Origin of the sequence: Caulobacter segnis (genome assembly GCF_023935105.1) — a bacterium.
Taxonomy (GTDB): domain Bacteria; phylum Pseudomonadota; class Alphaproteobacteria; order Caulobacterales; family Caulobacteraceae; genus Caulobacter; species Caulobacter segnis_B.
The window spans coordinates 2,748,658-2,806,328 of sequence record NZ_CP096040.1; the positions used below are offsets into that span (position 1 = coordinate 2,748,658).

Here is a 57,671-nt window from a genome sequence, read left to right on the forward strand (position 1 = left end):
GAGCCGGCCTCGAACTTGAAGGTCGCCTGTGTCTGGCTGGACAGGGCTTCCTTCAGCGCCGAGACAGAGCGGTACAGGGCGTAGCCGTGATTGCCGTCCAGCACCTCGATCAGGGCGGCGATCTTCTCGGGCTCCAGGGCGATGCGCTCCAGGGCGCGGATGTCGCGCATGTCCTTGGAGGCCCGCAGCAGGGCCAGCTGATCCCACCGCGCGAAGGCGGCGTAGTAGCGCTGCGGGATCGGCAGATTGTTCGAGAACGACCGGTACTCCGAACCCTTGCCCAGCTCGGGCGAGACCAACTGGTCGATGATGCGGTAGTCGAAGGCGTCGCCGGCCACGCCGACGCCCGATCGGGAAAGCGGCGTCGAGCGCAGCGTCCCGTCGGGATCGCGCTGGAAGCGGACCAGCGAGAAGTCGCTGGTGCCGCCGCCGAAGTCGGCGACCAGCACGGTGGCGTCCTGCTTCAGCTGGCGGGCGAAGAAGAAGGCCGCGCCGACGGGCTCGTAGGCGTAGCGGATGTCCTCGAACCCCAGGCGCTTGAAGGCCTCTTCATAGCGGGACAGGGCCAGGGCCTCGTTGGGCGAGGAGCCGGCGAAGGTCACGGGGCGGCCGACGATGATGCGTGGCGGCAGGGCGGCCAGCTGCTCGCCGGCGTGGTCCTTCAGGCGCAGCAGGAACGCGGCCAGGAGGTCCTCGAACTGGTAGCGCTTGTTGAGGATCCGCGTCTCGGTGAAGGCCTGCGACGCGGCGAAGGTCTTGAACGACTGGATGAACCGCGTCTCCAGCGGATCCTCCAGATAGGACTCGATCGCCCACGGGCCGGCCTCGACCACGCGCTCGTTCGCCGCCCCGGCCGCGCCCTGGACGCTGTGAAAGCTGAGCGCCGAGCGGAAGGCGAACAGGTCGCGATTGTCGATCGAGAAGCGGACCAGGTGCGCGTGGTCGTCGCCGTGGGTCAGCGAGACGACGGTGTTGGTGGTGCCGAAGTCGACGCCAATGGTCGGCGCGAGAGGAGCAGCCGTCATGGGATGGCTCGATATGGTCGAAGCGGGGAGGGGCGTGCGTCGTAGCGCCTTCCGCCGCCGCGTCAAGGCCGAGCGGTTGACACCGGGGCGGCCCTCGGCTCGAAGAAGCGCGAACAAACAGCGGGCGAGCCTTGGAAAACTTCGACGTTCTGGTGATCGGCGCGGGCGCGGCCGGCATGATGTGCGCCATCGAGGCGGGCAAGCGCGGCCGCTCGGTGCTCGTTATCGACCACGCCAAGGCCCCGGGCGAGAAGATCCGCATCAGCGGCGGTGGGCGCTGCAACTTCACCAACACCGGCGCGTCGATCCACAATTTCCTGTCGGCCAACCCGAAGTTCGCGTTGTCGGCTCTGCGCCGTTACCGGCCCAAGGACTTCATCGCCCTCGTGGAGCGTCATGGCGTCGCCTATCACGAGAAGACCCTCGGCCAGCTCTTCTGCGACGGCTCGGCCAAGCAGATCATCACCATGCTGCTGACCGAGATGACGGCCGCGGGCGTCCAGCTGCGGCTGGAGACCAGCGTCGAGGGCGTGGCCAAGACCGCCGAGGGCTTCGAGGTGACGCTGTCGTCGGGCCAGGTTCGCTGCGCCTCGCTGGTCGTGGCCAGCGGCGGCAAGTCGATCCCGAAGATGGGCGCGACGGGCCTGGGCTACGACATCGCCCGGCAGTTCGGGCTGAACATCATCGAGACCCGCCCGGCCCTCGTGCCGCTGACCTTCGAGGCCGGCATGCTGGCGCGGCTGGTTCCGCTGTCGGGCGTGGCCTTGGACGCCGTCGTCGCCCACGGCAAGACGAAGTTCCGCGAAGGCATGCTGTTCACCCACCGGGGCCTGTCGGGACCGTCGATCCTGCAGATCTCGTCCTATTGGCGCGAGGGCAACGAGATCCGGGTCGACATGGCGCCCGGCGTCGACGCCCTGGCTGCTCTGAAGGCGGCCCGCACGGCCACCCCGCGCCAGGCGGTCTCGACCGTTCTGTCGACCCTGCTGCCCAAGCGCGTCGCCCAAGTGATCGCGGAGGAGGAAGCGGCCGATAAGGGCAATATCGCCGACTGCTCGGACAAGGTGCTGGGCCGGCTGGCCGGGGCGGTCAACGCCTGGACCTTCAAGCCGGTCGGCTCGGAAGGCTATCGCACGGCGGAAGTCACGCTGGGCGGGGTCGACACCGACGGCCTCGACTCCCGGACGCTCGAGGCCAAGGCCGTTGCCGGGCTCTATTTCATCGGCGAGGTGGTCGACGTCACCGGCTGGCTGGGCGGCTATAACTTCCAGTGGGCCTGGGCGTCGGGGTGGTCGGCGGGGCAGAGCGTGTGATCACTTGCCCCCTCCGCGCTTCGCGCTCCTCCCCCGGAGGGGCAAGAAGGATGCGCACCTTCCGCCCGCTTTGGGGGCGGACGACCTGCGAGGCAGGTCAGGTGGGGGCAAGTGACCGGATAACTACTTCTTCTTGAACGGCTTACCAGCCGGCTTGCCGCCTGCCTTGGCGTCGAAGCTCTTCTTGAAGGGCTTGGGGCCTTTGAACGGCTTGCCCGGACCCGCGTCGTCGCGCTTGCCGGCATAGGGCTTGGAATACGGCTTGGGGCCGGCGGCGTTGTCGCTGCTGAAGCTCTTCTTGAACGGCTTCTTGGGCGCGTCGCCGTCCGCGCGCGGGGCGCGCGGCTTGTACTCGCGGGGCGCGTCGGCGCCGGCCTCGTGGCGCGGCTTGAAGGCGCGCTTGGGGGCGCCCTCCGAGTCCTGCGGTGAGTACGGACGCGGCGCGTCGTTGTCGCGCTTGAAGTCGCGAGGCGCGTCGTTGTCGCGCGGGGCGCGGCGCGGCTTGTAGTCGCCCTTCGGCTCTTCGCCACGGCCGTAGGGCTTGGCGTTACTGAAGCCGTCGTCGCCGTAGCTGGACGGGCGCGGCGTGTGATCGCGCGAGCCCGGAGCGTTGGCGCGGGGCGAACGGTCTTCACGCGGCGGACGCGGCTTGTACTCGCGCGGACCGTCGTGCTCACCACGCGGCGGACGCGGGGTGAATTCGCGGCGCGGACCGGCTTCGCGGGCGGCCGGGGCCGTGGTCGGGGTGATCGAGACGTCCTCGCGCACCGTCGTCTGGACCGCCGCGCCGAACTTCACGGCCGCCTCGGCCGAGATCTCGAACTTGGTGTCGTAGTCGAAGATCCGGATCGCGCCGATGTCCTTCTTGGTGATGTGGCCCAGGCGGCAGATCATCGGGATCAGCCACTTGGGATCGGCGTTGCCGCGACGGCCGACGCTGATCCGGAACCACTCCGAGCCTTCCATGCTGACGCGCGGCTCGCGCTCCGGACGCTCGCCCGGTTCGCCGGTGCGCAGGCGCGGACCCGGATCGGCGCCATGGCGCGGGTCGTCATAGATGTCTTCCGGCGACGGCAGCTTGGCGCGGCGGGTGCGGATCAGGGCGGCGGCGATCTCGACCGGCGTGCGCTTGGCCAGCATGGCTTCGGCCAGGGCGATGTCTTCCTCGGTCGAGGCTTCGCTGAAGATCGGATCCTCCAGCAGGCGCTCCTGGTCCTTCTCGCGGATCGAGTCGGCGCTGGGGGCGCCGCCCCAGTCGGCCTCGACGCCGGCCGCGAACAGCAGCTGCTCGGCCTTGCGGCGACGGGTATAGGGGACGACGAGGGCGCTGACGCCCTTCTTGCCGGCCCGGCCGGTGCGGCCCGAACGGTGCAGCAGCGTGGCCTTGTTGATCGGCAGCTCGGCGTGGATGACGAGGCCCAGGTCGGGCAGGTCAAGACCTCGAGCCGCAACGTCGGTGGCGACGCAGACGCGGGCATGGCCGTCGCGCAGGGCCTGCAGGGCGTCGGCGCGTTCGCGCTGGGAAAGCTCGCCCGACAGGCCGACGACGGCGAAGCCGCGCTCGCGCAGCTTGGCGTGCAGCGAGCGGACGCTTTCGCGGGTGTTGGCGAACACCAGGGTGCCGGGGGCCTCGAAGAAGCGCAGCAGATTGACGACGGCGTGCTCGACCTCGTTGGGGGCCACGCGCACGGCGCGATATTCGATGTCGCGGTGCGGCTCATTGCGGCCGATGGTGTCGATGCGGACGGCGTCGTTCTGGTAGCGCTTGGCCAGCTCGACGATGTCGCGGGCCAGGGTCGCCGAGAACAGCAGAGTGCGACGCTCGGGCGAGGCGGCGTCCAGGATGAACTCCAGGTCCTCGCGGAAGCCCATGTCCAGCATCTCGTCGGCCTCGTCGAGGACGGCGACTTGCAGCTTGGACAGGTCCAGGTGGCCGCGCTCGATGTGGTCGCGCAGGCGGCCCGGGGTGCCGACGACGATGTGGGCGCCGTAGTTCAGGGCGCGCTGCTCGCGACGGGCGTCCATGCCGCCGACGCAGTTCACCACCACGGCCTTGGCCTCGGCATAGAGCCAGGTCAGTTCGCGATTGACCTGCATGGCCAGTTCGCGAGTCGGGGCGATGACCAGACACAGCGGCTCGGCGGCGCGGTCGAAGACCTCGGCCTCGCCCAGCAGGGTCGGGGCGGCGGCCAGACCGAAAGCGACGGTCTTGCCCGAGCCGGTCTGGGCGCTGACCAGCAGGTCGCGCTCTGCGGCGTCGGCGGCCAGCACGGCGGCCTGGACGGGGGTGGGCTCGGCGTAACCCTGAGCGGCGAGAGCCCGCTCGAGAGCGGGGTGGGAGGCGGGGAAGGGCATATGGGTCCAGTTCATCTGCGGCCGCGCACACAAAAAACGCGCGGCTCGCGCCAATGACCAAATCGGGCCCCCTTGGAGTTCAGGACTCCCCTCGGACCGCTTCTTGGTCGAATTCCAACGAAAATAGCCCCCTCCGCGACGGAAGGGGGCTCACGAGTGGCCTTATGCGCCTGTTGCGCTGCAAAAAGCAAGGGGAGTCAATCTCCCCCTGGCGGGGGAGGTGGCGCGAAGCGCCGGAGGGGGAAGTGCTGGAGAGCCGGCCTCTTCCCCCTCCGTCGCCGCTACGCGTCGACACCTCCCTCGCTGGGGGGAGGATTTCACGGGGATTGAGCGGGCTCTATCCTCGGAATTCGCGAGATCGAACGTAGCGAAATCAACCGCTTGTCGATTTTATTCAGCTCTGAATGATCCGCGTTCAAAACCACCGCCATACTGATCGCTGTCCCCGTCGCAAGGGGAGGGCGCTTGGATCCGGCCCAAAGCGGCGGCGGGGACAGGCTGAGCGGGGCCGCGTGGTCTCGAAGCGGTCCGGACCGGGGTCTGTTCGTTGGATAGATCCGGGATCCCGGGAAGGACCGCAGAGAGGCGAGCGCGGAGCGACAGGGCGGTGATCGATCCAAAGCCGCCTATCGTGGATCGTCGGGACCGATACGGAAAAGCCGTTCGGTTCGGTCCGCGCCCGTCCGGGGGCTATGGGGTCCCGAGCTCAAAACGCTCACGCCCCCCCATCCTCACGGGCAAGAACAGCCTGGCGGAGCGGACGTCCGAGCCGAAACGCAAACAAACACTCACGGTCTCCGGGTTCGCCCGGCCTCTCCGTCGCCTCCCCACACCTTCAGCGGCTGGCCGCGTGAAGCGGCGGCGGCGTGTCAGGCCTGGGTCGCCAGCGCCTGGTCGATGGCCTCGACGATGCGTTCCGGGGTCTCGGCCCCCACGACGGCCACCTTGCCAGCGAAGATGGCGAACGGCACGCCGGTCACGCCGCCCTGGACAGCCATGGCGTGCTCGCGAGCCACGGCCTCCTTGTCGGCGCCTTCGGAGAGCAGTTGCAGCACCACCAGACGCTCCATGCCGGCGGCCTCGGCGATGTCGGCCAGCACCATCGGGTCGCCGATGTCCAATCCTTGCTCGAAATAGGCCTTGAACAGGGCTTCCACGACTTGATCCTGGACGCCGGCCGTCAGGGCCCAGCGGATCAGGCGATGGGCGGCGTTGGTGTTGGGCGCGACCTCGATGATTTCGAAGTCGAACTGGATGCCTTCCTCGGCGCCGCCCTCGACCAGGGCCGCGTGGACGGCCTTCAGGCGCTCGGGGTCCTTGAACTTGCTGGCCATGTACTGCTTGCGGTCGACGCCTTCCTCGGGAAGCGTCGGATCCAGCTGGTAGGGGCGCCAGACCAGCTTGGCCTCGACGTCGGGGCGCAGGGCCACGGCCGACTTCAGGCGTCGCCAGCCCAGATAGCACCAGGGGCAGACCACGTCGGCGACGACGTCGATGATGAGGGGCTGTGCCACGGGCGCACTCCTAGGAATTCTTATCCGCTACAGGACAGGTTCCATATAGGACCTGCCCCTACGGCGCCCAAGGCCGATGCGTCAGACCGCGTCGCGCTTCAGGGCGCTGGCGGCCGCGCGTTCCAGGGCCTTCACCGCGCCTTCGCCGGGCTGGACCTCGGCCACGCCGATGTCGAACTCGCAGACGAACGGCGGACGGTCGTCGCCGGCGTCGAAGGCGGTGCAACTGATCACCGCGGCGATCCGCTCGGCGGCGGCGCGGGCCGCGTTCTGGTTGGTCGCTGGCAGGGCCAGGGCGAAGACCTCGGTGGCCAGGCGGGCCGGAGTGTCCTCGACACGGACCAGGCGACCGACCATCGAGCCGATCTGCGGAATGGCGCGGTCCAGCCAGCCGTTCTGGCGGGCCCAGGCGGTGTCGGCCTTCTCGGCGATGCGCAGGACGCAGATCGACAGCGGCCGGGCCCGCTCGACGGCGGCCTTGGAAAGCCGCGCCAGGTGGGCGGCGAACAGGTCGCGGGTGAAGAGGCCGGTGGCGGCGTCCATCAGGCCCGAGCTGCGGGCCTTCTCCAGCGCGGCGCGAATGGATTCCCCGCGCCGGAAGCTGCGGGCCAGCTCCATGACGCGCATGGCCGTCTCGACCTCGGGCGTCTGGGGCGAGGCGACGTCCGAGATGCCGCGATGGAACGCTTCGGACATGGTCACATAGCTCTCGGCCTTCAGGTAGAGCAGGGCCGGGATGTGGAAGAGGCGGGTGTTGCGGCGCATGCCGGCCGCGATCGACAGAGCCTCCTGCTGGCTGTCGCCAGCCCACAGGACCACGGCGTCGAAAGCCCGCTCGTGCAGATAGTCGAAGGCGGTATAGGCGGTGAAGGCGCCGACCACCTCGGCGCCGCTGCTCTGCAGGGCGTTCGACAGGGCCAGGAACTGCGGGGCCGGCTCGCCGACCGCCAGGATGCGGACCGGGGCTTCCGAGGTCTCGGGCAGGTCCAGGCGGCGGCCGCGATCGCCGAAGGTCTCGAGGCGCAGCTCGAACTCCTCCTCGGCGACGGCCGTGCGCACCAGGCTTTCCAGGCGCAGGGCGGCCTGGGACGGATGCAGCGGCGGCGACAGGGTCAGGTCGAAGGCCTGGTTGCGCTGATCGCCATCCGGATCGCCGATGGCGATGACCGGCAGGCGGCGCGGCGCGACGGCGGCCTTCAGGCGACGGGCCAGGCCCTGCGTCTCGGGACCGGCGCTGGCCAGGTCGACGATGACGGCCTCGATCGGCAGGTCGCCCAGGGCGGCCAGGGCCGCGTAGGGGCCCCGGGCGGTGATCGTGCGCCAGCCCAGCCGGTCCAGCCCTTCGGCCAGCGGTCCGGCGCGAACATCGTCGCGCGCCACGATCAGGATCCGGGCGTCAACCGCCAAACCAACCTCCGCCCGAACTCTGGCCAAACCGACGGCGACCGGCGAGATTCGAAGCGGCAACATAGCAGAGGCTCCGCGCGGTCAAAGGCGCCGAACGTCGCGGCCGGCGGGGAAACCCGGATCGTCGGGCCAGATCGCGCAAGGGCTTGCCTGACCGAACGTCATGACCGTTCTAGTGGCGGTCGACCGGCTGCGTTCGAACGGCCGACAGGGAGATACGAGCATGGGCCAGGGACCGCTTTCGGGACTGAAGATCGTCGAGTTCGCCGGCATCGGTCCGGGACCATTCTGCGGCATGCTGCTGTCGGACCTGGGCGCCGACGTCGTGCGGATCGACCGCAAGGGTCAGGGGCGCGGCTCGCCAGCCGACGTGACGGCGCGTGGCCGGCGCTCGGTGGCGCTGGATCTGAAGCATCCCGAGGCGATCGAGACCTGCCTCAAGCTGCTGGACGGCGCCGACGGCCTGATCGAGGGCTTCCGGCCCGGCGTGATGGAGCGGCTGGGGCTGGGGCCGGATGTGGCGCTGGCCCGCAATCCCAAGCTGGTCTACGGCCGCATGACCGGCTGGGGCCAGACGGGGCCCTACGCCAAGGCCGCCGGCCACGACATGAACTACATCGCCATCACCGGGGCGCTGGCCGCCATCGGCACGAGCGACAAGCCGGTGCCGCCGCTGAACCTGGTCGGCGACTTCGGGGGCGGGGCGCTCTACCTCGCCTTCGGCCTGCTGGCCGGGGTGATCCACGCGCGATCGACCGGGCAGGGGCAGGTCATCGACTGCGCCATGAGCGACGGCGCGGCCTCGCTGATGGCGATGTTCTACGGCTTCAAGGCCGGGGGGATGTGGAACGAAGGCCGGCGGAGCAACCTGCTCGACGGCGGGGCGCATTTCTACGACACCTACAAATGCGCCGACGACAAGTGGATCTCGATCGGGTCGATCGAGCCGCAGTTCTACCTGCTACTGCTGGAAAAGACCGGGATCACCGATCCGCAGTTCCAGCACCAGATGAGCCGCGAGGAGTGGCCGGAACTTCGCGAGAAGCTGGCCGCCGTGATCAGGACCAAGAGCCGCGACGAGTGGTGCGCGATCATGGACGCCACCGACGTCTGCTTCGCCCCGGTCCTGACCATGGACGAGGCGCCCGGCCACGCCCACAACGCCGCTCGCGAGACTTTCGTCGAGGTGGCCGGGGTCATGCAGCCGGCGCCCGCGCCGCGCTTTTCGGCCACGCCCGGCGCCATCCAGGGACCGCCGCCCAAGATCGGCGCCGACAACGACCAGGCCCTGGCCGACTGGGGTTTCTCGGCCGACGCCATCGCCGGCCTGAAACAATCCGGCGCCCTCTGAGACCTGACGAAGGCGTTCAGGTCCGGTTCAGGCGGGCGGCCTCATCTTGCGGGTGTCGACCGGTCGTCGCGCCATCCGTCCCTCGATGTGGCGATCGGTTCACAGGTACGTCCTGCGGAGACGCGTCGCTTTTACCGAGCGGCGCGTCTTTGACGATTCCGGCCCCGTTCGATTTCCGGCCGCTTTTGACTTCGGGGGGCGGCGTCGCCATGGTCCGCCGGATGCAAGATCCGCTGCACCACATCCGCTGGCGCGACCTCGACCTCGATCCGATCCACTGGATCCGTGAAATCCTGCGCGTACTGGGCCTGGCCCTGTCGCGGCTGTGGGGCCGCGACGTCATGCTCTACGTCGGCGGCGTCTCGTTTTTCGCCCTGCTGGCCGTGTTCCCGGGCCTGGCGATTCTGATCGGCCTCTACAGCTTCTTCCTGACGCCCGAGAGCGCCGCGCGCCAAGCCAACAAGCTGGCCGAACTGATTCCCTCCGGCGCCCGGTCGATGTTCCAGGACGAGTTCTCCCGCCTGGCTCACGCGCCGGGCCAGACCATCTCGCTGCAGAGCGGCGTCGTACTGATCGTCGGCGCCTACGCCGCCCATCGCGGCTTCAAGGCGCTGCTGGCGGGGCTGTCGTTCATCCATGACGAGGAGGACCAGCGCGGCTTCTTCGGTTTCAACCTGATGGCCCTCTTGGTGCTGATCGCCGCCTTCGGACTGCTGTTCGTGATGTCGGGGATCTTTCTGGTGCTGCGGCTGTTGGGCTCGGCCCTGGACCTGCGGCCGCTGGCCGGGGTGCCGTGGATCCAGTCGGAATGGACCTGGGCCAGCTTCGGCATCGTGTTCGGCATGACCCTGGTCTACCGTTACGCCATGTCGCGCGAGCCGGTCGGCTGGCGGGCCTCGATCGCCGGCGGCGCGGCTGCGGCGGCGCTGTGCGTCTTTATGTCCTGGGCCAGCGCCTTTTACGTCGAGAAGGTCGTCCACCTGGGCGCGACCTACGGCTCGATCTCGGCCGTGATCATCTTCCTGATCTGGCTGTCGTGGAGCGTGAACGCGATCTTCTTCGGCGGCGCCCTGGCCACCGAGGTCGAGATCGCTCTGGACGAGCGCCCTCGAGCCCTGCTGGAGGGACCCAAGGCGATTCCGCTCAAAGCCCCTTCAGAATACGAAAACGGATGACCCCGCCGTCCTGGTCGGCGATCTCCAGCACCGTGGCGCCGATCTGGCCGGCGAAGTGGGGCACGTCGATCCGGGCCATTGGGTCGGTCGCCAGCAGGACCAGTTCGGCCCCGGCCGGCGCGGCCTCGTGGGCCTTGCGCAGCTTCAGGGTCGGGACCGGGCAGTGATGGCCCCGAGCGTCGACGAGGATCGGCTCAGACATCGAACACCGCCTCGGCCTCGGCGGCGGGCAGGATGCGATGCTGGCCCGGCTCCAGGTCGGCCGGCAGAGTCAGCCCGCCGATCCGCTCGCGATGCAGCGCGACCACATGATTGCCAACGGCGGCGAACATGCGGCGCACCTGATGATAGCGGCCCTCGGTGATCGTCAGGCGAGCGGTCTTGGCGTCGACGACATCCAGCACCGCCGGCAGCAACGGCTTTTCCTCGCCGTCCAGCATCAGCGTTCCGGCGGCGAAGACCTCATCCTCCGCACCGGCCAGCGGCCGATCGAGGGTCGCCAGATAGGTCTTGGGCACATGCCGCTTGGGCGAGATCACCCGATGCAGGAAGTCGCCGTCGTCGGTGATCAGGATCAGGCCGCTGGTCTCCTTGTCGAGGCGTCCCACCGTCGACAGGCCTGGATCGCGCAGCCGCCAGCGGCGGGGCAGGAGATCATAGATCTTCTCGCCGTCCTCCTTGTGCGAACAGGTCACGCCCAGCGGCTTGTGCATGATCAGCACCAGCGGGGCGGGCGGATCGACCGGAGCGCCGCGAATGGTCATGCGCTCAGGCAGGGTCGCGTCGACGGCGATGCGGAGCCCGGCGTCCTTCAGGACCTTGCCGTCCAGCACGACCTTGCCACCCGCCACCAGGGCCTGGACGTCCTTGCGGCTGCCGTAGCCCAGATTGGCCAGCAGCCGGTCCAGCCGCGCCATCAGGGCCTTGCTCACTTCTTGGCCTCGAACACCTTGTAGCCGCCGCCCTCGGCGACCAGGCGGACCTTGGCGAAGCTCTCGGCCAGGATCGCCTCGTAGGGCAGGTGGCGATTGGCCACGATCCACAGGGCGCCGCCCTTGCGCAGGGCGCCGGCGGCGGCGCGGATGAAGGCCTGGCCCAGCGTCTTGTCCTCGCCACCGCCTTCGTGAAACGGCGGATTGCTGACGATGAAATCCAGGTCCTTCAGCGCGACCTGGCGGACGTCTCCCCAGACGAAGGCGGCGCGGGGATCGGTGACATTGCGCTTGGAAACCTCGACGGCCCGCCGGTCCAGCTCGACCAGGGTCAGCTTGGCGACGGTCTTCGACGCCAGGACGTTCAGGGCCAAGAGGCCGATGCCGGAACCGAAGTCGGCTCCCACCCCGGAGAACTCGGGCAGCGTCTGCAGCAGAGCGTTTGTGCCGGCGTCGAGGCGGTCCCAGCTGAACACGCCAGGTTGGGTCCACAGACCGTTCTCGTCGATCCGGCGCGGGGCCCCGGCGGCGATGGTCTCGGCGAGAGCCTTCATCTGGGTCGGGCGGACCACGACGCAGATCCGGTTGTGCCGGCGAGCGCTCTCGCCGACCTCGCCGCCCAGGGCCTCCAGCTCCTTCTTCAAGCGCAGGCCGCCGCGATCCTTCGGGGCGAAGGCGGTCAGGCGGCCGCCCGGCGCCAGGATCCGCAAGGCCTGGGCCAGGACATATCGCCGCTCCACCGCGCCAGCCGGGGCGCGAACGGTCACGGCGTTAAGAGATTCGTCCGGAACGGAAGCGATGTCGGTCGAACCAGGAACCATCGGCGACAGCTGCACGGCGTCCGCCGCGGACGGCGCCAGATCGTGATCGGCCTGGCCATAAAGCGCGGTAGAGATCGCCGACATGCTTGTCCTGAAAGGGTTTTTCGACTCGGAGGGGGCAGGGTGTCCGTCGATCTCCGTCAAAGCGTGTCTTTAGGTGTCAATGCGCTCCTTGCATAGCGATTGAAATCGGCCGGCCAGAATTTCCGCTTCCGTCAGGCAGTCCGACGCGGTGGTTGACCACAGGGGGCGGGCTCACGCTAACGCGTGATGGGAAGGGGCCGCTAGCTCAGTCCAGGCCCGATAGATGTTCTTCTGTGAGACAGATCAGCAGGGGATAGTGACGCTTGGCGAGGCTCAACTGTCGACGGACGATTGTCTCTTCGCCAAAGATCATTCGGTGGATGATGGCAAGTCGGTTGTTTCGCCAGGGCGAGGGGGTATCGGCGTGGAAGATTGCGGTGTAGCCGCAGCGGTCACGCAGATAGTCGACCGCTTCGCTAGTGCCGTTAAGGATATCCGGCGCCAGCTGTTCCAGCAGAATGATGGGACGGTGCTGCTGGATCGTGGCTTCAAGGCCCCGCAGCACGCGTAGTTCAAATCCTTCGACGTCGACCTTGATCAATCGTATTGGATGAGCAGGCGCTATATCCCGCAGCAAATCGTCGCCAGGCATCGTTGCCACGTTAATGACTTGGCCAGAGCCCCGATCATCGGCTTGCTCCGCAAAATAGGATGATCCTACTTCGCCCGGCTTTTGGATGAAGGCCAGGGTTTCAGTCTTGTCTGAGAGGCCCTTGCAGATGGGTCGAACGCGCCCACGACCATAGAGCTTTGCGTTCACTTCAAGGAGCGCGAAGGGGAGTTCACTGGCCTCAATTGCGTGCACCTCTGCAAAATGCTCCGCAAAGTATATGGCGTGGTTTCCTATATTGGCTCCCACGTCCAACGCGGCGCCTTGGGCAAATGAGCTCGCAAAGGGTCCTAAGAAAGTAAAAGAAGCGTCAAGTATGGTTCGCTCAAATCTGCCGGAGACCATGACTTCGGCGGACACTGTGTCGAAGGCGAAGACTGCGAGGTTCGGGAATTGCTCGGCATTCTCTTGACGCCTTGTTCCCAAGAACCGGCGGCCGAGGAAAAGTTCATCAAGATAGCGTCGGCGAGCTAGGCCGGGCGAGGCGATCAAGGACTGTGTCGCTGGCATTGCAAGACGCTAGCATAGGCTACGCAGTTCGCAATACGGCGTTCGATGAACGTCGATTCCTCCCCAAGCCGGCTTTAGAGGTGGGTTGCGAGTCTGACCGGCACGGTCAAACGCCTCCGGCATGGCCTTGGAGATGAATTCGGAGCGGTTAACGAAGATTGTCGCGCGTGATGAAGAGGCAGGTGCCCCGGAAGCTGCGCGTCTGACGCGATTCTGCCGTTCCGGATCTGCGTGGGCGGGTTTGTTTTGCGGACGCCGAAAGGCGAAAAGGTCTGTAGTTCAAGTAGGTCTAGAGATTGTTAATCTTGGATAATCGTGTGTTTTAATTGGGTAATTCCGGATTCTGGCGGACAGGGTGGGATTCGAACCCACGGTAGGCTTCCACCTACGGCGGTTTTCAAGACCGCTGCCTTAAACCACTCGGCCACCTGTCCGGAGCAGGCGGCTATATCAGCGCTCTAGGTCCTTAACCAGACTTCAAAACAATCGCGTGACTCTGTCGACTCGCAAGGGGTGGGCCCCTCTGGACGATGAACGGATGAACCAGCGCATCGATCGGGTTTGGCGGAACCTGTGCGGCCTTGGCCTGATGGCCTTGGCGGCCCTGAGCTTGGCCGCCTGCGCCACGCCCCAGTACAGCACCGGCGCGGCCGGCTACAAGGTTTCGGCTCGCGGCGACACCACGCGCGGGTCGGCCCCGCGCCCAGGCTCGACGGTCGGCCGCGACGGCAAGCCGCTGCGTGGCACCGAGAAGCCCTATCAGATCAACGGGACCTGGTACTATCCGAAGGCGGATCCGAACTACAGCGAGGTCGGGATCGGCTCGTGGTACGGCGAGCAGTTCCACAACCGCCGCACCGCCAATGGCGAAACCTTCGACATGGATATCCCGTCGGCGGCCCATAAGACCCTGCCGCTGCCCAGCCTGGTCGAGGTCACCAACCTCGACAACGGCCAGAAGATGATCGTGCGGGTCAACGACCGCGGCCCGTTCGTCGGCGACCGCGTCATCGACCTATCCAAGGCCGCCGCCGAGCAGCTTGGCTATCGCCGGCAGGGCGTGGCCCGGGTGCGGGTCAAGTACATTGGCCCGGCCCCGACCAGCGCCTTCACCGCGCCGCGCCAGTACGCCCAAGTCCAATCGTCCGCGCCGCCGCCGGTCCGCAACGCCCCGCGCAGCTTCGACGACATCAAGGAGCCGACGCAGCGCGTTCAGGTTCTGCCGCAGCGTTCCGCCCCAGATCCCATCTGGAGCCCGCCGCCCGCGCCGGTCCAGCAGGCCAGCGCCCCGCCGGTCACTCCGCCCGAGCGCGTCCCGGTTCCGGCCGGCGCCTATCGCGTGCAGGCCGGCTCGTTCTCCAGCCGCGAGAACGCCGAGAAGGCCATGCGCCAGCTGTCCGGCGCCGGGCGCACCGCGATCGACACCATCGAGCGCGCCAGCGGCACGCTCTATCGCGTCACGGTCCTTGCGGGCCAGGACGAGGGCGAGGCCTGGAGCCTGCGCGATCGCGTCGAGTCGCTGGGCTATCAGGGGGCAACCGTCCTTCGGCCCTAGACACGATCCGGAAACCGGTCGAATGGAGACCGGTGACCCAGGGTTTCTTCATCAGTTTCGAAGGCGGGGAGGGGGCTGGAAAGTCCACCCAGATCCGCCGCTTGGCCGAGCGCCTGCAAGCGGCCGGCCATGACGTCGTCGTGACTCGCGAGCCGGGCGGCAGTCCTGGCGCCGAGGCCATCCGCGAGCTGTTGGTCAACGGCGCGGCCGACCGCTGGTCGCCGGTGACCGAGACGCTCCTGATGTACGCCGCCCGTCGCGATCACGTGGAGCGGGTGATCCGTCCGGCGCTGGCGCTGGGCAAGGTCGTGCTTTGCGACCGCTTCGCCGATTCCACTCGGGCCTATCAGGGCGCGGGCGGCGATGCGCCGGCCAGCCTGATCGCTTCGCTGGAGGAGCATGTGCTGGGCGGGACGGTTCCGGTCCTGACCCTGATCCTGGACCTGCCGGCCGAGGTCGGCCTGCAGCGGGCCGAGGCGCGGGGCGGGGCGGCGCGGTTCGAGTCCAAGGGCCTGCCGTTCCACGAACGTCTGCGCGCCGGCTATCTGGAGATCGCCCGCAAGGAGCCCGAGCGCTGCGTCGTGATCGACGCCGACGCCGAGTTAGATGCGGTCACCGCCGCGATCGCTGACGCGGTCAGCCAGCGGCTGGCGTTCTGATGTCCGCGCCGGCCCATCCCCGCGACGTCTATCGCCTGGACGGCCAGTCGGCCGCCGAGGCAGCGTTCATCGACGCCCTGGAGCGCGGCCGGCTGCACCATGCCTGGCTGCTGACCGGTCCCGAAGGCGTGGGCAAGGCGACCCTGGCCTACCGCATGGCCCGTCGCCTGCTGGGGGCGCGGCCCGAGCCGTCGCAGGGCCTGCTGGGCGCGGCGCCATCCGACGTGGTCAGCCGCCAGGTCGCGGCCCGCTCGCACCCGGACCTGATGGTGCTGGAGCGCCTCACGGATGATGGCAAGGCCCGCAAGTCGATCCCCGTCGACGAGGCGCGCCAACTGCCGGAGTTCTTCTCCACGACGCCGGCCGTGTCGCCCTACCGGGTGGCGATCATCGATGCGGCCGACGACCTCAACGTCAACGCCGCCAACGCCGTGCTCAAGACCCTGGAGGAGCCGCCGCCGCGCGGGGTGATCCTCTTGATCAGCCACGCGCCGGGTAAGCTGCTACCGACCATTCGCTCGCGCTGTCGCCGCCTGGCCGTGCCCGCGCCGGGGATCGAGGCGGCGGCGGAGATGGTCGAGCGCATGGCCGACGTGCCGCATCGCGACGCCGAGCGCCTGGCCCGCATGGCCCACGGCGCGCCCGGCAAGGCATTGCAGCTGGCCGCCGCCAAGGCCATCGAGGTGGACGACGCGGCCAACGAGATCCTGCGCGGCCTGCCCAAGATCGACGAGGGCGCGTTGCTGGCCATGGCCGACACCTTCCGGGGCGCGGACGGCATGGCCCGGTTCGAGCTGTTGATGAACCGCCTGGCCGACCAGGTCCGCATCTTCGCGGTCCAGGTCGCCGCCGACGGCAAGAACTCGTCGGGGCTGGATCGCTGGGCGGCGGCGTGGGAACGGCTCTCCAACGTGCCCGGCGAGGTCGAGGCGGTGAACCTGGATCGCGCCGACGCCTTCTGGAGCGTCATCTCGGACTTGCGCGCGGCGGCCAAGACGGCGATTTGAGCGGCATGCTCATCGACAGCCACGTGAATCTGCACGCGCCCCAGTTCGCCGACGACAAGGACGCCGTCATCGCCCGCGCCCGAGAGGCCGGCGTCGCCCTGATGGTCTCCATCTGCGACAAGGTCTCGTCCTTCGAGGCCGTGCACGCCATCGCCATGGCCGAGCCGGACATCTGGTGCACGGTCGGCACGCACCCGCACGAGGCCAAGGAGGATCCGGCCCTGACCGCCGCGCGCCTGGTCGAGCTGGCCAGTCGTCCGCGTGTCATCGGAATCGGCGAATGCGGGCTGGACTTCCACTACGATCTTTCGCCGCGCGAGGTTCAGGCCCAGGTGTTCCGCCAGCATTGCATCGCCGCCCGGCAAAGCGGTCTGCCGCTGGTGGTCCACACTCGCGAGGCCGACGAGGTCATGGGCCAGATCCTCGAGGAGGAGCATGCGGCCGGGCCGCTCAAGATCCTGATGCATTGCTACACCAGCGGTCCGGAACTGGCGGCGCGCGCCATGGCGCTGGGCGCCTGGTTCTCGGTGTCGGGCATCGCCACCTTCAAGGCGGCGGAGGAGGTGAGGGCGATGATCCGCGACATGCCGGCCGACAAGATCATCGTCGAGACCGACTGTCCGTACCTGGCGCCCGTGCCGATGCGCGGCCGCCGCAACGAGCCGGCCTATCTGCCGCACATCTACGACAAGCTGGCCGAGGTTCGGGGGTGGAGCCGGGCCGACACGGAGGCGCGCACCGAGGACGCCTTCTTCACGCTGTTCGACCGGATCCCGCGTCCATGACCGGACCGTTGGAGTTCACCATCCTGGGCTCCGGCTCGTCCGGCGGCGTTCCACGCGCCGACGGCAACTGGGGCGACTGCGATCCGGCCGAGCCCAAGAACCATCGCTCGCGCTGCTCGCTGCTGGTTCGACGTCAAGGGACGGGCGGGCCGCATCACGAAACCACCGTCGTCGTCGACACCTCTCCCGACCTTCGCCTGCAGACCGCCGCCGCCGGCGTGAAGCGGGTCGACGCGGCGTTGTTCACACATGATCACGCCGACCAAGCCCACGGCATCGACGACCTGCGGCCGTTCTTCCTGAACCAGCGTCAGCGCATCCCGACCTATATGGACCAGGCCACCCACGACGGCCTGCTGACCCGGTTCGAGTACGTCTTCAAGACGCGCGGCGGCTATCCGGCCATCCTGGAGCCCCGCCTTATACCGCCGTTGGGCGAGGATTTCCGGGTCGAGGGGCCGAGCGGCGACATCCCCGTCCACACCTTCGACGTCGATCACGGTGAGATCCGCGCCGTCGGCTATCGCTTCGGCGGCGTGGCCTACACGCCCGACGTCCGGGCCATTCCCGACGCCAGCTGGGCCGACCTCGAAGACCTGGACGTCTGGATCGTCGACGCCCTGCGCTGGACGCCGCATCCGACCCACGCCCACGTCGAGCTGGCCCTGGAGTGGATCGCCAAGGCCAAGCCCCGCCGCGCCATCCTGACCAACCTGCATATCGACCTGGACTACCACGCCCTGAGCGCCCGACTGCCGAAGGGCGTCGAGGCGGCCTATGACGGCCTGCGTTTCACGCTCTGAGACTCCGGCAACGGAAAGTCGCTGGCGAAACGTCGTTGTAGGGGTGAACCTCCGGGAGGGACGAGAAAGTCCGGCCAGGGCGCGCGTTCGCCCAAGTTTGTCGAAACTTGGCCACACGTAACAGAGTTGAAATATGCCCGCCCAACAACACCGTCATAGGGACGCGGTAGAGTCACTTTCCCGTGCGTCACTGACCAGACCTCCCATGGCTGAAACCGTCACCGTCTCTCGTGAAATGTTCCAGCGCCTGCGGGCGCGGTTGCCGGCCGTGACTCGCGAGCATCTGTTCGACTGCTACGCGATCAGCGAAACTACCTGGACCAAGCTGCGCGACGGCCGCCCTGTGAAGCGTTCCACCCTGGATCGGATCCTGGCCAAGCTGGCGGTGCTCGACGCGCGGGTCGCCGCCTAACCCGTCTTTATGCCGCCCTTATGCGGCGGCCCGGCTTCGATATGGAGCCCTTACGCGCCGAAATGGTCTTTGGCCTCCGACACCAAAGGAGGCCGTTATGGCTGATCTTCTCTACGGGGCGCTGGCGCTTGGCCTGTTCACCCTGTTCGGCGCTTTCGTCGCCGCGCTGAGGCGCGTCTAGACCATGCTCGTGACTCTTCTCTGGGCAGCCGGGGCCGTCGTGGTCGCCGGCTACATGGTCGCGGCCATGCTGCGTCCCGACAAGTTCTGACGGACCTTATCCAATGACCTGGCAAGGATGGGCGGAGATCGCCCTGACCCTGAGCCTGGCGGTCGCCATCGGCTGGCCGCTGGGCGTTTTCATGTCGCGCGTCTGGAATGGCGAGCGAACCTTTCTCGATCCGGTCATGCGACCGGTCGAGCGCCTGTTCTACGCCGCCTGCGGCGTCGACCCGAACAAGAGCCAGAGCTGGCACGGCTACGCCCTGGCGCTGCTGGCCTTCAACGTGGTCGGCTTCTTCTTCGTCTACGCGGTGCTGCGCCTGCAGGGCGTGTTGCCGCTGAACCCGCAAGGCTTCCCGGGCCTGTCGGGCCACCTGTCGTTCAACACCGCGATCAGCTTCGTCACCAACACCAACTGGCAGAGCTATGCCGGCGAGAGCACCATGTCGACGCTCAGCCAGATGCTGGTGCTGACGGTGCAAAACTTCGTCTCGGCCGCCACCGGCGCGACCGTGGCCGCGGCCCTGGCCCGCGCATTCGTCGCCAATCGCGGCGAGGGCGTCGGCAACTTCTGGGCCGACCTGATCCGCACGACGCTGTACGTGCTGCTGCCGCTGTCCTTCGTGGTGGCGATCCTGCTGGTCGCCTTGGGCCTGCCCCAGACCCTGTCGGCGGGCGTCACCGCCCACACGCTTGAAGGCGCCGAGCAGAAGATCTCGCTCTACGCCGTCGCCTCGCAGGAGGCGATCAAGATGCTGGGCATCAACGGCGGCGGCGTCTTCAACGCCAACTCGGCCCATCCTTTCGAGAACCCGACGCCGCTGACCAACCTGATCACGGCGATCTCGATCAACACCCTGGGCTGGGCCGCGTTCTTCGCCTTCGGCCGCATGGTGCTGGCCAAAAGGGACGTCCGCGCCCTGGTCATCGCGGCCTTCGTGCTGCTGTTCGCCGGCGCGGCAGGCGTCTATGCCACCGAAACTCAACCCGCTCCGGCTCAGGTCGCCGCCAAGGTCGACGCGTCGGTCAACATGGAGGGCAAGGAGGTCCGCTTCGGCGCGCCTGCCACGGCCGCCTGGGTCGCCGCCACGACCGGCGCCTCGAACGGCTCGGTCAACGGCATGCACTCCAGCCTGATGCCCCTGGGCGGCGGCATCGCCATGTTCCTGATGCAGCTGGGCGAGATCCTGCCCGGCGGCATCGGCTCGGGCGTCGCGATCATGGTGGTCATGGCCCTGCTGTCGGTATTCGTCGCCGGCCTGATGGTCGGCCGGACGCCGGAATATCTCGGGAAGAAGATCGAAGCCCGCGAGATCCAGTTCTCGATCCTGGCCGTGGTCATCATTCCGCTGTCGATGCTGGGCTTCTCGGCCTTCGCCGCCGTCCTGCCCGAAGCGCTGAAGGGGCTGATGCACAGCGGGCCTCACGGCCTGTCGGAGATCCTCTACGCCTATGTCTCCGGTACGGCCAACAACGGCTCGGCCTTCGCCGGCCTGACCGCCAATGCGCCCTGGTGGGACGTTACTCTTGGTGTCGCCATGGCCCTGGGCCGGTTCCTGCCGATCATGGCCGTGCTGGCCATCGCCGGCGCCCTGGTCGCCAAGCCCAAGCTCGCCCCGACTGCCGGCACCCTGCCGACCGACGGTGGCCTGTTCATCGGCCTCCTGATCGGGGTGATCCTGATCCTGGGCGGCCTGCAATTCTTCCCCGCGATGGCGCTGGGACCGATCGTCGAGCACTTCCAGGCGCTCGGCGCGGTCGCGGCCCTCCGCTGAGTGGTGATCCCATGACTTCTCTAGACATCCACGCTGGCGAGGGCCGACGCGCCCTGGCCGGCGGCCTCTCCGGGGCCGTCCTGGCCCGGGCGGCCAAGGACAGCTTCCTCAAGCTGGACCCGCGCAAGCTGACCGGCAATCCGGTGATCTTCGCCACCTGGATCGTGGCCCTGCTGTCGACCGTTTCGGCCGTCGCGGCAGTCGCCGGGCACCAGGCGGCGGGCTTCGCCATCCAGGTCGCCCTGTGGCTCTGGGCCACCGTTCTGTTCGCCAACCTGGCCGAAAGCGTCGCCGAAGGGCGGGGCAAGGCGGCGGCCGACAGCCTGCGCGCTACTCGCGTGACCACCAAGGCCAAGCTGATCATCGACCCGACCACGGGCACCTGGATTCCGACCCCGGCCCACAAGCTGGGCATGGGCGAGGTGATCCTGGTCGAGGCCGGCGACGTGATCCCGACCGATGGCGAGATCATCGAGGGCATGGCCAGCGTCAACGAGGCGGCGATCACCGGCGAGAGCGCGCCGGTGATCCGCGAAAGCGGTGGCGACCGTTCGGCCGTCACCGGCGGCACCACGGTCGTCTCCGACTGGATCAAGGTCCGGGTCACGGCCGAGGCCGGTTCGACCTTCCTCGACCGCATGATCGCCATGGTCGAGGGCGCCGACCGCCGCAAGACGCCGAACGAGATCGCCCTGGCCGTGCTGCTGGCCGGGCTCACCTTGATCTTCCTGATCGCGGTCGTGACCCTGCTGGGTCTGGGCAAGTTCTCGGGCGTGGCCCTGGATCCCCTGGTGCTGGGCGCGCTGTTCATCACGCTCATTCCGACGACGATCGGCGGCCTTCTGTCCGCCGTCGGCATCGCCGGCATGGATCGCCTGCTTAAGGTCAACGTCCTGGCTACCTCGGGCCGCGCCGTGGAAGCGGCCGGCGACGTCGACACCCTGCTGCTGGACAAGACCGGCACCATCACCTTCGGCAACCGCATGGCCACCGAGGTGATCCCGGCCCCCGGCGTGCGTCCGGAGGCGGCGATGCGCGCGGCGCTGATGGCCTCGCTGGCCGACGAGACCCCGGAAGGCCGGTCGATCATCGAACTGGCGCGCAACCAGGGCCTGACCGTCGAGATCCCGGCCGGCGCCACGGCCATTCCGTTCACCGCCCAGACCCGCCAGTCCGGTCTGGACATTCCCCAAGAGAACGGGGATGTCCGCAGCTGGCGCAAGGGCGCGGTCGACGCGGTCTACCGTTCCCTGGCTCTGGATCCCAAGACCGTGGCCGCCGAACTGACAGCCGCCGTCGACCGCATCGCCCGTTCGGGCGGCACGCCGCTGGCGGTCAGCGAGGGCGGCGCCCTGGTCGGCGTCATCCACCTGAAGGACGTCGTCAAGCCGGGCGTCAAGGAGCGCTTCGCGGACCTGCGCCGGATGGGCCTGCGCACGGTAATGATCACCGGCGACAACCCGGTGACCGCCGCCGCCATCGCCTCGGAGGCCGGCGTCGACGACTTCCTCGCCGAGGCCACCCCTGAGGACAAGCTGCGGCTGATCCGGGAAGAGCAGGGCAAGGGTCGCCTGGTGGCCATGTGTGGCGACGGCGCCAACGACGCGCCCGCCCTGGCCCAGGCCGATGTCGGCGTCGCCATGCAGACCGGCGCCCAGGCCGCCCGCGAGGCCGGCAACATGGTCGACCTCGACAGCGACCCGACCAAGGTCATCGAGATCGTCGAGGTCGGCAAGCAGATGCTCATCACCCGCGGCGCCCTGACGACCTTCTCGATCGCCAACGACGTGGCCAAGTACTTCGCCATCATCCCGGCGATGTTCGTGGCCTCGCTGCCGGCCTTGGGCGCGCTGAACGTCATGCGCCTGCACAGCCCGCAAAGCGCCATCCTGTCGGCGGTGATCTTCAACGCCCTGGTGATCGTCGCCCTGATCCCGCTGGCCCTGAAGGGCGTGAAATACCGCGCCATCGGCGCCGGCAAGCTGCTCTCCCGCAACCTGACCCTCTACGGGATCGGCGGCCTGATCGCGCCCTTCGTGGGCATCAAGCTCATCGACCTCGTGGTCTCGGCCCTGGGCCTGGCCTAAACAGAGCCATCGGAGACTCATCCGTCATGCTTTCGCATCTTCGCCCCGCCCTGGTTTCCATGGGCCTGTTCACCGCGCTGCTGGGCGTGGCCTATCCGCTGGCCGTCACCGGCGTCGCCCAGGCGGCGTTCCCCGTGCAGGCCAACGGCAGCCTGGTCCGCGACGCCGGCGGCAAGGTCGTCGGCTCCGCCCTGATCGGCCAGACCTTCGCCAAGTCGGAATATTTCCACGGCCGCCCGTCGGCCGCCGGCAACGGCTATGACGCCAGCGCGTCCAGCGGCTCGAACATGGGGCCGCTGAACGACAAGCTGATCGCGCGCGAGAAGACCGACGCGGCCGCCCTGCGCGCCGAAAATCCCGGCGCGGTCATCCCGGCCGACGCGGTGACGTCCTCGGCCTCGGGCCTGGATCCCGACATCTCGCCGGCCAACGCCCGCTTTCAGGCGCCGCGCGTGGCTCGCGAACGCGGCGTTCCGGTCGGCCAGGTGACGGCGCTTGTCGACGCTCAGGTGCAGCAGCCGCTCCTGGGCTTCATCGGCCAACCGCGCGTCAATGTGTTGACGCTCAACCGGGCGCTCGACGCCCGCTTCCCGAAGGGCGGATAGTTGCCGGCGGACGAACGCTCTTCTCAGAAAGAACCTGGGCGTCCCGACCCCGAGGCGCTCCTGGCCGCCGCCAACAAGGCGCGCCGGGGGCGCCTCAAGGTGTTTCTGGGCATGGCCCCGGGCGTGGGCAAGACCTACGAGATGCTGCGCGCCGCCCGCCGTCGCAAGGCCGAAGGCGTCGACGTGCTGATCGGCGTCGTCGAAACCCATGGTCGGCGCGAGACCGAGAGCCTGCTGCGCGGCATGGAGGTCCTGCCACGCAAGCCGATCGAGCATCGCGGCCGCGTCCAGATGGAGTTCGACATCGACGCGGCCCTGGCGCGCAAGCCCAGGATCCTGCTGGTCGACGAATACGCCCACTCCAACGCCGTGGGTTCGCGCCATCCCAAGCGCTGGCAGGATGTCGAGGAGCTGCTGGCCGCCGGCGTCGATGTCTGGACCACCCTGAACGTCCAGCACCTGGAGAGCCTGGTCGACGTCGTCCAGCGCATCACCGGCGTGCGCCAGAGGGAGACGGTGCCCGACAGCGCGCTCTCCCGCGCGGACGCGATCGAGCTGGTCGACATCACGCCCGAAGAGCTGCGCGAGCGCATGGCGGCGGGCAAGGTCTATGTGCCCGAGACCGCGCGACTGGCGGCCGACAACTTCTTCAAGGTCGAGAACCTCACGGCGCTGCGCGAGCTGGCCCTGCGCCGCGCGGCCCAGACGGTGGACGACCAGTTGGTCGCCGCCATGCGCGAGAAGGGCGTCGAAGGACCGTGGGCGGCGGGCGAGCGGATCCTGGTTCTGGTCAGCGGCGACGCCATGGCCGGTTCGCTGGTCCGGGCCGGTCGACGCCTCTCCGACATGATGATGGACGCGCCCTGGATTGTGGCCCACGTCGAGCGCACCGATCGACCGGCGGCGGGCGAGGGGAGCGCGGCCCGCCTGGGCGAAGCCTATCGTCTGGCCGAGCAGCTGGGCGGAACCACGGTGGCGCTGACGGGGGGAGACATCGTCGCCACCGTCATGGCCTATGCCCGGCGCCACAACGTCACCCAGATCGTCATCGGCAAGACGGTCGAGAGTCGTTGGCGCGAACTGCTGGGCCGTTCGCTGGCCACCGCCCTGTTGCGCGAGGCGCGCGGCGTGGCGGTGCATGTCGTCACCGAGGCGGTCCACGAGCGAGCGCCCAAGGTCGCCAGGCCGATCGGCCTGGGCGGCTGGCGGGGCTATGTCGTCGGCGCGCTGTTCGTGGCGGCCGCGACCCTGGGCGCCTGGGGGTTGGACGTCGCCTTCGATCGCGTCGATCTTGGGATGATCTTCCTGGCGGCCGTGCTGGCCGCGGGCGTGCTGCACGGTCTGAGGCCGGCGCTGGCGGCCGCCACGGTCGCGTTCTTCATCTATAACTACCTGTTCCTGGAGCCGCGCTACAGCCTGGCGATCGGCGCGCCGACCGACTTCATCACCCTGGTCGTCTTCTGGGCCGTGGCCTTGGCTTCGGGCGGCCTGGCCGGTCGGGTGCGCGATCAGGCGCTGGGCTCGCAGCGTCGCGCCGCCGCCGTGGCGACCCTGCTGGCGGCCAGCCGCACCCTGTCGGCCGCCACCGGTCGGGACGCCGTCGCCCGGGCGCTGGCCGAACAGGTTTCGGCGGCAGCCGGCGGCCGATCGATGGTGCTGCTGCCCCAGGGCGAAGAAATCGTCCCGGTCGCCGGCTCGCCCGACCTGGAGGCGCTGGACGCCGCCCAGATGGCCGCGGCGCGCTGGGCCTGGGAGAAGGGTGAGGCGGCGGGCTTCGGCACGGGCACCTTGCCTCAAGCCCGCTGGACCTTCTGGCCGCTGGAGGGCGCGCGATCCCGGACTGGCGTGGCCGGCGTCGAGGCCGGCGTCGCGCCGCCGGGCTCCGATCCCGAGCGGCTGGTTCTGGCGCTGCTGGAGCAGGGGGCGGTGGCGCTGGAGCGTTCGCAGCTGGCTTCCGAAGCGCTGGAAGCCGAAACCCTGCGCCGCGCCGATCGCTTCCGCTCGGCGCTGATGAACTCGGTCAGCCACGACCTGCGCACGCCGCTCTCGACGGTGCTGGGCGCGTCCACGACGCTGATCGAGTACGGCGACCGAATGAAGGCGGCGGTTCGCGACGACCTGCTGCTCAGTATCCGCGAGGAAGCCGAACGCCTCAGCCGCTATGTCGCCAATCTGCTGGACATGACCCGACTGGAGGGCGGCGGGCTGAAGCTGCGGACCGACTGGACCGACGTCCGCGACGTCCTGAACGCCGCCGCCGAGCGGGTGTCGCGCCGTCTGGGCGGCCGCGTGCTGTCGCGTGACTATCCGGGAACTCTGACCATGGTCCAGGCGGACGCGAGCCTTCTGGAGCAAGTCATTGTCAATATTCTGGAAAATGCCATCGCCTACAGCGATCCTGGCAGCCGGATCGAGATCGCGGCCTACGAGGATCGCGCCAATGTCGTGATCAGCGTCGAGGACGAGGGCAGGGGCGTCCCGACCGCCGAACTGGAGCGGATCTTCGACAAGTTCCGTCGCCTGGAGGAGCCCAGCGACCGTCACCAGGGCGCGGGCCAAGGGGCGGGTTTGGGCCTGGCCATCGCCAAGGGTTTCGTCGACGCCATGGGCGGCCGGATCGCCGCCGCCAGTCCGATCCATGACGGGCGTGGCGCGCGGATGCTGATCAGCCTGCCCAAGACCATCGCCACGCCGCGCGATCTGCTATGAACCACCCATGACCGCCGTTCGCCAGCGCATCCTCGTCATCGACGACGAGCCGCAGATCCACCGGTTCCTGGGACCGGCCCTGGACGCCGCGGGTTACGAGCCGCTGCGGGCCGACAGCGGCCAGGAAGGCCTGCGCGGCGTGGCGCTATGGTCGCCGGACGCCGTGGTGCTGGATCTGGGCCTGCCGGACATGGACGGCAAGGACGTTCTGGAAAAGGCGCGCGCCTTCTATGACGGCCCGATCCTGATCCTGTCGGCCCGCGATCGCGAGATCGAGAAGATCGAGGCGCTGGATCGCGGCGCCAACGACTATGTCGAAAAACCTTTTGGTGTCGGCGAGTTGCTGGCGCGTCTTCGCGCCGCCCTGCGCCAGAGCGGACGCGCGCAAGCGCCGAGTGGTCCGATCCGCGCGGGCGAGGTCGAGATCGACCTGGACAAGCGCCGCGTCACGCGGGCCGGTGAGGCCGTTAAGCTGTCGCCGCGCGAATACGACGTCCTGATCCGCCTGGCGCTGGGCCACGGCAAGGTCCTGACCCACAAGGAGCTGCTGACCGCCGTCTGGGGGCCGGCTCACGCCCAGGACACGCAGTATCTGCGGGTCTTCATTGGCCAGCTGCGCCAGAAGCTGGAGACCGATCCGGCGACGCCCAAGCTGCTGCAGACCGAGCCGGGCGTCGGCTATCGCTTCGTGGGCGACGACGCCTAGCTATCGGAACTGGAACCAGATCTCGAACTCGGTGTCCGGTCGCAGGCCGGCTGGCGGCGTCGGGAAAGGTCCGGCGCGCTGCACCGTGGCGATGGCCAGGCGGTCCAGCATCGGGTCGCCGCTGGTGCGGGCGATGCGCAGGTCGCACGGCGCGCCGTTCGGCATCAGGTGGAAGGCGATCTGGGCGCCGCCACGCAGGTGCGCGGTTGGCGGACGCCGCGCCATGATCATCCGCCACACCAGGTCCTGGTAGCGTTGCAGGGCGTCATCGGCCCGGGGCGGCGGTTCGGCGACCGCCGCCGTCTGGATCGGCGCCGGCGCGGCCGAGGTCGGCGCGGGCGAGGGGCCCTGGATCGGCGCGGCGGCCGGGACCACGGGCGCGGCCGAGGCGAGCGTCCCGATCGCGCTGGACTTTGCGGCCGCCTTGCTGGTCGTCTCGGTGACGGCAGGCTTCTTTCCGGGCTCGACCACCTGGCGGACGATCGGCCGCGGCGCCGGTTCCGGACGGATCAGGTCGACTGGCACCAGGCTGACGACGATGTCGGGCGGCGCGGGCGCCGGCGGCGGGGCCGGCGCCTCGAAGGTCACGAGCGCCAGTTGCGCGGCGACGATGCCGCATGACGAGACGAAGGCGACGCTCTTGGACAGCAAGGCCTGACGGAGCCCGACGCGCCGCCCGGCCATGAGGATGGCGATCGGGGTCATGGCGCTAGAACCTCGCGGTCAGCCCGACGTCGACCGAGCGGCCCCGGCCGGGGTCTGGCGCAGCGCGCCGGTCGCGCCATAGTCGCCCAGCGAGACCCCGCCCAGCGGCAGGTCGTAGCTCTGGTTGGCCAGGTTCTCGACCGCCAGGCTGAGCGTCATCGTCTTCCACTGATAGGCCGTGCGGACGTTCAGCAGCTGGTAGGCCGCCGTCTTGCGCTCGTTGCGGACGGGATCGACGCGATCCTTGTCGGCGACCAGCTCCAGCTCGACCGCGCTGGTCCAGGGGCCCTTCGCATGCTGCAGGGCGATCCGGCCGTTCAAGGGCATCTGGCGATAGAGTGGCGCGCCCGTGGCGCGGTTTTCGCCATGCAGGGCGCTGAGCGTCGCCTCGATCCGCGCCCGGCCGAAGGCGGCGCTAGACCACAACGGCGCCTGGGCCGAGACGTCGACGCCCCGGAACTCGGCGTCGACATTGACGAACTGCAGCTGCACGAAGCCGCTGGGCATGCCCATCATGTTGGTCAGGTCGGCGATCTTGCGGGCGTCGATGAAGTCGGCGACCCGCGTGTAGAACGGCTCGATCTTCACCCGCCAGCCGTCCTCGCCGCCGCCGGCGAACTGGACCGCGCCGCTGAAGGTGTCGGCCTTCTGGGGCTTCAGGCCCAGGTTGCCGACATAGCCGTTGCCGTCGCCGTACCAGCCGATCATCTGGCTGGACATGGCCCCGCGGCCCCAGGCGTACAGCTGGTAGAGGTTCGGCGACTGAGCCTTGCGGGCGTAGCCGGCTTCCAGCGTCACGCCGTCGGTCGGCGCATAGCGGAGCAGGGCGGTCGCGCCCAAATTGCCGTCATCGTGCTTGTGGTCGGCGGCGTTGAAGGCCTGGGCCGCCATGGCGTCCTTCATGCTCATCATGCCGGTGGAGTAGGGCTGCACGTCGCCGGTGTTCATCGACACCGCGTCGTGACGCACGCCGATCACGCTGGACAGCTTGTCGGTCCAGTGCGTGTCCAGTTCGGCGAACACGCCGAAACGGTCGCGGCGGCCATCGTTGACGTTCAGATAGGTGTTGGGACCCATCATCATGCTGCCGGCCACGGCCGGCCAGCTGTCGTCCAAGGCCTGGTGGTGGAACTCGCCGCCGACCCGAAGGGTCTGGCGGGCGTCCAGGGCAATGTCGGCCTTGGCCGTGACGCCGCTGGACTTGACCCAGGTGTCCATGGGCATGCCGCCGTCGGCGTCGCCGCCCTTGTCGTCCAGGAAGTTCATCTTGTGGCGGACGTCGCGGTGATAGGCGGTGACCTCCAGCGCGCCCCAGGCGAACGCGCCCTGATAGCGGCCGGTCAGCGCCCAGGACCGGTTCAGGGTCATGTCCATCCACTGGTTCGGAAAGCCCTCATAGGGCGAGTAGTCCAGGCTGCCCTTGACCGTGAACAGGCCGACGCCGGTCCGACGGCCGATCGTCAGCGCATGGCTGGTCTTGGCGTATTCGGTGGCGCGCACCCGGCCATCGCCGTCGCCGCCGCGATAGTTCCGGGCCTTGGCGCCAGAACCCGCGTAGGCGACGCTCCAGAGGTCGTTGGCGACGGTGGCCTGCATCGCGCCACCCACGGCGTCGTCATTGCTGCGGTAGAAGGCCGAGGCCTCTCCGGAGAACAGCGTCTTGCCCGGCTCGGCGAACTTGGGATCGGCCGAACGCGCGGCGATCACGCCGCCGATATTGTCGCCGCCGAAGCTGACCGGCGAGACGCCCTTGATCACCAGGACGACGTCCAGGGTCAGCGGATCGACGTAGGACAACGGCGGGTTCATGAAGTTGGGGCAGGCCATGTCTACCGGCGCGCCGTCGACGGTGACGATCACCTTGTCTTCGCCCAGGCCCCGGATCGACGGCAGGCTGGAAAAGCCGCCAGCACCCTGGGCGGCGACGCCGGGCGTGGCGCGCAGGATCTCGGTCACGTCGCTGGATGACGCCGTTCTGCGCGCGGCGGCGTCATGGTCGACGATGTGCGCGGACAGTCCGGCCGGGCCGAGGTTCGACGCGGCGGACGTGGTCTCGACCTCGACGTCGCGTAGTTGCAGCGTGGCCTGTGCGGCGGCGGGCGTCGCCGCCAGGGCGACGGCGATGGCCAGCCAGGAGGTCGTGGAGCGGTTGAAGGCGGTGCGGATCATGAGTGAGCATCCGGTCGCCAAGGCTCGTGTCCGCGGCGACTTTTTCTTGTTCGATTTCAAGGAATTTCCGGCGCGTCTTGACGCACCCGGCGTGACGGCTCGTCAGGGCTGGCGCGATGCGATCGGCGCGCCGGGCCTCAGCAGACGCCGCAGCAGCAGAAGCGCCAGCTGCTCGGCGACGGACCAGGAAGTTTCAACCGCGCGGATCATCGCGTATCTCCAAGGCTGAAGAAGCCTGGAGCCCAGACTAAGGCTTGCCGCGTCGCGATCTTTGCTCGGGAGCAACCCTGGGGCTCAAGGTCGATGGGGCTAGAAAACTGATATCCAGGGTCCCATTATTTCTGATAATATATCTTAGACGATAAATGGACCAAGAGCGCCCCTGTCGGTTTTCGCTATTCCGTGGATTCTCGTTGGAATGTTGGGTTTGCCGGAATTGGATGCCTGACGGCTCGCCTTTTCCCCCTGATTGTCTGGAATCCAATTTCAGACGCTAAGAGCGGCTGCGTCCCAGCGACGCTATCGCTATGTTAAAGTCTGCGGGCGCGCATTCCTGGGTGATGTGATGACTGAAATTCTTCCGCCGCTCCTACGCGAACAGGTAGCCGAATTGGCCGCTGAGATGGGCCAGACGGTGGAAGAATTTGTCGTGCAGACTGTATTGGCGCGGGTTGAAGCGGCTGCGTTCATCAAGGCGCGGTTCGGCGTATCAAAGCCCGGAGATCTCACGAGTTTTCTAGACTCAGCACCTGACAGACCACCCCTTCCTGGCGATGAGCTGCCCGACGAAGTAGCCGAGTGGGTCAATGAATTGAAGAAGACCCCGCGCAGCGAATAAATTTCCCCATAAGATAATGGCGAAGTACAAATTTTGCAGGGTAAATCACTAACCGAATTGTCTAATTAGATCTCAGCCAGCCTGGATATTGCTAGGTCCCGCCTGGCATTTGCAGTCAATCTTGCCCCTGCCCCGTCGATCCAGATTAATTTCTGACCGGGCAGCGCCAATTGCGACCATTGGCGCGGCTCCAGGAACACGACGTTCAGGCGTTGGTCGGCAACGCGAGGCCGCAACCTTACTTCATAGGTGCCGGGTCCAATGCTCTTCGGAAACGATTGAGATGGGCCTTCCCTCTTCACGCCATTCACTGGCCTGCAAGATCTTGTTGCCGAATGTAGAATGTTTCCAGGAATCGGTAGCGTAGGCGCCGATCACGAGCACGTCGGTCTTTCGGCTAAGCCCGCCACTCACACCACCACGCTCGACGACGGCGCGTTCGCAAGCCTTGCGCTGGCCGTAGATGAAGGTCCCTGTGAAACAATAGGTTTTGCCCGTAAAGGACAGCGTGGGAGGCGGATCGCACAGGGGAAGCGTCGATGGCTTCAAAACCTCTCCCAGCTCGAAGTCACGATTTGAGAAGCTGCCCAGCGTCTCCAGCAACGACGCCCTTTCCTCATCGTCCAAGACGCCGTCCGCCAGGGCTTCGTTGATACGCTCATAAAGCGTCCGGATGAGCGGCTGCTGACTGATCGCGACGTTGGCTGCGAGCCACTTCTGGAGAAACTCGGCTTCAGCTTGGTTGATATCGCCGTCTGCCGCCATGCCACGCGCGAGACCGATCAGTTCGTCGATCTGACGCGAGGCGATCCGATCACCGCCCAGGCGGTTGAGAAGTTCATCGTCCATCGTCATCCCCCTCTCTTCCACGTTCTATTGTGCGAAATGATCCCGCACGTAGGCCGCAACCTGGTCCAACGGAATCTCCGGCGACGAGGCGCCGGCGCGTACAACCAAGCGTTTGGTCGCCGGGCCATTCCCCTCCGATAGCGCGAGGTAGACCGGCGTCCGGGACCGTTTGACATCGATCCGGCAGATCACCTCGCCGCCCAGCATCGGATAGCTGACGGAGACGCACCCCGCTCTGAAGCTCTCTGAAAAGCGCTCCTTGATTAGGTTGGTCAGGTGCAGTTCGAACCGGTCGCGGACACCGCCGAAGCAGGCCACATCTTGGCCGATCCCTCGAACGGTCCCGTCATCCCGAACCCCGATCAGTAGAACGCCGCCTCTATGATTGCTGAAGGCGGCGATCGCCTTCATGGCGCTGTCCTCCAGCTTCTTATTCACAAGGCCCTGGCGTAGATCCCAGCGCAGTGTTTCCTTGAACTCCAGCCGTTCGCCTTCGCCTTCCGCGATCAGCATTTCCAGCGCGGGCCTTTCAGGCTCCCGCTTCGGCTGGGGCGCATTGGGACCGACCTCGATCAACGTATCCCGCCGCGCGAGAACGCCCTTCTCGAGCGCGCGCTCTACCACGACGCTGAGCACGTCACGCAGCTGCGTGCTGGTCGCCTTGAAACCGAAGGCTCGCGAGACGGCCTGAATGGCTTGATCCTCGGTAGCGCCGAAGTTTCTGGACACCACATCAACCAACGCCGCTTCGATCTCGGCGGGCGGCAGCATGTCGGGTCGACGCAAGGTCGGCGAGGCCGCTTCGCCACGGTCGCGCACAAGGATATCGGCGCCCGGAGTCGAGAAGAACTCCCCCTCCGCAACGATCCGGCCCATGCGGGCCGAGATTTCGACGGCGCGGCGTATCGCATCGCGAATTCGACCGCCCGCCCTGCCGGCACCCCAGGCGGTACGCATGCGCACGACGATTTCATCGAAGTGGATCGGCCCTTCGCCTTGAACGACGGCTTCCGCCAGTTGTGACAGGACTCCCGTCGGCGTCTCATGGATGTCGCCGACGACATGGGCCGGGCGCGTCACGACCGTCTCGACATAGGGCTGCGAAAGAGCCGCCTCTTCGGCGACGCTTGCAAGCCCCATTTCCGTGACGTTCTCACGCTCCACGGAAGTGATCTCGTAGGGCGCAAGATGCGTCGCAGCCGCGCCATCCCGAGCCAACTCGACCTTGGCGGCTTCAATCGCGGCGATGGTCCGCTCGAGTTGTTCCTGCGGGCGCTTGAACCAGTCGCCGCTCCAGATGCGGTGCACGATCCAGCCTTGGCTCTCCAGAACGCTACGACGCAAACGATCGCGGTCACGCGCCGAACGGGCACCCTTGTATGATGGTCCGTCGCACTCGATGGCCAGAAGATATCGGTCCGGATGATCCGGCGAGGCGACGGCGATATCAATGAACAGGCCCGACACGCCTACGTCCTGGTGAACCTGATAGCCACGACTGTGCAAAGCTTGGGCCACCTGGGCCTCGAAGACGGGATGCCGGTCACGGCCAATCGACTCCGCCAGGGACATCCGGCCCGTCCGCGCGAAGTGCATGAACAGTTTCAGCGCAAACACGCCTTTGCGCGTCGAAGCGAAGTCAGGGTCGATATCCTCGTCGGTCAGGGAGGCGAAGACCTCGCACCGCCGCTTGGCCCGGCTAATCAACACGTTCAGGCGACGCTCCCCGCCATCTTGCCCGACAGGTCCGAAGCGCATCGGCGGCTTGGCACCGAGCGCCGCGGGTCCATAGCCGATCGAGATCAGGATGACGTCGCGTTCGTCCCCCTGGACGTTTTCCAGGTTCTTGATGAAGAACGGCTCGGTCGGATGCAGCCCGAAGAAGGCCTCGTCGGCGGGCGTCAGCTGTCGACGCAGGAGCTCCAACTGCTCCATGATCGCCTTACGTTGCGCCGCCGAGAAGGCGACCACCCCCAGGGAAAGTTCCGGCGTGGTGCGAGCGTGATGGACAATAGCCTGGGCGACGGCCTTGGCTTCCACGGGATTGGTTCGCGAGGCACCGGTCTCAAATACCCCGTCCTTGATATGGTGGAAACGCAGACCCAGGCCCGATTGCGCCGTGAACGGACTGGGGATGATCACCAGCTTGTTTTCATAGAACTGGCGGTTCGAGATCGCGATCAGCGACTCATGGCGGCTGCGATAGTGCCAGCGCAGCATACGCATCGGCAGGCCACGCGCCGTGAACAGCCCTAGGATGCTCTCGATGTCGGCCACCTTGGCGGCGCCTTCGTCGTCGTCTCCGTCGGCCTGCCCTGTCATCTTCGAGAAGAAGGCCGTCGGCGGCAGCTGCTGCGGATCGCCGACCACCACCACCTGCCGACAGCGCGCAATGGCGCCCAGGGCGTCCACCGGCTGGATTTGGCTGGCCTCGTCCATAACCAGTAGGTCGAAAGTCAATTCGCCCGGCGGAAGGAATTGCGCCACGGAAAGCGGGCTCATCATGAAGACCGGCTTCAACGCCTGAACTGCGGGGGCGGCCTTCTGCATCAGCTGGCGGATAGGCATGTGCCCCCGTTTACGCGCCATTTCACCCTTCAGGACGCCCAAAGGGCCAACGGCGCCGCCAACCAACGGCGGGATTTTGCGATGATGCGCCAGCGCCACCTGCATCGCCGCCAGGCGAATGCGCTGTTTATCCAGATCGACGAACTCGCGGACGCGGCGGCCTTGAACCTCCCCATCGAACACCGCCAGTTCAGGATCGGCCTCGACCTGCTGCTCCAGCACCGCTTCGAAGAAGGCCTGTTCGAAATCGTCATGCACAGCGACGGGCGCTAGCCGGCCATCGTGCAGGCGCTCGACGATGTCGTTCAAACCGAGCGCGGCGGCCTGTTTGGCGCGCGCGCGATAGCTCACCCATGAGGTCAGCCGTTCGCCGCCGTCTCGCCAAGCCGCTAGATGGGCGTCTAAGATAGCAACCGGCATCGTCAACAGCTGTCCAGCCACGACAGCCGCCTCAGCGCCAGCCTTAAGATCGCCCAGCAGGGTACCGACGTCAGCTGTCCAGACATCCCGCGCCGCCAAGCTCGCCTCGCAACGGCTCGCCAGTTCCGTCCGGTCGGCGATCCGCGACGCCAGCGCACGGATGTCTCCGTTGGTCTCCAGCCAAGACGCCGCCTGCGATAGCTCGCTCCAGTCCGACGCCTCTGCATGCCATCGGGACCCGAACGCCGCGCGCCCCTGCGCGTCAGCAGAGACCAAAGCCGCGCGGCGGTCCTGGCCTTTCGACAGGTCATCCAGATCACGCAGGCGGTTAGCCAGCGAGGGCTCATTCTGAAGGCGCAGCGCCAGCAAGGCCCGATGCGCGCCGACGACGACTTCGCAAGCCTGAGCCAAGGCGGCAAGGTCGGCCAGCGCCGGCTCCTCCGCAGAGCCGAACAGCTCGCGACGACCGCTCCCAGCCTCGTCCCAGAACCGGTTGATCTCGGTCCGGAGCGTATCCAGGTCTCGCGCCAGCACCACGGTCAGATCGGCGATGCGTCGGCGGTCCGGGCTGGCGCTGACGATGAGACGGGGCTCCGCGCCGAGACCGCGTAGGCTACGCATCCACTCCACCAGCGCCGTCAGCGGTGCTCCCGCCGAGCGCTCTCCGCGCCAGTCGCCGCCAAAGGCGCTACGGCCGAACTCGGCGTCGTCCCGGATGAGCTTCAGGGCCGCCTGCCCACGCGCCAGAGTGTCCAGAAGCGCCAACTGCCGCGCCAATGGTGTCTTGGGGTCGGTCAGGAACGACCGGACCAGCCGATCTGCTGCCCGCCACTCGCCGCTGAACAGCCTGAGGAACGACGACCCATGAGCCGCAAGCACGCCACGCGCCGCCGCTAAATCGGCCGACCAGCCAGCGTCGCTGACGGCGGTACCGATCTCACGACGCGCTTCTTCCAGGGCTTGAACCGCGCTCGCGAGGTCCGCCGCTCGCTCAACGCCGCTATTCCAGAGATCCTGGGCGAAAGCAGTGGGATCCGCATCCGGTGCCGCGCCCACCCGCTCGCCGATCTGGGCCAGGTTCGCCAATCCCCTGATGTTCGTCGGTGGCGCCTGACGTCCCAGCGCCTTAGCAAGCCGGTGTCCATGCTCGAGCAGAGCCGGGACACGGGTGACGATCACGGCGGCCCGCTCGAAAGCTTCGTTCGGCATTGCCGGGTCGAGCGGTGCGAGTACTGTTCGATGCGGCTCCAGATCGACTGACCATGCCTCGCTCGAAAAGATCGGAGCCAGCTGATTTGTCAGCGCCGTATGCTCGACTCCGGTGGCGAGCAGATCGCGCACCACGTTCGGCGTGTTCCAGATCTCTGCCGCCAAGGCCTCGGCGTCGAGCGATGGCGCTTCGGCGAGACGACGCGCTAGGACCGCTAGGGGCTCAAGTTCGGTGAGCGTCTCCGGCTCGTCTGCCTCAAGCAGGCTTGCGATGGCGACATGCTCTTCACGCATGGCAATCAGGCGCAGGCAAAGCGCCGCCAGCCGCTCTTCGAGCCGGGCGATGTCCGTCGGCATCGCCCTGTCCAATTCGACGCCACGCCACAGATGTTCGCCTGGGGCGCCTATGTCGAGAACGCGTTCGGCCAATTCCCCCAGCAGCCGTGAACGCTCCTCGAACGCCGCCTTGGTCCAGGCTTCCACGCCGTCGAGGCGCAGGTAGCCTGGCTTGACCCCCGCCTGTCGCAGGCGAACGAGATGGCCGATCACCTCATAAGGCGTCAGTTGGGCCTCGCCGAGCGGCGTATGCAGCCGCTCCACGTGTGTGTTCAGTTGATCCCGAGCGTCCGCCAAGCGCGCATTCAGCGCATCCAGATTTTCTGCCTTCGGCGCGCCCAGTTCCCAGGTCCGACGAAGTTCTTCGAGGACGGCGCGCTTGTTGGCCTTGTTGCTGTGCAGTTCGAGGCAAGCATCGCCGACGCCCGTGGAGTCCAAGCGGCGCTTGACCACCTCCAGCGCGGCCATCTTTTCCGCGACGAACAGGACCGTCTTTCCATCGGCGATCGCTGAGGCGATGACATTGGCGATGGTCTGGGACTTGCCAGTTCCCGGCGGCCCCTGGATCACTAGGTCGCGACCGCGACGCACTTCTTCCACCGCCAAAGTCTGAGAACTGTCGCTGTCGACGATATGGATCATCTCCGACGGCGAGATATGGGCGTCGATCGGCTCGTCTTCGGACAAGAGGGCTTCACCTTCGGGGAAGCCCTCAGAGACCAGAGGACGGATCAGCGCGTGATCGGCCAGCTTCGCGCCCGCCGGCCAGGTCGCCGGGTCTAAGTCGCGATACATCAGGAACTTGGCGAAAGAGAAGAAGCCCAGAACGATATCGTCCGGGTCGACGTACCAACCTTCCTTCGAGGAGATGGCATCGGCGACCGCCGCAGCGTAGGCGGACGGGTCGAAGTCGTCGCTCGCCTCGAACGTCGGCAACTTCAGGCCGTGGACACGCTCCAAATAGGCTTCCAGAGACAGGTTCGCGGCGAAGTCCTCCAGCCGCGCTCGCAGCTTGAATTTCTCGGCCGCATTGCCGCGCTCTAGCTCGACCGGAACCAGAATGAGCGGCGCATATCGGACGGCGGTCGCATTGTTCGGATCAACCCACTTCAGAGTACCTAGCGCGAGGAAGAGGATGTTGACGCCCTGCTCCTCCTCCAAGGTTCTGGCGTCGTAATAGAGGTCCAGCAGCTTCTTCTGCAGGCCCGCGGGAGTCAGCCGGGTTTGGAGCCGTGTGTCCGCATGACGGTTGGCGACGCCGCGTGCATCGACCCCGTCGTCCTCAGGCTGCGCCAGTTCCGCGATCTCGATTTCATCATCGTCCTGATCTGCAGCAGCACCCTTGCCAGGCAAGAAGGTGAAGGCCTTGCCGTCCTTTACCAGCAGCCGAAAAACCTCGGACGCGCGCTCATCGATTACTTCGAGCGTCTTGGCGCTCTTTGCCGAACGCGGGATGTTCAGAAGCCGGTTGCGTGCCGAGAGATCCAGCAGCTCCGTCCTGGCGCGCTCTAGCTTCGCATCCAGCGGAAGATCGCTTTCGAACACCGATTGCCGCTCGCCCGCGACAGTTGCAGCAACATCAGTCATGTCCGCCCCCGTTGTGTTTCACTCTACGGAGGCGAGGTGCATCGTCTAGAGGGTTAACCGCAAATTGAGCATGGCCAAGCCTAGACGCCGCTCGCTCTTGAGCGGCTAATTCGATCAGGTTTCAGCGCTCATGGCCTGAAGCAGTCTGACCCTTGAAGCCAGTGCCACGTTAATGCGTGGACCAGTGCACATCACTAACCGCCTCTACTTCCCAGAGACGTACTTTCATTTAGTGTACCAGAGTTGAGCGACGAACTCGGTCGCAGACTTGTGTCTCTATGGATGTGAGTATGGACGACGCCACATCGGTTCCACCGCTGCACCTGCAAACTGTCGAAACTGTGTGCGATGAGCTCGTTTCCGGACGCTCAATTGGCGTTGGCCCTCAAAACACACCCTTCGCGCTAGATGGCGAGGCGTCTCGCTCGGTCCTCAACTGGTACCGCCAAAACCGCGCTAAATGGGGAAGCAACGTGTCCGGCGCCGACGCCGAAGCAATCGTTGCGGCTGCGATGGCGACGCCTCCAGTAGTTGCTCAAACGGTAAACCCAGCAGCCGGTAGTCGGCGGCGACTGGCCCTGCACAAACTCGAAGCCCATCGCTTCGCTGGGCTGCATGTTTTTGGCACTGCGTCTGCGGCACCGCCAAACTTTGTGTTCGAGCCAAGCCCGAGCGTTACCGTGTTTGAAGGGTGGAACGGCTCGGGCAAGACGTCCCTGCTGAATGCCGTGATCTGGTGCCTCACTGGCCAGTTGCTTCGACCTCAAAGGCCGCCTGAGTCCGGCAGCGAGGAGTTCGAATGCCAAGTCGATGCTGTCGGCGAGGGTGATCCCCCCACCAGCCATAAACTTAGCTCCGTCACCCCCCTCCCCGACCCGCAGACGTTTCGCCCCGATGGCAGCCTTCCAGCGGACACTTGGGTGGAGTTGACCTTCGTCGATGATCAGGGCGCACTCCTTCCGCCAATCAGACGAACACAAACGCGTTCCAATCGGGGTAAAATCGAGGAAATCGCGCCCAATCTCACACCTCTCGGCCTCGACCCCATCAGCGTCCGCCTAGCGACGACCATGCCTGGGATGCTGCAGTTCATTCAGATCGGCGCGACAAACGAGTTGGGCAAAGCGGTCACGGAACTCACTGGCTTGGCACCATTGGTCTCGCTAGCCGGTCACGCACGTCGCGTGCTTCAGAATAAAGTTCGAGGCGACTTCAAGCGAGATCGAGAACGCGACATCGAGAACGCTGATCTCGCGTTCAGCCGTGCGAGCGACGATTTGCGCACGTTGATCTCCAACCGCGCGGTACTAACCGGGGCTCCGGAAATACCACAGCCGACCGAAGACGAAGCCGAAGCGAAGTTGGCGGCGCTTAAGGTTCACTTTGAAGCGATTAGGACGTCGGCCCTAGAGGGCGCAAGAAGTGAACTTGGGGAGTCGTTCGACCCGAGTGATCCGACTGCATTCGATGATCTGGTTACAAATCTTGGACCTGCGCTCATGGAGGCCAAACGTTTCGGCGCAACTGAAGCGCTGACGCGGCTGCGTGGCCTGGCCGATCTCGACGAGACCCAAGTCGGCGACGTCCAAAGACGCGTCGCACAGGTTATAGCCGACGCCGACATCTTGTCCGCGCTAGCTGCCGCGCCACAGACAGCGGCTCGACAGCAACTCTATGCCCGGGTGGCGGCTTGGGAGCAGGAGAATCCCGACGCGGCGCGCGCAAACGACATGTGCACTGTGTGCGGGGAAGATCTTGAGGGCAAGATCGATACTGTCACTGGCGGCAGCGTCATGGCCCATCTAGATGATGCCCGTGGCGCTCAGTCCGCTCTGTTGTCCCAGACCCTCGGACGTTGGTCTCAGGCGACGCTAGCCGAATTGGCGCGCGACCTGCCGCTCGCACTGCAGGGCGAGTTATCGAGCGATCGCCTTAGCCAGCCTAGCGAAATCTTCGTTGCCGGCATTGAGCAGTTGTTCAAGACAGAGCCTTTCGAAGGCGCATTAGGAGCACTGAAGGGGCGTCTCCTTGAGGAGGCCAATCGGTGCCTTGTCGCGTGGCCACGCTTGGTCGATCACCCTGATTTCGATCTGCCTACCCGTGCAGGTACAGAACATCTCGAAACGGCACTCAGGCGACTGGGCCGAGCGATTCACCTTATCGGTTGGCGTAAGAACGCAGACCAGTTGGTCGAGGACTTTCGAGCCGTCGTACTTGGTCGCCCGGGCGACGACGACATCGCCGCGACCACGTTGGTGGCGCGCCTGATGGTTCTGCAGTCTGTCGTGGAGGGTGCTGAGCCCATAACGAACGCGCTGTCCCTATGCGATAGATTGAGCGAAGATTTGAACCGCCGTCGCATCGCCGAACGCAAGCTCAACGAGTACGTCGTAGCCGGCGCGGCGCTTGAAAAGGTGATCGCGCTCGGCGGATTGGCCGAAACGCAGGTCGAACAGCTTCGACGAGCACTGCAAGGCCAGGCTAGCGCTTGGCGGAGACGGATCTATGAAGGAGCCTTTCCTTCGACCAGGCAGGACCTCCTTTACGCGCAGATGAACAGCGCGGGACAATTGGATTTCCTTGTTGGTGCTAGGGGCGTGGCCGCAGGTGCCCAGCACGTGGCAAACGCCTCCGCGCTGCGGGCGACTCTGGTGGGCTTCTTTCTCGCCTTTTGGGAACACGTCCTCCTTGAGCGCGGCGGCCTCAAGCTCCTCGTGCTGGATGACCCTCAAGAGCTTCTAGATGGCGAAAATCGCCAACGTCTAGCAGATGCGCTTCCTCATCTCGTCGAGATCGGCGGCCAAATCTTTATGTCGACGTACGAGGCGCGGTTTGCGAGCCACATTGCAGCAAATGCTCGCGCGCTACCAGAATTCAAGCACGTTGCCGTGCTCCCGGTCAGCAAATTGCGCCCTACGATTGAAACGCCGCCCGCAGTGCTCCAACTCAATCGCGTCCAGGAAGCTTACGACGGCGATCCGGATGATACGGAGAAAGCGCAAGCGCTTGCCTCTGAAACGCGCGTGTTCATCGAGTGCCGCTTGGCCGACTTCTTCGATGATGCAGCCTATCCAGCTTGGGTCGCCACGACCCACAAGCCCACGCTGGCCGACCATTTGAATCGAATTCGCGGACTTGTCTCAACCCCGCCCAACGACCTATTTCGAACTCCGGCCTTGGTCACGATCGCCAACGAGGCGAACTTTCGAGATACATCGCCGACGATCCAGCTGCTCAATAAGGCCCACCATCGGAAAGAAGACATTCGCCCCGGCGATGTTGCCCCCTTAGCCGCTGCGCTACGCCAGATGCGCAAAATGGTAGAAGAGGCGCATCAGGCAAGCCGGATATGGCGCCGCGGCGGAGCACACGTCCCTGCGCAGAACGGTCTGCCGGACATATCAGTCGGCACCCGGCCGAGCTTCCGATTTCAGGTCCATCCAGACCTGGCGGCGTTTACGGCCGGGGCCCCGCACGGGGAGTCCCAGGCCAATTCCGAGACCGAGCTCACTGACGCGTGGTTCGAAGGCAAATCCTTTTACTACCTTCGAGCGGATAACTTCGGCTTTGCCGGACCTAGTGGTTGCATCGCCATTGTCCAGACCGTTCCATCCAGCGTCTCTGACCGAAATCTCGTGGTCGCAAGGCGCGGTCAATCGGTCTATGCGCGACGCCTCCTGCGATCAAGCCGCTCTGGCTGGGTGGCATTGGCTGCAGAGACGCCTGATCCAAGAAGAAGCGCGCCGACCCTCATGCTGCCGGAAGCAGAACTGGCGTTGCATGAAGTAGTGGGAATCCTATTCGATCCTAGTCATCCGGCCCCCGTGCGAGTGAGCGGTGAGGCCGTTCAAATCGAAGATGCTCCGGTGCTCCGACGTCTGACCAGCGCCTATCGGGTGCGTGAGGACAGCGCAATTCCACTCGCCCTCCCGCGCCAGATCGCACTCGGAGGTCCGGCTATTGGCTTGTCCGACCTAGGCTTCCACGAGGGCCAACCGGTTGCCCTCAACCTGGAAGACGGCACGTGTCTCTTCAAACGTGTCGGACCCACGCTTGGCGGATCCTTGAGCCACCTACGACAATTCGAGAGCCTAGGCGGTCTAGGGGCTTCTCTCGTCCTCTCTGTCGGGGAGTCAGAACCGCCGGAGATGCGCGTTCGTCACGCGCGCGCGGTGATCGGCGTCCTCTATCACGGATAGTCCGAACGCCCGCGCAGCCTTGCTCTCCGTCGTCGCGGAGCGTAACCTCATTGAGCCTTCGCGACACCGGATCCCGAAAAGGCAGCCTGAAGCGGAAGGTTGACACAATGTGCCGACCTCAAGCCCTGCGGTGTGACCTGCCACTGGCAGATTGCTAACCGCGGATACAGCAGAAGTTGCGCCGTGGAATGGCGATTTCCTGGGATTCCAAGCCCAGAAGCGAACGCCTCCTCGAAGCGGTGCATCGGTCTGCTGGAATAGCTCACGCGAAGTCACAGCTCGGGTCCACACCGAGTGGAAACTCCGCTGCTTGGCATGTCTCCATCTCTTCGTGGGATGGAGATCGCCTGCTTCAGGTCGAAGCGCGGATGATCATCTCGGCCGCGAGCTTGGCGCTGACACTTTCGGCGATCTTCAGCGCCCAGGCCCCCGACCGCTTCAGCCAGGCCAACGCCCCGGCCTCGTCGCCCGCAGCCAGCTTTTGGGCCGCGTTGTCGACCGCAGTCGCCGCCACCTCCTCGTCGGGCTCTTTGGCCTGCGCCTTCAGAACCTTGGCGAGTTCCTGCAACTGTGTGATGGCGTCGGCTGAGGTCGACCCCATGGTCGTCTGGGCACCGATCACGGTGGAATCCTTGACGTCCACCGTTCCACCCACGATGCCCGCAGTTCCGTTGTTCACGACGTTCACGACATGGTCTCCCAGCACAAAGAGGGTTGATCGGGCGTCCTGGCTTTGACGATCGACGATATATTGTTCCAGCACCGCGCGCACAGCCGGCCTGGGGTCGAGCAACTCCACGCGCTTCAGAAGCCCGTCGTAGTAGCCGGGCAAGGCATGGTCGCGGTGCCAGAGCGCTTCATGATGGAAGGCCTCAAGGTGCTCCCCTACCCTCTGCCCGAGCTGGCGCTGGTGCTTGGCGGCGTCCATCAACATCCGTTGCAGGCGGTCTGATTCAATCGAGCGCGGTGCCGGCGCGACCGCCCCGATCGACAGAGCCTTAAGGATCTTGGCAAGCGCTTCGGTATCGGCGTGAAGGCGGTTGAGATAGAGCCGCAGGCGCCGGGACTTGTCGCGTTCCAGCGTCGCGAACCGCGCCAGCAGCCAGACAGGAACATCGACGCCGAACTGGCGCTGATGCCAGAACACCACGTCCGGCTGGCCCCAAGCGACAGCCTGAGAAGTTCGTGCTTTCGCCGGGATGAGAAGCGGCCGGCCCGAATGCTCGATCACGACGCAAGGCTTGCCGGCGAGCACGAACCGTTCTGCCTGGTCGAGATGCTGCCCGTGGGGCGTGGTCGCGCGAGCATAGGCGCGCGCTAGATCGGCGCCGGCCGCGCCTAGGGCCCGGTTAGCCCCCCGCCCTATGGCAACATTTAGGTTGAGGATCGCAGCCACCAGGTCGGCCAGATCTGGCGAGCGTTTCTGAGGGCCGGTGGGGCGAACATCGAACCCGACTTCGAATTTACCCATCGCCAGGCCGTCAGCATAGAAGCGGCGATAGACCACCCGCAGAGACCAGCCGTCGCGTCCGGCCAGAAGGGCCTGTGGCAGAACGCCGACGAACCGCAGCCCTCGATCCACCTCGCAAATCAAAGCCTCGCCAAGCCAGCCGTTCAGGCCGCCGGAGGGGCGATTTCGCACCGCGCCGAAGGCGCGCAGGAACTCACGATCGGCCTCGGGCGCGGGCCAGCCCGGCGAAGGCAAACGCGCGGTCTCGGCCACGAACGGCCGCAGATCGACGATCGGAACTTGGACGGCAACCAGCATCTATGGGTGTCGAAGGACTCGTTTCTCGCCACCGTGGCACGGGGAGCTGGACCAACGCCATGGTGGAGTTTGACGGCGCGAGGTCTCGAAGTCCTCGCGCTGTTCGCCGCGCAGCTCAGGACCGTCGGAGATCAGGAGGCCGCCAGGAGCTTCCAGAATCGAGGGCCTAAGCCGCCCCTTGTCTGGATCGAACTGCGCCACCGCAAGGCGCGTCACGCCTTCGCGCTTGGCCTTGGCATCATGGATCAGCGGCTAGCGCCAACCAGAATCCAGATGCGGAGCCGCTGTCGGCACGCCGGTTCTATCCAGGTCGCGGGTCGTCATTACGAAGTTGACTCCGTTGGCCGTAAACGGATTGCCCAGGTCCACCAGGGCCTCAAGCAGGGCCTTGTCGTACTGGAAGAGAGAGGCAGGGTCCTCAAGGCTGCGGCGCATACAGCGCATGACGGCGCCGGCCACGATATCGGCGGCCTGGATGCACGGCTCCTCGTCCGAGCTGGCGAACCGAAGACTGGCGCTTTCTTCCAACCCGTAATCGGCGAAGGGCGTCCAGATCTCAGCGCCCTGCCCGCCAAGCGCTTCCATCAACGTCTTCCCGTCACGCAGCACGCTCTCATACTGGAGCTGGGCATGATGGATGAGCTGCAAATCCTTCACCTGCCGCCCCGCCCAGAGGTTGATGCGGGCGTAGATATTGGTGAGGCACTGCAGATTGGGCAAAATCCAGACTGGCCTTCCCCCCGGCCCGATATCGGCCAAGGGCAGGAAGCCGAGCGGATCGGCATCTGCGCGCCCTGCCCGGTCGCGCGCGAACATTGTCAGGATCTGGGTGGTGCGGGCGATCTCTTCATCACGCGTCTCCAGCCAGTCCCACAGCGTCTGTAGGGCGATGCGTATCTTCTCGATCGACGGCTCGCGACAGGCACCCATATAGGCAGTGAAGGCCGGCGCTGCGTCCCAGTCGGCAAGTAGTTCGGCCATCGCGTTGCGGCTGACCTGATCGACATAGCCGCCGTTGAGGTCGCCGCATAGCATGTGCTGAACTATGTGGATCGCCAGGAAATAGCGCTTATCGACAGCCTCGATGAAAATCGGCCAACCCTGAGCACGGAAGAACGCGATCAACGCCAGAGCGATGGGCGTCAGCCGTGTCTTCAGAGTTTTGGACTTTAACTCGCCAGGCGGGATCTTGAACTCAGCGCGGAGTCTCTCGAGCTCGGAGACAAGCAGCCGGGGTTCGCCGACGCCGACGCAAGCCAGGGTGAACAACCGCTGCTGGGCAAAGCCACCTCCTCCGGCCACGTCGCCTCCGTGGCCGCTCTCATCCAGGTAGAGCCGGCGCACCAAGGCAGGTGCCTGTGGCTCGACCTGCTCTTCGACGAATTTGGACACACCGCGCCCCCGTTTGGCTTGGTGAACGCTGAGCCGGTGTAATCAGCGCGGTTGGCAACCTTAGGACAACAACCGAACCTTCCCAAGGTCGGTGATGAGTCAGGTTCGTCCATCCCGAGCTGTCCGAAAAACGGACGTTAGTCGGCCCCCTCTTGAGGCGAGCCGCCCTCCCCCGGCTGACTTGAATGTGAGGGGTCCGGAAACCGTGTCGCGAAATCAAAGTCTCGCGTTTGGCGGCGCGGACGAGATTTGAGACACTGGCGACATGCTCATTGGCTACGCTCGCGTTTCGACTGCCGAACAGCGTCTCGATCTACAGGTCGATGCGTTGGTACGCGCCGGCTGCGAGCGGGTCTTTTCGGATCACGCTAGTGGCGGCCGGGGTGATCGGGCGGGCCTCGCGGATGCGCTGTCGCATTTGCGTGCCGGTGACACGCTGGTGGTCTGGAAGCTGGACCGCTTGGGCCGTACCGTCAGGCAACTGGTGGGCTTCACGGCGGAGCTTCGGGCGAAGGAGATCAACTTCGCGAGCCTGACTGACGGGATCGATACAGGCACGGCTGCGGGCCGGTTCTTCTTCCATGTCATGGCCGCGATGGCGGAGATGGAACGAGATCTCGTTCTTGAGCGGACCCTGGCGGGACTGGCTGCGGCGAAGGCACGCGGTCGGCTCGGAGGCCGTCCTACGAAGTTGACGGCGCAACAGGTCAGCCACGCGAAACTGTTGCTGGCGGATCCTGAGGTTAGTGGCGCCGAGGTCGCGCGGACCTTGGGTGTCGCCCGCTCTACGCTCTATCGCTCGCTCGAACGACCGAAAGGGTTGCCCAAGAAGCGATACAGGCGGCCATCCCGGATATTGGAGGCGCGACCCGGCAGCTAAGAGTCAGCAGGGTGCCGTCGAATGTCCGCAGCACTGGCGAGCAAGCGGCACATGGCCGTGCAGCGCGTCACGCCGCTCGAACCAAACGCCCATAAAGGTGCTCATCCACTGCGGTCATCGCCAGCAACTGGATCGTACAGGCATAGTCTTCTGCGACTTCTCTAAACCGTTGAACGGTCTCGACCGGCGCCACGACTGACACGCTTACGGCGCCAATTGGATAGGAGATGATCGGCGGGTTTGACGGCAGCGACATCTGGATGAAGCGCTCGATGAGCTCGACGTAGTAGTCGCTCATTTTGACACCCGCAGCTGTCGCTCTGCGCTTTATGGCGGAATGCGCCTTCGCCGGAAGTTTCAGCGAAAGGGTCTGCATTTGCTCAGAGTTGGTCCGCGAAGCCGACATAAGACCAGAATCGCAGCTTTTCGAATCGTCGTCTACACCTTCGCCTCAAGCCAAATTGGCCATCGAAGATACGAAGAGCGCTGCGCGGACGCGGGCCTTGAACTCAGATGGCCAGGCTGAAAACCCCTGCAACATTGCCTCCGTGGCTCGAGGATTGAGGTTAGCTAGGACCACAAAGAGAGGATCGGTGGCTGCGAGCGCATGCCTACGTGGCCAAACTCGTCGAGCCGAACGTAGAACTTGCGTCAGGCTCGCGCGTAGCTGTGAGCCGACATCCTGCGACACGTCCGAGGGATCGAACGCAAAAATTCGAGCAGCAGCTTCTATCAGAGAGAGCCTGGCATGGGCGTCCGCCTCAAGGGGCAAAAGCAGATCGAATTGATGGCTCCCTTGTATGGATGACCGCTGTTCTTGTTCGGTCACTAGGGCGTATGCCGGCACGCCAAAGTGCGCTGATCCGGTTTTTACGTTCAGCGCTGCTGCGAGCGTGAATATGACCGCTACTGCTGATGGCCAGTTTGAGGCTGCCGGATCCTCTAGCGCGGCCGCAGCCTCAAGGACTGCCTTTGGCAAGGTGCGCTGCGAACACGCTTCGAGCTTCACCGTGTCAAATAGTAGGGAACCGTCAGGGAGCAGGAGCTCGATGCCGTGCGGCCATGGCTTCAGCGCTTGCTCGTGTAACTGACAGGCGAAAGAAAGCGGATGGACCCAGGCAGATCGAATATAGGTGATGCCCTCCCCGATCAGATCTTCCAACACACACGCGGGACAAAAACTCCACCAGTCGCCTATCGGCCACCGCGGCGGGCGGAGGCCACTGGGAGGGCCTAACGCATTGAGCGCGAATGTTACTCGGTCGAGAAGCGGAGCGGCGATGGATGTACGGGCGACAATATCGCACCAGGCGGCTTCTGCCCTGCCTCGATCTAGCTGAGGAAGTGAGCACCCATGTAGCTCCAGGAGCTCGGAAACCAGCAGCCCGTGCGCATGAGCGGTTCGGGCAAGCCATGATGAACGAGCTTCATTTGGAAAGGGATCTGGCGCCCAAGCTAAATCCCAGTGGCGCTTAGAACTCACCGGTCATTATCCGATGCGCCATCTGTTGGCCTACCCAGCCGAGGGCGCACAGCGGAGCTCCGAAGAAGCTCTGGACTGATGTGTTCAATTTTTCGGTCGATCGCATTCCAAGCAGCGTTTCGAAGCTGCGCAAAAATCCTTCCAGGAACGCCTGCGGAACTCTCAAAGACGGCTTGAAGAAAGGCCTCATCGATCAATGTCGGGAGCCGGAGCGGGAATTCCCGTACGGCCCGTGCAATCGCAATGGCAGTAGAGCGTTCCACTCCCCAGGGGCGCAAAGAGAACTGCTCCGCCTGCTCGCGCAGTTCCGGATCGAGGCGAAGCAGCTTTCGCGCTTGTTCCCCACCCCGAAAGATCAGGGATACTTTACCCTGTTCTTTGAAGCGTCGGAGAAGGGCGAGGTATCGACCCTGCGCGCCCCTCCCCGCAAAGCCAATATCGTCCGCGTTGTAGATGCAGACGATGCGAACGTCTGAATTCCGCAAGGCTGTTGTAGTAATTTCGATCAGGCGCCAAACGTCACAGCGCCATGGCGATGGATGGCGTAGCGCTTTGAGCATGGATATCGCTATCCGCCGCTCCTGAAACGTCTCAGGGAGGGTCACCATCTTCACCTGCTCTGGGTGCAGTGCGACGAGCCGCTCCATGACTGTGCGACGGCCTGTTCCCGTTGGCCCTGAAATCAAACCGACGGGCATACGGTGTGATTTTGGATGCCGTGCGTACTCAGTCAGTCGTTCTATCGCTGCACTTGCGCCGGTATGCGGAACCCAAATCTCTTTTTGGCAGTATAGCTTGCGGTAGTCGGCGGATTCTGTGGCGACAGCTCGAGCCTCTGGAGAAAGGTGGTCAAACATCCAAGCCTCCCTCCAGAATGTCAGTCCATCTCCCCGTGCGGATTTCCAAAACTGGTGCGCGAGCCGGTTGGATCAGGCCGTGCTCTCGCAAGCGCTCACGATGTCGGTTCTGAGTCATTGTAGTGCCCCTGACCCGAACCTGGCCTCTTGCGGCTAGGACAGCGTCGACGAGCGGGAGGCCTGCTACAGGCTCCTGGTCGGACGCCCGACGACGTCTTTGTTCTGCAACTACTTCCCATAGCGCAAAGGGGGGGACGCCTGGATATCTGATCTTCAGGGGAACAGACCTGCCCTCGCCGTCTCGGATGAAGACTGCCGACAGATCGTTTGGATCAAACCAAGTTTGAACCCGTTTGTGCCCCCTAGCTTTTAGCTCTCTCAGGATGGGCGCCGAGTACTCGAAGGTTTTAATGCTTATGCCTTGTCGGCCTATGCAAGCGCACCGGGAGGGCAAGAAATCGCGAAAAAATGTATCGAGGTGGGACGGATACTGCGGCGAAAACCCGTAATCGATACTCTTTTGGGCCCACGCTTGTAGTGGCGTACAGCACAGAGAGCGATGTCGCGTATCGTGATATTCGAGGATTTGCTCAACGAGCCATCGCGTGAATTCGCCGATCGTGAGCGAAGCTGATTTGGCAGAATCGTAGCTGCCTCGCTCGATTGGGTTTGAGAACGTAGCCCCTGGCAGCATCCGCATTTTGCCTACGTACGTGCCGATAAGTCGCTCGATGTGTCCGCCGTACCAAGGCTCGCCAACGGGCCTCGTCCGAAAGTCGATGAGGTGCTCACTGCATCCCCTCCGGTACGCCGCAGACCTGGCGAACTCCGATGCTCCGTCGGTGAAAAGCGACAGAGGCTTCCCAGCGCAAGGCCAGACACCCGAGAGGCCAAGCGACTTGAGGTATTCAGCTTTAGGTCCGACAGCGAAAGCTAAAGCCCTCGCCACCGAGGTGGCTTGCGGAGGATCGAAAGTGACGAGAAATCCCGCGATCATGCGCGTGGCGACATCGATGACTAGGGTAAGCCAAGGTCGGCCCACCACGCTGCCTTCAGCGCTTATGAGGATGACATCGGCAGGCGAGTGATCGATTTGCCATTCTTCATTTGGAAGCAGGACTTCGTGCGATCCGGCCAGGACCTCTAGCCCTTCAGCCTTGCTAAGCTCTCCCCTGCGCTTGGCAATGAATCGCCTATCAAGCAGATTCAACCGGCGCTCGATCGTCGATCGTGAGATGGGCTCGAGGCCGTCTTCTTGACATTGCGCCTTTACTGCTCTCACCAGCTCCGAGACGCGTACCTTCTTGTTTTTCTTGAGATATGTCTTCTGTATCTCACGATCGATAATGGCCTCGGCCCGAGGATCAAGCTTTCGGTGCCCTTTGGATACGCCTGGTCGCCTTGGAGCGAGGCTCGATACCCGCTCTCCCTCCACGTACTTCTTTACCCACGAGTAGATCGTGGCCCGACAGCAACCCAGCTGGCGCGATGCAGCGTCAATCAGCTCCGCGCGTCTTCCTGGCGGCAGGGCCGCTATAGGAGCTATCCACCGAGCGCGTTCGGTAAGTACTTCCCACTCGGCATCGGAATAGGCGCTGAAATGTTTCGTCGTGTCCGCCAAAGGCACCTCTCCTTTGCAACTGCAAAGAACGATAGGCGCCAACCTCAGCGGACCGATCATACGGCCATGCGCAGAGATTTCCGCTCAAGCCGATCGGAGTCAAGGCGCTGAATTGTCTGGCAAAATTTTTGCGCTCAGATCGTTAGAATTCTGCCGTCCAGCGATTTGAGAACATTTCCCCGCCCCAGCGCATCGCTGGCGTTGCGCGCGGATCGGCTAAGCTGCGGAAATTTTTGGGGGATTTATTCTAAGCGTTTGAGGGAAACGACAGCCCCGCTTCGTGTCCCTGACACCTGTCCCTGACACCAATAGCTGCGAGTCGCAGCCCTCCTTGAATTTGTTGCCACGCCGTTCCGCGTTTTCGCGATTTTCTGACTCCAACCGTGCGACTGGCTGATCGCATCAGCTCCAGGACCATGGTCCTCGGCAGCTCGGTCACCAGCAAAAACAAAGGATCGCGAATTGCGTGCGCAAACACGCTTTGCCAGCCACTGATCCTGCTGTGACGATATTGGTTCAACAGCCAGGACCGTCCGAGCGGCTCATCTGCCTCCTCCGCTGGATCCGGAGGCTCTGCGAGCACCATGAGCGCGAGGCGGACATACAGCAGCCGCGTGGCGGCATCGACGTCGGCCAACCAGTCCAATTGCAACCGGTTCGAGCCCTGTAGCGATTTCCGGTCGAAGAGCGGCTGTTCGAATAGCGAGGCGAGCGAACCGCCACGCGGCTCCCGCCTGTTGGCGGCAAGGGCGTCCACGACGTCCCGAACCGCCCATCGGAGCCGTAGGCGATGCTCCAGCCGCTTTGCGCCTGTGTCGGCGCCCAAGGCCCGCCAAACGCGGAACCATGGCGGTCGCGTCGAAGCTGGCTGTCTCCAACATGGCGTCGCGAGGTTCGTTTTCGATACAGCCGGCTTCAAAAAGGGTCAGCTCGCTCGCGATCTTGATAGGCGAATGGCCGTGTGGCGCCAGCGGAACGCCGTGCTCGGCGCAGAACACCGCCAGCGGATGCGTCCAGGCTCGCCGAACATAAGGCACCCTTCCCTGGTCCATGTCGCGCTGTAGGCAGCGTGCGCAAATCGCCCAGCAGGCTGGCGGTCGCGGTCCAGGCCGCATCGGATGGGCGATCAGGTCCGCGAGCGGCACGCGCGCCAGAACAGCCAAGGGCACTCGTGTCATGGCCGCGAGCCGAGGCAAAAGCGTGGGATCCCCACGATCAAGCCCCGCGACTGGTCCGATCGGCGGTCGCCAAGTGTGCAATGTCGGGATGCAAGTGTCCAAAAGGACCTTCATCGGAGGACCGGGGCACCATCACTCCCCTCCCCCAAAGGCGCCGCCCCAGTCGTCGTCGCTGGGTGGCGGCGGTACAGCGCTCCGGCTAGCGAACTCAGCGGCGCCCTGACGATCGCGGACCAGTCTTTCGGCTTGGCGGGCAGCTTTCATTGAACGAGATGTGGCGGCCTGCACGATCTGTTCGGTCGCAGCGGTGGCGCGTCTCACGACGTGGCGACTGGCGCGACCTGTGTCGGCTTGCCCCCGCTGTCGACTGGCGGCCTTGTAGAGCCAATAGGTTGGCGCTGGACCTTCGATCGGGAGACGATAAGGAACCGTCACGTACCCCACGTCTGGCAGGTAGACGTAGATCTTAGAAAGGTCGCGTGGGTCGTACTTGACCCGCACCTCGCGAACGCCGGAGATGAAGGCTTCACCGATTTCCTGGCAATAGTAGTCTTCATTGAACGCCTGGAGGCCCTGGCGACCGAGCGTTCGCGTCAATTCCGGGAACAGATCTAGGCGGAAAGACCCCAGGTCTTCCGGAAACTCGGGAAAGCGGTCTCGGGTGGCGGCCTTCCAGGCTTCCAACGGGCTGACGCCGAGGGCGCTGTGAACCTGGTTGTGATAAACGCCCAAGATCTGATGGGCGAAATAGTCCTGTAGCTGGTCGAGCGTCAGGCGGGCCGAGCCCTTGCTGTCGTAGCCCCCACGCGCGGTCGGACTGCTGTGCGTGGCTCCTGGCAGGAGGCGACACTTCCCCATTAGCGTTCCAATCAGGCGCTCGATGTGGCCGCCAAATCGCACCCTTCCCGGCGGTCGAAGAAAGATCCCCGTGCCCTGGTTCTCCATCGCGCGCTTCAGGACGTTGGACGTGAATTCTTTGGCGCGGTCGCTGTGCAGCAGCTTAGGCAGGCCTTCGACCGGCCACTCGTAGTCGTAGCCGTGTTTGGCCAGCCAGGCCTCCTTCGGGCTGACGGCCAAGTCGAGCGTGGTCGCGACGCGAATGGTCGATGGCGCGTCAAGGCCGACATAGAAGCCCGGAACGATGCGCGAATAGACATCGATCAGCACGGTTATCCAGGCGCGGCCAATCGGTCGGCCCTGGTCATCGACAATGATGACGTCGGTGAGCGTGTGGTCGATCTGCCAGACGTCCCAGGGCCGCTGGACCTCGAACTTGCCTGGCCGCGGCGTGTGCTGTTCAGCCGCCTTGGCGCCGTCGCGCTTAGCGGCAATTTCTCGTGCCGGGAGCCGGTTGCGCCTCTTGATGACCGCGGCGCGGGTCGGTCGAGAAAGGCCCTCTCTCTCGCAAGCGTCACCGATCTGGGCGGTGACGGAGACCATCGTGGGCTTGGCAGTGGTCAAGAAGGTGCTACGGAGGAATTGTTCGATCAACTCTTCTTGGCGCGGGTGCAGTCTGGATCTGCTTTGAGGCCATCCGCGAGCGCGCGGCGCGATGTCCTCGATAGTTCCCCTCCCCTCTAGCCGCTGGATGTCGCGGTAGACGGTCGAAGCATGGACACCCAATTCTTCCGCAGCCAGTTCGACGTCGTAGCGCGACCGATTGGGTCGACTTCTGAGATCGCGCGCCGCGATCATGCGCCGGGACAGGAGTTCGAATTCCTCGTCCGACATCTTCGCCAGCGGCTTTGGAGGTGGCGGTCGCGTTCTCATCGCCCCCTCCTCCCGCGCTTCAGGTCCCTTTCGAACGCCAAGCGGACATCGAGAATGGCCCCAGCACTCAAGACGCAGATGACCAAGGGAGCTTGGGCGCGGCCGTCCCTAGGATCTATGACCTGGATGCCGGCTCGCACCAGCTCGATTTGAATAGCGCTGGCGGCCTTGCGCGGGGGCGCTTCTTTTCTTGCAGGCATAGGCTCTCCTTCACGATGTCAAAGACATCGCGCTTGCAGCGACCTCACCGGCGCAGAACATTGCTCGGCAATTAGGCCGCTGGTTGACAGGAATGGGTTGTCGAAGGAGAGTTCGAGTGTAACTGCTTCGACTCTCCACTCGACGTGGCGCACGAGCTTTGCCGGTCCAGGGCAAAGCTCGTTGTCGTTTTAGGGTGGCATGGTCGCGTTGCTCCATCGACATCACGCCGGATGCGTGAGTCTGAGCTGACGATCTTCCAAATTATTCAGAATCGCAAGTTATCGACCTTTCTTCGGGCGACTTTCGCTTGCGTCAGAAAGTATATCCGAACGGATATGTATTCTTTTATTTGCGAGATTTCCGTTCCATGGGATCAATTACCCGCCCCGCCCGCTCAGGCCGATAACGAGGGCGCCGAACATTAACATTCCGAGCGCCATCCCACCCACAAGCAGTCCGCCAAGCTGTAGGTCGTTTGGAAACCGCGGCCTTGGCTTAAAGCCGCGAGCAAGCGCGGCGTCGATGCGGGTGAGCTGCTCGCGATAGCTTCCGCCAGCCATCTTTCAATCCCCTGTGAATTCCCGGCTGGTTCGAGCCTAGCACACGTGAGAGGTGTTTACCCGACGGATGGGTAAGCACGATCCGCAACCGATTGTTGAGGTCGCCAATCTAGCCCTCTCTTACGTAGAGAAGTGAGGCGACTCATGAGCAACGACAGCTCCCAGATCCCAAACATCCAGGCCCTAGTCACAGTCCTGCCACGCGCCACACTTGGGATGGGCCTAGGACGGTTCACGGGGCGCGCGGTGACGCTCGCCTATTGCCTTGTCTTTAGCGCTTTAGCGCTGGCGGCTTGGGCCTGGCTTACAGGTAGCCTGCACCCGTGGGCGCGCCTGGCAGGGAAGGTGTTTTTGGTCATCGCCATGCTCAGCATGCTTGTGAGCGTTCTCGTTCTGGTCACCCAAATGATCCTGCGCCTGAGCGAAGAGCCCAATCCCACCCTACGCCTCCTAGATGAGGACTGGGCTGGAGAGCGGCGGCTGATCGAGATGCTGCGAGCTTACCCAGTGGATGTCCTGGAGCCTCTTTCGCGCAGGTTGAAGGTGGAGATCCAGTTGCTGGAACGAGCCATTCCTCGCGCCAATCTCTTAGGGGCCCTCTGTACGGGCGTGACGGCACTCTGGTTGGCATTCGCGCCACCCGCCGGGCCGACGTCAACACCGACACCTGCTCGATCCGCAGAGCAAGCCAAACCAGAGTCCGCATCACCCGATACGGTCAAGATCCTAGTGGCGGCCCTGGCAGTGAGCGGAGTACTTGCCGCGCTGTTGCAAAACCCGGCTGCCGGGAAACTCATGCGGCTAGAACTGTTGGTCGCCGAGGCCTGCCTTGGCGAACGGTCGGGAGCGCCTTGTCTGAGCCAAGCCCCTGCGCGCCAGACGTGGCGACAAAAGCTCAAGGCTGAAATTGGCCGCATATCCTGGCTGCAAGCGCTGGCCAAGTGGATAGAGGCCTGTGGCTCAGCGGCGAAAACGGATGCCAACGTGGTCTAGAGAATTCCGGGCATTGTAGGCTTCGACAAGGTCCCTTTGGGGGGGCACGGTAGCGGCTCGGCGTTCCACGCAGCAGGTCAGTCATGCCAAATTGCTGCTGGCGGATCCGGCGGTCAGCGGCGCCGAAGTCGCGCGGACATTGGGCGTCGCCCGTTCGACGCTCTATCGGTCGTTGGACCGTCCGAAGGGATCGCCGAAGAAGCGCTACAAGCGGCCGTCGCACATATTGGAGTCGCGACCAGGGACGTAGGAGTCAGTCGCGCAGATGGAGTCGGCGTTATGCCCCGTCTCGTTGCGCATTCGGTTCTACGACCTAGGAGTCAGTGACACTTCGGTTTTCGCCGTCTTTCAGCCTCCAACTTCCGATCTATCGAAGCTTGGCATTGCATGTCGCGATGGCCCCTGCGTCGGAGATCGTGGCGTGGCTATAGGTTTTTCCCTGCTTGAACGGGCGCTGGCGCCGATCGTCCGGTCCGGAACGCTGGAGATGATCGGACCGTCGGGCGAGCGTTTCGTCCTGGGCGACGGCTCGGGGCCGCGCGTGGTCGTGCGCCTTTCCGATCCTGGCGCCGCGTGGGCGTTGTTGCTGGATCCGGATCTCAGCACCGGCGAGCTCTACACGGATGGCCGACTTTCGATGGTGTCGGGCGACATCCTCGACTTCCTGGGCCTGATGCTCCGCAACGCCGCCGAGGCGCCGGCCTCTCTGCCCGTGCGCGTCGTCGACCGCGCCCGCACCGCCGTTCAGCTTTGGCGACAGCGCAACGAGCCCGGCCGCTCGCGGCGCAACGTCGCCCATCATTACGACCTGGGCGACGCGCTCTACGGCCTCTTCCTGGATCCGGACTGGCAGTATTCCTGCGCCTATTTCGAGCATCCGGGCCAGAGCTTGGCCGACGCCCAACTGGCCAAGAAGCGGCATGTCGCCGCCAAGCTGTGCGTCGAGCCGCATCATCGCGTGCTCGACATCGGCTGCGGCTGGGGCGGATTGACGCTGTACCTGGCCCGCGTGGCGGAAGCGGCCAGCGTCCTGGGCGTCACGCTGTCCACCCAGCAGATAAAGCGGGCCCGCGAGCGGATCGACCCGGCGCTGGCGGCCAAGGTGCGGTTCGAACTGACGGACTATCGCGCCGTCGAGGACCAGTTCGACCGGATCGTCTCGGTGGGCATGTTCGAGCACGTCGGCCTTGGCCACTACGACGAATTCTTCCGCACCTGCCGGGCTCGACTGGCTCCGGACGGCCTGATGCTGCTGCATACGATCGGCTGTTCGGACGCCCCCAGCGTCACCAATCCCTGGATCACCAAGTACATCTTTCCTGGCGGCCATCTGCCCTCGCTCTCCGACATTCTCAAGGCCGTCGAGCTGCAGGGGCTGATCGTGACGGACATCGAGGTCCTGCGCCTGCACTACGCCGAGACGCTGGCGGCCTGGCGCGCCAACTTCCATGCGCGGCGAGACGAGGCGGTGCGGCTTTTCGACGAGCGTTTCTTCCGGATGTGGGACTACTATCTGGCCATGTCCGAGGCGGCTTTCCGGTTCGAGAACGTGGTCGTGTTCCAGCTGCAGATCGCGCGCCGCCAGGACGCCGCGCCGCTGAAGCGCGACTATGTGCGCGACGTCGAGGATCGCCTGCGCGCCCGCGAAGGAACGTCATGAAGCTGCTGCTGGTCGAGGACGACGCGATGCTGGGCGCGGCGATGAAGCGAGGCCTGGAGAAGGCCGGCTACACCGTGGACTGGGCTCGCGACGGCGAGGAGGCGCTGGGCGGGCTGCTGGCCCAGGGCTACGCCAGCGTGATCCTGGACCTGAACCTGCCGCACCTGGACGGGCTGGACGCGCTCAAGCAGCTGCGCGCGCGTCGCGACACCACGCCGGTCATCATCGTCACCGCCCGTGGCCGCGGCGATCAGAAGATCGACGGCCTGGACGCCGGCGCGGACGACTATCTGGTCAAGCCGTTCGATCTGGACGAGCTGCTGGCGCGGATTCGCGCCCAGATCCGCCGCGCCGAAGGGCGCGTCAACGACCTGCTGCGGGTCAAGGACGTCACTCTGGACATCGGCGCGCGGCTGGTTCGCCGAGACGATGTCCCTGTGCAGCTGACCGCCAAGGAGCTGAGAGCGCTGGACCTCTTGATGCGCCGCGCCGGGCGCTTCGTCAGCAAGGACGACCTGGAGAACGCCCTCTATGACGCGGCCGGCGGGGCCGAGAGCAACACCATCGAGGTGACGATCTACGGCCTGCGCAAGAAGCTGGGTGCGGACTTCATCCTGACCGCCCGCGGGCTGGGCTACATGGTGGGTAAGTGAGATCGCCTAAGCGAACCTCCCGACGCGTCTCGCTCACCGGACGGCTGTTCGGGCGGATGACCATCCTGCTGCTGACCATCGTCGTGACGGTGTGCGCGATGATGTTCTGGACCACGCGGGCCGAGGTCGACAAGGTCTATGACGGCCAGCTGATCACCGGCGCGAACGTGCTGCGCGCCCTGATGACCGACGAGATCAAGGAGCGCGGCCAGGACATTCCTTCGGACGCCACGCTGGAAATCGGCGACGAGTGGCTGAGCGCCGAGGATCGCAAGGCGTTCGACGCCTATGCCGACTGGCGGATGTTCCGCGTCTGGCGGGAGGACCGCTTGGTCCTGGGTTCGGACACGGCCCCTCGCCTCCCCGCGCCGCCACGCGACCAGCAGGGCTTCCAGACCAGCCGGGTCGGGAGCAAGACTTGGCGGATCTTCAATCTGCCCGTCCACGAGGCCGGAGTTGTCATCCAGGTGGGCGAGCGGACCAGCATCCGCTCCGTGCTGGTGCGGCGCGTCCTGCTGGAGCTGGCCATCCCGCTGCTGCTGGTCCTGCCCGTGATGCTGGGGCTGATCTGGCTGGCGCTCAACGACGGCCTGCGGGCGGTGCGCGCGCTGGTGAGCGCGATAGGCGGACGCGGGGCGCGGGATCTCAGCCCGCTCGACACCGAGGCCTGGCCGGTCGATCTGCGGCCGTTGGCGGAATCGGTCAACGACCTGCTGTCGAGACTGGAACGCAGCTACGAGCATGAGCGCCAGTTCATCGACAGCGCCGCCCACCAGCTGCGCACGCCGCTGGCGGCGCTGAACCTGCAGGCCCAGCTGATCTCGGAGGAAGACGATCCGGTCGAGCGCGCCGCCCAGGTCCGGCAACTGCGCGAAGGGGTGGCGCGGGCCAGCGAGCTGACCGAACAGTTGCTGACCCTGGCGCGCCTGGGCCCCCAGATCACCCGCGACCTGACCACCGATCTTCGCGCCGAGGCCACGGCGGCGCTGGCCGAGATCGCCGTGGTGGCGGCCGCCAAGGGCGTGGCCCTGGCGCTTGAGGGCGAGGCCTGCGCCGTGAAAGGCGACCCCGCCCTGGCGCGTCTTGTCCTGGCCAATCTCATCGAGAACGCGGTCACGCACGCGCCGGCCGGCTCGGAAGTCCTGGTGCGGCTGTCCGTCGACCGGCGCTTCGGCTGGGTGACGGTCGCGGACCAAGGACCCGGCATCCCTCCCGCCGAACGCGGCCGCGTCTTCCAGCGCTTCTTCCGGGGCGCGAACGCCACGGGCCTGGGCTCGGGCCTGGGCCTGGCGATCGTGGAAGAGGCCGCGCGCGTCATGAACGGCCGCGTGTCCCTGGACGACCGCGACGACG

The 57,671-nt window shown here is 65.6% G+C and carries 43 protein-coding genes, 1 tRNA gene and 1 pseudogene (2 of these 45 only partly in view); 23 read left to right on the plus strand and 22 right to left on the minus strand.

Annotated features, from left to right (window positions below):
• Positions 1-1,025: the 5' portion of an Hsp70 family protein gene (locus tag MZV50_RS13040; protein ID WP_252635085.1), read on the minus strand. 310 nt of this gene lie to the left of the window's left edge; 1,025 of the gene's 1,335 nt are visible here — the first part of the coding sequence; it begins with the start codon at positions 1,023-1,025; its stop codon lies beyond the left edge, outside the window.
• Between the two features lie 131 nt (positions 1,026-1,156).
• On the opposite strand from MZV50_RS13040, the gene MZV50_RS13045 reads away from it, so the two are divergent.
• Entirely contained in the window at positions 1,157-2,338 is a 1,182-nt protein-coding gene (locus MZV50_RS13045) for an NAD(P)/FAD-dependent oxidoreductase (RefSeq protein ID WP_252635086.1), read from the plus strand.
• Between the two features lie 7 nt (positions 2,339-2,345).
• On the opposite strand, the pseudogene MZV50_RS26715 reads toward MZV50_RS13045, so the two are convergent.
• The 4 genes and pseudogenes from MZV50_RS26715 to MZV50_RS13060 all read right to left on the minus strand — a co-directional run.
• Positions 2,346-2,459, minus strand: a pseudogene (locus MZV50_RS26715) (hypothetical protein); the annotation flags it as partial.
• A 2-nt stretch (positions 2,460-2,461) separates the two neighbouring features.
• Entirely contained in the window at positions 2,462-4,693 is a 2,232-nt protein-coding gene (locus MZV50_RS13050) for a DEAD/DEAH box helicase (protein ID WP_252635234.1), read from the minus strand.
• 869 nt (positions 4,694-5,562) lie between these two features.
• Positions 5,563-6,207: a DsbA family oxidoreductase gene (locus tag MZV50_RS13055; RefSeq protein ID WP_252635087.1), complete on the minus strand. Its 645-nt coding sequence runs from the start codon at positions 6,205-6,207 to the stop codon at positions 5,563-5,565.
• Positions 6,208-6,288: 81 nt separating this feature from the next.
• Complete coding sequence (locus MZV50_RS13060; RefSeq protein ID WP_252635088.1) at positions 6,289-7,614, minus strand: diguanylate cyclase domain-containing protein; 1,326 nt, start codon at positions 7,612-7,614, stop codon at positions 6,289-6,291.
• 223 nt (positions 7,615-7,837) lie between these two features.
• Here MZV50_RS13060 and MZV50_RS13065 point away from each other — a divergent pair, with 223 nt between their 5' ends.
• Together MZV50_RS13065 and MZV50_RS13070 are read left to right on the plus strand one after the other, a co-directional pair.
• Complete coding sequence (locus MZV50_RS13065; protein WP_252635089.1) at positions 7,838-8,965, plus strand: CaiB/BaiF CoA transferase family protein; 1,128 nt, start codon at positions 7,838-7,840, stop codon at positions 8,963-8,965.
• 185 nt (positions 8,966-9,150) lie between these two features.
• Positions 9,151-10,140, plus strand: coding sequence for a YihY/virulence factor BrkB family protein (locus MZV50_RS13070; protein ID WP_252635090.1), 990 nt, complete (start codon positions 9,151-9,153; stop codon positions 10,138-10,140).
• Here the strand turns inward: MZV50_RS13070 and MZV50_RS13075 are convergent.
• From MZV50_RS13075 to MZV50_RS13095, 5 genes are all read right to left on the minus strand, one after another.
• Entirely contained in the window at positions 10,109-10,342 is a 234-nt protein-coding gene (locus tag MZV50_RS13075; protein ID WP_252635091.1) for a sulfurtransferase TusA family protein, read from the minus strand. The two genes, MZV50_RS13070 and MZV50_RS13075, sit on opposite strands and share 32 nt — an antisense overlap.
• A complete protein-coding gene (locus MZV50_RS13080; protein WP_252635092.1) occupies positions 10,335-11,072 on the minus strand; it encodes a pseudouridine synthase in 738 nt (245 codons plus the stop codon). The genes MZV50_RS13075 and MZV50_RS13080 overlap by 8 nt, the downstream gene beginning before the upstream one ends.
• Complete coding sequence (locus MZV50_RS13085) at positions 11,069-11,977, minus strand: class I SAM-dependent methyltransferase (RefSeq protein ID WP_252635093.1); 909 nt, start codon at positions 11,975-11,977, stop codon at positions 11,069-11,071. Before MZV50_RS13085 ends, MZV50_RS13080 begins: the two co-directional genes overlap by 4 nt.
• Positions 11,978-12,182: 205 nt before the next feature.
• Entirely contained in the window at positions 12,183-13,079 is an 897-nt protein-coding gene (locus MZV50_RS13090) for an FkbM family methyltransferase (RefSeq protein ID WP_252635094.1), read from the minus strand.
• Between the two features lie 362 nt (positions 13,080-13,441).
• Positions 13,442-13,531, minus strand: a tRNA-Ser gene (locus tag MZV50_RS13095).
• Between the two features lie 104 nt (positions 13,532-13,635).
• On the opposite strand from MZV50_RS13095, the gene MZV50_RS13100 reads away from it, so the two are divergent.
• The 12 genes from MZV50_RS13100 (at position 13,636) to MZV50_RS13150 (ending at position 26,422) form a co-directional block, all read left to right on the plus strand.
• Positions 13,636-14,652 (plus strand): septal ring lytic transglycosylase RlpA family protein, encoded by a 1,017-nt coding sequence (locus tag MZV50_RS13100; RefSeq protein WP_252635095.1) that lies wholly within the window; start codon positions 13,636-13,638, stop codon positions 14,650-14,652.
• 32 nt (positions 14,653-14,684) lie between these two features.
• Positions 14,685-15,311: a dTMP kinase gene (gene tmk / locus MZV50_RS13105; RefSeq protein ID WP_252635096.1), complete on the plus strand. Its 627-nt coding sequence runs from the start codon at positions 14,685-14,687 to the stop codon at positions 15,309-15,311.
• Positions 15,308-16,318, plus strand: a complete 1,011-nt coding sequence (locus MZV50_RS13110; protein ID WP_252635235.1) for a DNA polymerase III subunit delta' — start codon at positions 15,308-15,310, stop codon at positions 16,316-16,318. The genes tmk and MZV50_RS13110 overlap by 4 nt, the downstream gene beginning before the upstream one ends.
• A complete protein-coding gene (locus MZV50_RS13115; RefSeq protein WP_252635097.1) occupies positions 16,315-17,103 on the plus strand; it encodes a TatD family hydrolase in 789 nt (262 codons plus the stop codon). Before MZV50_RS13110 ends, MZV50_RS13115 begins: the two co-directional genes overlap by 4 nt.
• Positions 17,100-17,906 carry an MBL fold metallo-hydrolase gene (locus MZV50_RS13120; RefSeq protein WP_252635098.1) on the plus strand — a complete coding sequence of 269 codons (807 nt, stop codon included), beginning with the start codon at positions 17,100-17,102 and terminating at the stop codon, positions 17,904-17,906. Before MZV50_RS13115 ends, MZV50_RS13120 begins: the two co-directional genes overlap by 4 nt.
• Before the next feature lie 205 nt (positions 17,907-18,111).
• On the plus strand, positions 18,112-18,318 hold the full coding sequence (locus tag MZV50_RS13125) for a hypothetical protein (protein WP_252635099.1): 207 nt from the start codon (positions 18,112-18,114) through the stop codon (positions 18,316-18,318).
• Positions 18,319-18,502: 184 nt separating this feature from the next.
• Positions 18,503-18,589: a potassium-transporting ATPase subunit F gene (locus tag MZV50_RS26590; RefSeq protein WP_354668950.1), complete on the plus strand. Its 87-nt coding sequence runs from the start codon at positions 18,503-18,505 to the stop codon at positions 18,587-18,589.
• A gap of 13 nt (positions 18,590-18,602) precedes the next feature.
• Positions 18,603-20,315, plus strand: a complete 1,713-nt coding sequence (gene kdpA / locus MZV50_RS13130; protein ID WP_252635100.1) for a potassium-transporting ATPase subunit KdpA — start codon at positions 18,603-18,605, stop codon at positions 20,313-20,315.
• An 11-nt stretch (positions 20,316-20,326) separates the two neighbouring features.
• Positions 20,327-22,402, plus strand: coding sequence for a potassium-transporting ATPase subunit KdpB (kdpB, locus tag MZV50_RS13135; protein WP_252635101.1), 2,076 nt, complete (start codon positions 20,327-20,329; stop codon positions 22,400-22,402).
• A gap of 26 nt (positions 22,403-22,428) precedes the next feature.
• Positions 22,429-23,007 (plus strand): potassium-transporting ATPase subunit KdpC, encoded by a 579-nt coding sequence (kdpC, locus tag MZV50_RS13140; protein WP_252635102.1) that lies wholly within the window; start codon positions 22,429-22,431, stop codon positions 23,005-23,007.
• Positions 23,008-25,716: a sensor histidine kinase gene (locus MZV50_RS13145; RefSeq protein WP_289781921.1), complete on the plus strand. Its 2,709-nt coding sequence runs from the start codon at positions 23,008-23,010 to the stop codon at positions 25,714-25,716. It begins immediately after the preceding gene.
• Between the two features lie 7 nt (positions 25,717-25,723).
• Positions 25,724-26,422, plus strand: a complete 699-nt coding sequence (locus tag MZV50_RS13150) for a winged helix-turn-helix domain-containing protein (RefSeq protein ID WP_252635103.1) — start codon at positions 25,724-25,726, stop codon at positions 26,420-26,422.
• Here the strand turns inward: MZV50_RS13150 and MZV50_RS13155 are convergent, their stop codons facing one another.
• Positions 26,423-27,127 (minus strand): energy transducer TonB family protein, encoded by a 705-nt coding sequence (locus MZV50_RS13155; protein WP_252635104.1) that lies wholly within the window; start codon positions 27,125-27,127, stop codon positions 26,423-26,425.
• Positions 27,128-27,145: 18 nt separating this feature from the next.
• Entirely contained in the window at positions 27,146-29,296 is a 2,151-nt protein-coding gene (locus MZV50_RS13160; protein ID WP_252635105.1) for a TonB-dependent receptor, read from the minus strand.
• Here MZV50_RS13160 and MZV50_RS13165 point away from each other — a divergent pair.
• Positions 29,295-29,525 carry a hypothetical protein gene (locus MZV50_RS13165; protein ID WP_252635106.1) on the plus strand — a complete coding sequence of 77 codons (231 nt, stop codon included), beginning with the start codon at positions 29,295-29,297 and terminating at the stop codon, positions 29,523-29,525. The genes MZV50_RS13160 and MZV50_RS13165 overlap by 2 nt on opposite strands.
• 336 nt (positions 29,526-29,861) lie before the next feature.
• Entirely contained in the window at positions 29,862-30,134 is a 273-nt protein-coding gene (locus MZV50_RS13170; protein ID WP_252635107.1) for a hypothetical protein, read from the plus strand.
• A gap of 243 nt (positions 30,135-30,377) precedes the next feature.
• Here MZV50_RS13170 and MZV50_RS13175 read toward each other — a convergent pair whose 3' ends face one another.
• Together MZV50_RS13175 and MZV50_RS13180 are read right to left on the minus strand one after the other, a co-directional pair.
• Positions 30,378-30,989, minus strand: coding sequence for a BRCT domain-containing protein (locus tag MZV50_RS13175; protein ID WP_252635108.1), 612 nt, complete (start codon positions 30,987-30,989; stop codon positions 30,378-30,380).
• 18 nt (positions 30,990-31,007) lie between these two features.
• Positions 31,008-37,103: a DUF3320 domain-containing protein gene (locus tag MZV50_RS13180; protein WP_252635109.1), complete on the minus strand. Its 6,096-nt coding sequence runs from the start codon at positions 37,101-37,103 to the stop codon at positions 31,008-31,010.
• A gap of 278 nt (positions 37,104-37,381) precedes the next feature.
• On the opposite strand from MZV50_RS13180, the gene MZV50_RS13185 reads away from it, so the two are divergent.
• On the plus strand, positions 37,382-41,302 hold the full coding sequence (locus MZV50_RS13185; protein ID WP_252635110.1) for an ATP-binding protein: 3,921 nt from the start codon (positions 37,382-37,384) through the stop codon (positions 41,300-41,302).
• A 352-nt stretch (positions 41,303-41,654) separates the two neighbouring features.
• Here MZV50_RS13185 and MZV50_RS13190 read toward each other — a convergent pair whose 3' ends face one another.
• Together MZV50_RS13190 and MZV50_RS13195 are read right to left on the minus strand one after the other, a co-directional pair.
• Positions 41,655-43,070, minus strand: a complete 1,416-nt coding sequence (locus MZV50_RS13190) for a hypothetical protein (protein WP_252635111.1) — start codon at positions 43,068-43,070, stop codon at positions 41,655-41,657.
• Positions 43,071-43,322: 252 nt separating this feature from the next.
• Positions 43,323-44,462 (minus strand): DUF3800 domain-containing protein, encoded by a 1,140-nt coding sequence (locus MZV50_RS13195; protein ID WP_252635112.1) that lies wholly within the window; start codon positions 44,460-44,462, stop codon positions 43,323-43,325.
• A gap of 265 nt (positions 44,463-44,727) precedes the next feature.
• Between MZV50_RS13195 and MZV50_RS13200 the strand changes: the two genes are divergently transcribed.
• A complete protein-coding gene (locus MZV50_RS13200) occupies positions 44,728-45,342 on the plus strand; it encodes a recombinase family protein (protein WP_252635113.1) in 615 nt (204 codons plus the stop codon).
• A 67-nt stretch (positions 45,343-45,409) separates the two neighbouring features.
• Here the strand turns inward: MZV50_RS13200 and MZV50_RS13205 are convergent, their stop codons facing one another.
• From MZV50_RS13205 to MZV50_RS13230, 6 genes are all read right to left on the minus strand, one after another.
• Positions 45,410-45,718 (minus strand): hypothetical protein, encoded by a 309-nt coding sequence (locus MZV50_RS13205; protein ID WP_252635114.1) that lies wholly within the window; start codon positions 45,716-45,718, stop codon positions 45,410-45,412.
• A 75-nt stretch (positions 45,719-45,793) separates the two neighbouring features.
• Positions 45,794-46,825 carry a TniQ family protein gene (locus tag MZV50_RS13210; RefSeq protein WP_252635115.1) on the minus strand — a complete coding sequence of 344 codons (1,032 nt, stop codon included), beginning with the start codon at positions 46,823-46,825 and terminating at the stop codon, positions 45,794-45,796.
• Complete coding sequence (locus MZV50_RS13215) at positions 46,822-47,682, minus strand: TniB family NTP-binding protein (protein ID WP_252635116.1); 861 nt, start codon at positions 47,680-47,682, stop codon at positions 46,822-46,824. The genes MZV50_RS13210 and MZV50_RS13215 overlap by 4 nt, the downstream gene beginning before the upstream one ends.
• Positions 47,675-49,303, minus strand: a complete 1,629-nt coding sequence (locus MZV50_RS13220) for a Mu transposase C-terminal domain-containing protein (protein WP_252635117.1) — start codon at positions 49,301-49,303, stop codon at positions 47,675-47,677. Before MZV50_RS13220 ends, MZV50_RS13215 begins: the two co-directional genes overlap by 8 nt.
• Positions 49,304-49,550: 247 nt before the next feature.
• Positions 49,551-50,060 (minus strand): hypothetical protein, encoded by a 510-nt coding sequence (locus tag MZV50_RS13225; protein ID WP_252635118.1) that lies wholly within the window; start codon positions 50,058-50,060, stop codon positions 49,551-49,553.
• A 553-nt stretch (positions 50,061-50,613) separates the two neighbouring features.
• Positions 50,614-52,212 carry a Mu transposase C-terminal domain-containing protein gene (locus MZV50_RS13230; RefSeq protein ID WP_252635119.1) on the minus strand — a complete coding sequence of 533 codons (1,599 nt, stop codon included), beginning with the start codon at positions 52,210-52,212 and terminating at the stop codon, positions 50,614-50,616.
• 944 nt (positions 52,213-53,156) lie between these two features.
• Here MZV50_RS13230 and MZV50_RS13235 point away from each other — a divergent pair.
• The 4 genes from MZV50_RS13235 to MZV50_RS13250 all read left to right on the plus strand — a co-directional run.
• Positions 53,157-54,005, plus strand: coding sequence for a hypothetical protein (locus MZV50_RS13235; RefSeq protein ID WP_252635120.1), 849 nt, complete (start codon positions 53,157-53,159; stop codon positions 54,003-54,005).
• A 421-nt stretch (positions 54,006-54,426) separates the two neighbouring features.
• Positions 54,427-55,665: an SAM-dependent methyltransferase gene (locus MZV50_RS13240; protein WP_252635121.1), complete on the plus strand. Its 1,239-nt coding sequence runs from the start codon at positions 54,427-54,429 to the stop codon at positions 55,663-55,665.
• Complete coding sequence (locus tag MZV50_RS13245) at positions 55,662-56,318, plus strand: response regulator transcription factor (RefSeq protein ID WP_252635122.1); 657 nt, start codon at positions 55,662-55,664, stop codon at positions 56,316-56,318. The genes MZV50_RS13240 and MZV50_RS13245 overlap by 4 nt, the downstream gene beginning before the upstream one ends.
• Before the next feature lie 56 nt (positions 56,319-56,374).
• Positions 56,375-57,671, plus strand: the 5' portion of a protein-coding gene (locus MZV50_RS13250) for a sensor histidine kinase (RefSeq protein WP_252635123.1). 50 nt of this gene lie beyond the right edge of the window; only the first 1,297 of its 1,347 coding nucleotides appear in the window; it begins with the start codon at positions 56,375-56,377; its stop codon lies beyond the right edge, outside the window.

Excerpts from the sequence above, each read along its gene's own strand:
- MZV50_RS13050 (WP_252635234.1), bottom strand. The coding sequence starts at position 4,693 with ATGCCCTTCCCCGCCTCCCACCCCGCTCTCGAGCGGGCTCTCGCCGCT.
- MZV50_RS13065 (WP_252635089.1), top strand. The coding sequence starts at position 7,838 with ATGGGCCAGGGACCGCTTTCGGGACTGAAGATCGTCGAGTTCGCCGGC.
- MZV50_RS13075 (WP_252635091.1), bottom strand. The coding sequence starts at position 10,342 with ATGTCTGAGCCGATCCTCGTCGACGCTCGGGGCCATCACTGCCCGGTC.
- MZV50_RS13085 (WP_252635093.1), bottom strand. The coding sequence starts at position 11,977 with ATGTCGGCGATCTCTACCGCGCTTTATGGCCAGGCCGATCACGATCTG.
- MZV50_RS13100 (WP_252635095.1), top strand. The coding sequence starts at position 13,636 with ATGAACCAGCGCATCGATCGGGTTTGGCGGAACCTGTGCGGCCTTGGC.
- MZV50_RS13120 (WP_252635098.1), top strand. The coding sequence starts at position 17,100 with ATGACCGGACCGTTGGAGTTCACCATCCTGGGCTCCGGCTCGTCCGGC.
- MZV50_RS13125 (WP_252635099.1), top strand. The coding sequence starts at position 18,112 with ATGGCTGAAACCGTCACCGTCTCTCGTGAAATGTTCCAGCGCCTGCGG.
- MZV50_RS26590 (WP_354668950.1), top strand. The coding sequence starts at position 18,503 with ATGCTCGTGACTCTTCTCTGGGCAGCCGGGGCCGTCGTGGTCGCCGGC.
- kdpA (WP_252635100.1), top strand. The coding sequence starts at position 18,603 with ATGACCTGGCAAGGATGGGCGGAGATCGCCCTGACCCTGAGCCTGGCG.
- kdpB (WP_252635101.1), top strand. The coding sequence starts at position 20,327 with ATGACTTCTCTAGACATCCACGCTGGCGAGGGCCGACGCGCCCTGGCC.
- kdpC (WP_252635102.1), top strand. The coding sequence starts at position 22,429 with ATGCTTTCGCATCTTCGCCCCGCCCTGGTTTCCATGGGCCTGTTCACC.
- MZV50_RS13150 (WP_252635103.1), top strand. The coding sequence starts at position 25,724 with ATGACCGCCGTTCGCCAGCGCATCCTCGTCATCGACGACGAGCCGCAG.
- MZV50_RS13155 (WP_252635104.1), bottom strand. The coding sequence starts at position 27,127 with ATGACCCCGATCGCCATCCTCATGGCCGGGCGGCGCGTCGGGCTCCGT.
- MZV50_RS13165 (WP_252635106.1), top strand. The coding sequence starts at position 29,295 with ATGAGTGAGCATCCGGTCGCCAAGGCTCGTGTCCGCGGCGACTTTTTC.
- MZV50_RS13160 (WP_252635105.1), bottom strand. The coding sequence starts at position 29,296 with ATGATCCGCACCGCCTTCAACCGCTCCACGACCTCCTGGCTGGCCATC.
- MZV50_RS13170 (WP_252635107.1), top strand. The coding sequence starts at position 29,862 with ATGACTGAAATTCTTCCGCCGCTCCTACGCGAACAGGTAGCCGAATTG.
- MZV50_RS13175 (WP_252635108.1), bottom strand. The coding sequence starts at position 30,989 with ATGACGATGGACGATGAACTTCTCAACCGCCTGGGCGGTGATCGGATC.
- MZV50_RS13180 (WP_252635109.1), bottom strand. The coding sequence starts at position 37,103 with ATGACTGATGTTGCTGCAACTGTCGCGGGCGAGCGGCAATCGGTGTTC.
- MZV50_RS13185 (WP_252635110.1), top strand. The coding sequence starts at position 37,382 with ATGGATGTGAGTATGGACGACGCCACATCGGTTCCACCGCTGCACCTG.
- MZV50_RS13190 (WP_252635111.1), bottom strand. The coding sequence starts at position 43,070 with ATGCTGGTTGCCGTCCAAGTTCCGATCGTCGATCTGCGGCCGTTCGTG.
- MZV50_RS13200 (WP_252635113.1), top strand. The coding sequence starts at position 44,728 with ATGCTCATTGGCTACGCTCGCGTTTCGACTGCCGAACAGCGTCTCGAT.
- MZV50_RS13205 (WP_252635114.1), bottom strand. The coding sequence starts at position 45,718 with ATGCAGACCCTTTCGCTGAAACTTCCGGCGAAGGCGCATTCCGCCATA.
- MZV50_RS13215 (WP_252635116.1), bottom strand. The coding sequence starts at position 47,682 with ATGTTTGACCACCTTTCTCCAGAGGCTCGAGCTGTCGCCACAGAATCC.
- MZV50_RS13230 (WP_252635119.1), bottom strand. The coding sequence starts at position 52,212 with ATGTCGGACGAGGAATTCGAACTCCTGTCCCGGCGCATGATCGCGGCG.
- MZV50_RS13235 (WP_252635120.1), top strand. The coding sequence starts at position 53,157 with ATGAGCAACGACAGCTCCCAGATCCCAAACATCCAGGCCCTAGTCACA.
- MZV50_RS13245 (WP_252635122.1), top strand. The coding sequence starts at position 55,662 with ATGAAGCTGCTGCTGGTCGAGGACGACGCGATGCTGGGCGCGGCGATG.